The organism is Caulobacter sp. P4_E5 (genome assembly GCF_056401555.1).
This window is the reverse complement of record NZ_JBFUJD010000014.1, coordinates 1-54,919: the sequence shown is the minus strand read 5'-3', so window position 1 is coordinate 54,919 and position 54,919 is coordinate 1. Positions and strand designations below refer to the sequence as shown.

At 67.7% G+C, this 54,919-nt stretch carries 59 protein-coding genes (1 of these 59 cut by a window edge); 32 read left to right on the top strand and 27 right to left on the bottom strand.

Going from position 1 to position 54,919, the window contains the following annotated elements:
- From AC1DSO_RS06775 to AC1DSO_RS06755, 5 genes are all read right to left on the bottom strand, one after another.
- Positions 1-759, bottom strand: partial view of an AraC family transcriptional regulator gene (locus AC1DSO_RS06775; RefSeq protein WP_477068120.1) — the 5' portion only. 255 nt of this gene lie to the left of the window's left edge; the window shows 759 of its 1,014 coding nt (coding positions 1-759); its start codon is at positions 757-759; its stop codon lies off the left edge, out of view.
- Between the two features lie 148 nt (positions 760-907).
- The gene (locus tag AC1DSO_RS06770; protein ID WP_477068119.1) at positions 908-1,813 is read right to left on the bottom strand and encodes a fatty acid desaturase; all 906 of its coding nucleotides are present in this window, start codon (positions 1,811-1,813) and stop codon (positions 908-910) included.
- A complete protein-coding gene (locus AC1DSO_RS06765) occupies positions 1,804-2,076 on the bottom strand; it encodes a hypothetical protein (RefSeq protein ID WP_477068118.1) in 273 nt (90 codons plus the stop codon). Before AC1DSO_RS06765 ends, AC1DSO_RS06770 begins: the two co-directional genes overlap by 10 nt.
- Positions 2,077-2,338: 262 nt before the next feature.
- Positions 2,339-5,044: a glycoside hydrolase family 2 TIM barrel-domain containing protein gene (locus AC1DSO_RS06760; protein WP_477068117.1), complete on the bottom strand. Its 2,706-nt coding sequence runs from the start codon at positions 5,042-5,044 to the stop codon at positions 2,339-2,341.
- A 91-nt stretch (positions 5,045-5,135) separates the two neighbouring features.
- The gene (locus tag AC1DSO_RS06755; RefSeq protein ID WP_477068116.1) at positions 5,136-5,942 is read right to left on the bottom strand and encodes a FadR/GntR family transcriptional regulator; all 807 of its coding nucleotides are present in this window, start codon (positions 5,940-5,942) and stop codon (positions 5,136-5,138) included.
- Positions 5,943-6,144: 202 nt separating this feature from the next.
- Here AC1DSO_RS06755 and AC1DSO_RS06750 point away from each other — a divergent pair, with 202 nt between their 5' ends.
- From AC1DSO_RS06750 to AC1DSO_RS06725, 6 genes are all read left to right on the top strand, one after another.
- A complete protein-coding gene (locus tag AC1DSO_RS06750) occupies positions 6,145-8,436 on the top strand; it encodes a TonB-dependent receptor (RefSeq protein WP_477068115.1) in 2,292 nt (763 codons plus the stop codon).
- Positions 8,437-8,805: 369 nt separating this feature from the next.
- Positions 8,806-9,045, top strand: a complete 240-nt coding sequence (locus AC1DSO_RS06745; RefSeq protein ID WP_477068114.1) for a hypothetical protein — start codon at positions 8,806-8,808, stop codon at positions 9,043-9,045.
- 161 nt (positions 9,046-9,206) lie between these two features.
- Positions 9,207-9,338 (top strand): hypothetical protein, encoded by a 132-nt coding sequence (locus AC1DSO_RS06740; protein WP_477068113.1) that lies wholly within the window; start codon positions 9,207-9,209, stop codon positions 9,336-9,338.
- Between the two features lie 133 nt (positions 9,339-9,471).
- Entirely contained in the window at positions 9,472-9,942 is a 471-nt protein-coding gene (locus AC1DSO_RS06735) for a DUF2147 domain-containing protein (RefSeq protein ID WP_477068112.1), read from the top strand.
- A gap of 5 nt (positions 9,943-9,947) precedes the next feature.
- A complete protein-coding gene (locus AC1DSO_RS06730) occupies positions 9,948-10,784 on the top strand; it encodes a helix-turn-helix transcriptional regulator (protein ID WP_477068111.1) in 837 nt (278 codons plus the stop codon).
- Between the two features lie 82 nt (positions 10,785-10,866).
- Positions 10,867-11,628 carry a DoxX family protein gene (locus AC1DSO_RS06725; RefSeq protein ID WP_477068110.1) on the top strand — a complete coding sequence of 254 codons (762 nt, stop codon included), beginning with the start codon at positions 10,867-10,869 and terminating at the stop codon, positions 11,626-11,628.
- Here the strand turns inward: AC1DSO_RS06725 and AC1DSO_RS06720 are convergent.
- Genes AC1DSO_RS06720 through AC1DSO_RS06700 form a run of 5 tightly spaced genes read right to left on the bottom strand, consistent with a single transcriptional unit; the run spans position 11,622 to position 15,743 of the window.
- Positions 11,622-11,942 carry a plasmid stabilization protein gene (locus AC1DSO_RS06720; RefSeq protein WP_477068109.1) on the bottom strand — a complete coding sequence of 107 codons (321 nt, stop codon included), beginning with the start codon at positions 11,940-11,942 and terminating at the stop codon, positions 11,622-11,624. The two genes, AC1DSO_RS06725 and AC1DSO_RS06720, sit on opposite strands and share 7 nt — an antisense overlap.
- A gap of 50 nt (positions 11,943-11,992) precedes the next feature.
- A complete protein-coding gene (locus AC1DSO_RS06715) occupies positions 11,993-12,328 on the bottom strand; it encodes a hypothetical protein (protein ID WP_477068108.1) in 336 nt (111 codons plus the stop codon).
- Positions 12,325-13,857, bottom strand: a complete 1,533-nt coding sequence (locus tag AC1DSO_RS06710; protein WP_477068107.1) for a GMC oxidoreductase — start codon at positions 13,855-13,857, stop codon at positions 12,325-12,327. The genes AC1DSO_RS06715 and AC1DSO_RS06710 overlap by 4 nt, the downstream gene beginning before the upstream one ends.
- A 43-nt stretch (positions 13,858-13,900) precedes the next feature.
- Positions 13,901-15,370: a M56 family metallopeptidase gene (locus AC1DSO_RS06705; RefSeq protein ID WP_477068106.1), complete on the bottom strand. Its 1,470-nt coding sequence runs from the start codon at positions 15,368-15,370 to the stop codon at positions 13,901-13,903.
- Positions 15,360-15,743: a BlaI/MecI/CopY family transcriptional regulator gene (locus AC1DSO_RS06700; protein ID WP_477068105.1), complete on the bottom strand. Its 384-nt coding sequence runs from the start codon at positions 15,741-15,743 to the stop codon at positions 15,360-15,362. Before AC1DSO_RS06700 ends, AC1DSO_RS06705 begins: the two co-directional genes overlap by 11 nt.
- 131 nt (positions 15,744-15,874) lie before the next feature.
- Here AC1DSO_RS06700 and AC1DSO_RS06695 point away from each other — a divergent pair, with 131 nt between their 5' ends.
- From AC1DSO_RS06695 to AC1DSO_RS06620, 16 genes are all read left to right on the top strand, one after another.
- Complete coding sequence (locus AC1DSO_RS06695; protein ID WP_477068104.1) at positions 15,875-16,453, top strand: 2'-5' RNA ligase family protein; 579 nt, start codon at positions 15,875-15,877, stop codon at positions 16,451-16,453.
- Positions 16,453-17,118, top strand: a complete 666-nt coding sequence (locus AC1DSO_RS06690; protein WP_477068103.1) for a DNA alkylation repair protein — start codon at positions 16,453-16,455, stop codon at positions 17,116-17,118. Before AC1DSO_RS06695 ends, AC1DSO_RS06690 begins: the two co-directional genes overlap by 1 nt.
- Positions 17,119-17,200: 82 nt before the next feature.
- On the top strand, positions 17,201-17,548 hold the full coding sequence (locus AC1DSO_RS06685) for an ArsC family reductase (RefSeq protein ID WP_477068102.1): 348 nt from the start codon (positions 17,201-17,203) through the stop codon (positions 17,546-17,548).
- Positions 17,549-17,636: 88 nt separating this feature from the next.
- Positions 17,637-18,341 carry an HAD family hydrolase gene (locus AC1DSO_RS06680; protein WP_477068138.1) on the top strand — a complete coding sequence of 235 codons (705 nt, stop codon included), beginning with the start codon at positions 17,637-17,639 and terminating at the stop codon, positions 18,339-18,341.
- 49 nt (positions 18,342-18,390) lie between these two features.
- On the top strand, positions 18,391-18,573 hold the full coding sequence (locus AC1DSO_RS06675; RefSeq protein WP_477068101.1) for a hypothetical protein: 183 nt from the start codon (positions 18,391-18,393) through the stop codon (positions 18,571-18,573).
- Between the two features lie 9 nt (positions 18,574-18,582).
- A complete protein-coding gene (locus AC1DSO_RS06670; protein ID WP_477068100.1) occupies positions 18,583-18,999 on the top strand; it encodes a hypothetical protein in 417 nt (138 codons plus the stop codon).
- Entirely contained in the window at positions 18,999-19,511 is a 513-nt protein-coding gene (locus AC1DSO_RS06665; protein ID WP_477068099.1) for an RNA polymerase sigma factor, read from the top strand. Before AC1DSO_RS06670 ends, AC1DSO_RS06665 begins: the two co-directional genes overlap by 1 nt.
- Positions 19,511-19,819, top strand: coding sequence for a hypothetical protein (locus AC1DSO_RS06660; protein ID WP_477068098.1), 309 nt, complete (start codon positions 19,511-19,513; stop codon positions 19,817-19,819). The genes AC1DSO_RS06665 and AC1DSO_RS06660 overlap by 1 nt, the downstream gene beginning before the upstream one ends.
- 126 nt (positions 19,820-19,945) lie before the next feature.
- Positions 19,946-20,332 carry a DUF6249 domain-containing protein gene (locus AC1DSO_RS06655; protein WP_477068097.1) on the top strand — a complete coding sequence of 129 codons (387 nt, stop codon included), beginning with the start codon at positions 19,946-19,948 and terminating at the stop codon, positions 20,330-20,332.
- A gap of 22 nt (positions 20,333-20,354) precedes the next feature.
- The gene (locus AC1DSO_RS06650; RefSeq protein ID WP_477068096.1) at positions 20,355-20,939 is read left to right on the top strand and encodes an RNA polymerase sigma factor; all 585 of its coding nucleotides are present in this window, start codon (positions 20,355-20,357) and stop codon (positions 20,937-20,939) included.
- The gene (locus AC1DSO_RS06645) at positions 20,932-21,312 is read left to right on the top strand and encodes a hypothetical protein (RefSeq protein ID WP_477068095.1); all 381 of its coding nucleotides are present in this window, start codon (positions 20,932-20,934) and stop codon (positions 21,310-21,312) included. The genes AC1DSO_RS06650 and AC1DSO_RS06645 overlap by 8 nt, the downstream gene beginning before the upstream one ends.
- Before the next feature lie 98 nt (positions 21,313-21,410).
- On the top strand, positions 21,411-22,238 hold the full coding sequence (panB, locus tag AC1DSO_RS06640; protein WP_477068137.1) for a 3-methyl-2-oxobutanoate hydroxymethyltransferase: 828 nt from the start codon (positions 21,411-21,413) through the stop codon (positions 22,236-22,238).
- A gap of 152 nt (positions 22,239-22,390) precedes the next feature.
- Positions 22,391-23,155: a tetratricopeptide repeat protein gene (locus tag AC1DSO_RS06635; protein WP_477068094.1), complete on the top strand. Its 765-nt coding sequence runs from the start codon at positions 22,391-22,393 to the stop codon at positions 23,153-23,155.
- A complete protein-coding gene (locus AC1DSO_RS06630) occupies positions 23,152-24,582 on the top strand; it encodes a PQQ-like beta-propeller repeat protein (protein WP_477068093.1) in 1,431 nt (476 codons plus the stop codon). The genes AC1DSO_RS06635 and AC1DSO_RS06630 overlap by 4 nt, the downstream gene beginning before the upstream one ends.
- A gap of 119 nt (positions 24,583-24,701) precedes the next feature.
- Positions 24,702-26,471, top strand: coding sequence for a ribosome biogenesis GTPase Der (der, locus tag AC1DSO_RS06625; RefSeq protein WP_477068092.1), 1,770 nt, complete (start codon positions 24,702-24,704; stop codon positions 26,469-26,471).
- Between the two features lie 76 nt (positions 26,472-26,547).
- Positions 26,548-27,675 carry a serine hydrolase domain-containing protein gene (locus AC1DSO_RS06620; RefSeq protein WP_477068091.1) on the top strand — a complete coding sequence of 376 codons (1,128 nt, stop codon included), beginning with the start codon at positions 26,548-26,550 and terminating at the stop codon, positions 27,673-27,675.
- On the opposite strand, the gene AC1DSO_RS06615 is transcribed toward AC1DSO_RS06620, so the two are convergent.
- The 6 genes from AC1DSO_RS06615 to radA form a co-directional block, all read right to left on the bottom strand.
- Positions 27,672-29,177 carry a methyl-accepting chemotaxis protein gene (locus tag AC1DSO_RS06615; RefSeq protein ID WP_477068090.1) on the bottom strand — a complete coding sequence of 502 codons (1,506 nt, stop codon included), beginning with the start codon at positions 29,175-29,177 and terminating at the stop codon, positions 27,672-27,674. The two genes, AC1DSO_RS06620 and AC1DSO_RS06615, sit on opposite strands and share 4 nt — an antisense overlap.
- 200 nt (positions 29,178-29,377) lie before the next feature.
- On the bottom strand, positions 29,378-30,133 hold the full coding sequence (locus tag AC1DSO_RS06610) for an SDR family NAD(P)-dependent oxidoreductase (RefSeq protein ID WP_477068089.1): 756 nt from the start codon (positions 30,131-30,133) through the stop codon (positions 29,378-29,380).
- A 49-nt stretch (positions 30,134-30,182) separates the two neighbouring features.
- The gene (locus tag AC1DSO_RS06605) at positions 30,183-31,160 is read right to left on the bottom strand and encodes a bile acid:sodium symporter family protein (protein WP_477068088.1); all 978 of its coding nucleotides are present in this window, start codon (positions 31,158-31,160) and stop codon (positions 30,183-30,185) included.
- Positions 31,161-31,216: 56 nt separating this feature from the next.
- Positions 31,217-32,719 (bottom strand): amidophosphoribosyltransferase, encoded by a 1,503-nt coding sequence (purF, locus tag AC1DSO_RS06600; protein ID WP_477068087.1) that lies wholly within the window; start codon positions 32,717-32,719, stop codon positions 31,217-31,219.
- Positions 32,716-33,333 (bottom strand): CvpA family protein, encoded by a 618-nt coding sequence (locus tag AC1DSO_RS06595; protein WP_477068086.1) that lies wholly within the window; start codon positions 33,331-33,333, stop codon positions 32,716-32,718. The genes purF and AC1DSO_RS06595 overlap by 4 nt, the downstream gene beginning before the upstream one ends.
- Entirely contained in the window at positions 33,330-34,712 is a 1,383-nt protein-coding gene (radA, locus tag AC1DSO_RS06590; protein ID WP_477068085.1) for a DNA repair protein RadA, read from the bottom strand. The genes AC1DSO_RS06595 and radA overlap by 4 nt, the downstream gene beginning before the upstream one ends.
- A 150-nt stretch (positions 34,713-34,862) precedes the next feature.
- On the opposite strand from radA, the gene AC1DSO_RS06585 reads away from it, so the two are divergent.
- A complete protein-coding gene (locus AC1DSO_RS06585) occupies positions 34,863-35,447 on the top strand; it encodes a hypothetical protein (protein ID WP_477068084.1) in 585 nt (194 codons plus the stop codon).
- Here the strand turns inward: AC1DSO_RS06585 and alr are convergent.
- The 8 genes from alr to rpsF all read right to left on the bottom strand — a co-directional run bounded on the left by alr (position 35,444) and on the right by rpsF (position 44,374).
- Positions 35,444-36,535 carry an alanine racemase gene (alr, locus tag AC1DSO_RS06580; protein WP_477068083.1) on the bottom strand — a complete coding sequence of 364 codons (1,092 nt, stop codon included), beginning with the start codon at positions 36,533-36,535 and terminating at the stop codon, positions 35,444-35,446. The genes AC1DSO_RS06585 and alr overlap by 4 nt on opposite strands.
- A 48-nt stretch (positions 36,536-36,583) precedes the next feature.
- The gene (locus AC1DSO_RS06575; RefSeq protein ID WP_477068082.1) at positions 36,584-37,726 is read right to left on the bottom strand and encodes a hypothetical protein; all 1,143 of its coding nucleotides are present in this window, start codon (positions 37,724-37,726) and stop codon (positions 36,584-36,586) included.
- Between the two features lie 114 nt (positions 37,727-37,840).
- On the bottom strand, positions 37,841-38,527 hold the full coding sequence (locus AC1DSO_RS06570) for a MarC family protein (RefSeq protein ID WP_477068081.1): 687 nt from the start codon (positions 38,525-38,527) through the stop codon (positions 37,841-37,843).
- Positions 38,528-38,746: 219 nt separating this feature from the next.
- Positions 38,747-40,264 (bottom strand): replicative DNA helicase, encoded by a 1,518-nt coding sequence (locus AC1DSO_RS06565; RefSeq protein WP_477068080.1) that lies wholly within the window; start codon positions 40,262-40,264, stop codon positions 38,747-38,749.
- A gap of 211 nt (positions 40,265-40,475) precedes the next feature.
- Complete coding sequence (locus AC1DSO_RS06560) at positions 40,476-42,902, bottom strand: TonB-dependent receptor plug domain-containing protein (RefSeq protein WP_477068079.1); 2,427 nt, start codon at positions 42,900-42,902, stop codon at positions 40,476-40,478.
- Positions 42,903-43,103: 201 nt separating this feature from the next.
- Positions 43,104-43,688: a 50S ribosomal protein L9 gene (gene rplI / locus AC1DSO_RS06555; protein WP_047405120.1), complete on the bottom strand. Its 585-nt coding sequence runs from the start codon at positions 43,686-43,688 to the stop codon at positions 43,104-43,106.
- Between the two features lie 13 nt (positions 43,689-43,701).
- A complete protein-coding gene (gene rpsR, locus AC1DSO_RS06550) occupies positions 43,702-43,980 on the bottom strand; it encodes a 30S ribosomal protein S18 (RefSeq protein ID WP_004615089.1) in 279 nt (92 codons plus the stop codon).
- 13 nt (positions 43,981-43,993) lie between these two features.
- Complete coding sequence (gene rpsF / locus AC1DSO_RS06545; RefSeq protein ID WP_047405128.1) at positions 43,994-44,374, bottom strand: 30S ribosomal protein S6; 381 nt, start codon at positions 44,372-44,374, stop codon at positions 43,994-43,996.
- A gap of 270 nt (positions 44,375-44,644) precedes the next feature.
- Here rpsF and AC1DSO_RS06540 point away from each other — a divergent pair, with 270 nt between their 5' ends.
- Complete coding sequence (locus AC1DSO_RS06540; protein ID WP_477068078.1) at positions 44,645-45,328, top strand: hypothetical protein; 684 nt, start codon at positions 44,645-44,647, stop codon at positions 45,326-45,328.
- Here AC1DSO_RS06540 and AC1DSO_RS06535 read toward each other — a convergent pair.
- The 3 genes from AC1DSO_RS06535 to AC1DSO_RS06525 all read right to left on the bottom strand — a co-directional run bounded on the left by AC1DSO_RS06535 (position 45,303) and on the right by AC1DSO_RS06525 (position 47,930).
- Entirely contained in the window at positions 45,303-46,118 is an 816-nt protein-coding gene (locus AC1DSO_RS06535) for a sterol desaturase family protein (protein ID WP_477068136.1), read from the bottom strand. The genes AC1DSO_RS06540 and AC1DSO_RS06535 overlap by 26 nt on opposite strands.
- Positions 46,119-46,203: 85 nt before the next feature.
- A complete protein-coding gene (locus AC1DSO_RS06530; RefSeq protein WP_477068077.1) occupies positions 46,204-47,316 on the bottom strand; it encodes a helix-turn-helix domain-containing protein in 1,113 nt (370 codons plus the stop codon).
- Between the two features lie 68 nt (positions 47,317-47,384).
- On the bottom strand, positions 47,385-47,930 hold the full coding sequence (locus AC1DSO_RS06525; protein WP_477068076.1) for a peroxiredoxin: 546 nt from the start codon (positions 47,928-47,930) through the stop codon (positions 47,385-47,387).
- Positions 47,931-48,046: 116 nt separating this feature from the next.
- Here AC1DSO_RS06525 and AC1DSO_RS06520 point away from each other — a divergent pair, with 116 nt between their 5' ends.
- The 8 genes from AC1DSO_RS06520 to gmk all read left to right on the top strand — a co-directional run bounded on the left by AC1DSO_RS06520 (position 48,047) and on the right by gmk (position 54,846).
- A complete protein-coding gene (locus tag AC1DSO_RS06520; protein ID WP_477068075.1) occupies positions 48,047-48,526 on the top strand; it encodes a group II truncated hemoglobin in 480 nt (159 codons plus the stop codon).
- An 82-nt stretch (positions 48,527-48,608) separates the two neighbouring features.
- Positions 48,609-49,553, top strand: a complete 945-nt coding sequence (fabD, locus tag AC1DSO_RS06515; protein ID WP_477068074.1) for an ACP S-malonyltransferase — start codon at positions 48,609-48,611, stop codon at positions 49,551-49,553.
- Positions 49,554-49,671: 118 nt separating this feature from the next.
- Positions 49,672-50,412 (top strand): 3-oxoacyl-[acyl-carrier-protein] reductase, encoded by a 741-nt coding sequence (gene fabG, locus AC1DSO_RS06510; RefSeq protein ID WP_477068073.1) that lies wholly within the window; start codon positions 49,672-49,674, stop codon positions 50,410-50,412.
- A gap of 137 nt (positions 50,413-50,549) precedes the next feature.
- A complete protein-coding gene (locus AC1DSO_RS06505; protein ID WP_004615098.1) occupies positions 50,550-50,786 on the top strand; it encodes an acyl carrier protein in 237 nt (78 codons plus the stop codon).
- A gap of 164 nt (positions 50,787-50,950) precedes the next feature.
- The gene (fabF, locus tag AC1DSO_RS06500) at positions 50,951-52,231 is read left to right on the top strand and encodes a beta-ketoacyl-ACP synthase II (RefSeq protein ID WP_047405147.1); all 1,281 of its coding nucleotides are present in this window, start codon (positions 50,951-50,953) and stop codon (positions 52,229-52,231) included.
- A complete protein-coding gene (mltG, locus tag AC1DSO_RS06495) occupies positions 52,228-53,325 on the top strand; it encodes an endolytic transglycosylase MltG (protein ID WP_477068072.1) in 1,098 nt (365 codons plus the stop codon). Before fabF ends, mltG begins: the two co-directional genes overlap by 4 nt.
- 5 nt (positions 53,326-53,330) lie before the next feature.
- Positions 53,331-54,212, top strand: coding sequence for a YicC/YloC family endoribonuclease (locus AC1DSO_RS06490; RefSeq protein WP_477068071.1), 882 nt, complete (start codon positions 53,331-53,333; stop codon positions 54,210-54,212).
- Positions 54,205-54,846 carry a guanylate kinase gene (gene gmk, locus AC1DSO_RS06485; protein ID WP_477068070.1) on the top strand — a complete coding sequence of 214 codons (642 nt, stop codon included), beginning with the start codon at positions 54,205-54,207 and terminating at the stop codon, positions 54,844-54,846. Before AC1DSO_RS06490 ends, gmk begins: the two co-directional genes overlap by 8 nt.
- Positions 54,847-54,919 lie beyond the last annotated feature (73 nt).

Here is a 54,919-nt window from a genome sequence, read left to right as displayed (position 1 = left end):
GGTCAGGCGCGCGACCTCGTCGGCGGTAGGGCGGCCGACGGGCAGAGATCTCAGCAGTCGCTCCACCCTATCCCGCAACCCGTCCGGCGCGATGAGCCGCGCCCTTGCGGCCTGCAGCTCCTGCAGCGCGACGCCGTACAACGTGGCGTCGGCCATGGGGGACTGGAGCGCGAGCCATGAGGTGGGGAAACGGATCGCGTTGCGCGTTGCGCCGTAGGCGACCTTCCCGCCGAGTATGGCCCGGACCTGAGGCGCGTGTTCGGGTTCGGCGCAGGCGAAGAAGAAGTGGGCTTCGGCGGGCGGCGCGGCCAGCATCGACGCAACCCCTGCCCGAAATCCGATGAAAGACACCTCCATCATCGGGCGCCATAGGATCGCGTCGAGATCGACCGTTAGGTCGTAGTCCACCTGGCTCCACTGTCGGCCGCGCCGCAGCGAGGTCCTGTAGAACGGCGCTCGAACAAAGCCGAACCGGGTGATCACATCCACCATCGCGGCGAGGTCCGGCGCCGCGACCCCCGCGACGCCCAGTGGCCCATGGGAGGAGAGGTTCCAGAGCTCGGGCGCGCGCAACGCCCAACCATCCCCGAACAGGGCGACAAGGTTCTCCACCTGCCGGACCTGTTGAAAGAGGCTGATGTCGGCGGAGGGGTCGCGCAGCATGTCATCGGTGACGCCCGTGCCAGCCAGGATGGCGGCTCGACGCTCTGGAGTGTCGCCAAAGCAGCGCAAGATCAGGCGGAAATAGCCGAGGGACATCGGCAGCTTTTGTGGAGCCTCGACCATTTACGCGCAAAATGCCCAGAAGGAGGCGCGTTGCGCCAGCCCCTTTAGGCTGGCGTGACGGGCTTGGCTTTCACGATGAAGCGGAGCTGTGTGACGCTCCGGATCCATCGCCGTCCGACCGCTAGATCCCGTCCAGCCGGCACCCGCGCGCTATGAGGATAGGCCGGAGAGCGCGGAAGGCCGCCGGATGACGTAAGAGGGGCATGCGGGGATAGAGATGGTGGATGATGTGGTACTGCATTCCCATCGTCAGGATGTTGCCAAGGCGGCTTCGAAATCCGCGGGTGTTGCGGTAGCGACCCTGGTCCACGCCCGGATGGTGAGGCGCCCAGCTCAGGAAAAACCGGATGTAGACCCCGCCGACAATGCGCGGCAGCCACACGATCGCGGCCACCTCGAGCGCATAGCCTGCCCAAGCGAACCCGAAGAGCAGTGCGTTGGTGGCGAGCGCATAGGCCAGGAGTATGACGCTGGCGCGCCGCGCGTCGTCCGATCCAATGCGCTCTAGGGCCTTGGCATAGGCGATGTTGATTTTCGGAACCGTCAGCAGTTGGCTGCCGATGTCCTTGACGACCATGTGCCAGCCGCTGTCGGACTTGGTGTTGATGTCCGGGTCGAGGTCCGGATCGTTGGTGTGACTGTGGTGCTCATAGTGCGTGAGGCGAGCCGCTTCGTAGGGCAGTCCCAACGGGACAGGCGAGAGGTGGCCCACCAGTTCGTTCAGCCAGAACAATCGCTCGCCTTCGCGAGCGATGATCCTGTGCTGGGCCTCGTGAGAGGGCAGGTAGGAAAGGATCACGGTCACGGTCGCGATCGGAGCCGCCGCCCACAGGGGCAAAACACCCGACAGCGTCAGGGGCCAAAGCGCCATCCAGGCGGCCAGGTTCGCGAACGCCCAGGCGATGGAGCCCCACGGAAGGCCACCCATGAAGCTCTCGGCGATCGAACGCTCCAGGCGCAGCAACTCTTGGGACGAGAGTTCGTTGAGATCGCGCTCGGGCATTGTCGCGGAGACACTCATATCCATCGTCCCCTCAGATTGGCGGCCGCACCCCACGATCCGCCAATCGCAAGGCCCGCGACCAGAGGCCATTGGGCCTGCGCCGCTTCCGGAACGACGCGCGCGAGAAGTTGCGCCATCAGCGGTGCGACGAAGCCGATTCCGAAGAGGAATGGCATGCCTTGGAGCAACAACATCAGCAGGCGGCCGCCGATGCCGATGGGAGGTGTCGGCGGACTGGATTCGGAACCGTCGCTCGACGGCGGGGCGACATCGTCGCGGGGCGTCATGGTCTTTCTCCCGGTCGCCCGTCTCGAGGCAGGCTTGACGGCCTAGCCTACCCCGAGGGCGCACTCGCGGAGATGACCCCGTGCGCCATTCTGGTGGCCGTTTGCGCCAGGGCCGGCTGGCCAAGCGAGGCGGCCTTGCCCCTTCACGGGACGCGTTCGGCGCGGGCGGATGTCGGGAGCGGGAGATTTCGTAACTGTCCCGGCTAGGGCCTCTTGCCGATGCTGTCGGATCCACGCTTCGACCTCAACACGGTCCAACCTCTCAAGGCGCCGTTGGGTCCTGACGCTTGGCGGCTTGTAGGGGTGTGACCTCGATCGCCGAGACGATCGCTTCGCCTTGGATCGGATTGAACGCCAGTGTCAGGCCTTGATCGGCGACATTGGTCTCGAACGTCTTGGTCAGGGCCTTGAGCGGGTCGCCGGCTTGAGCGGCCACGTCCAAGTCCGGCAGGACCCGGGCGCCGTTGACCACAACGTCGAAGCGGCGTGCGCCGGGCGCCAGCTTGGGTTCCACGAACGTCAGGCGCACGCTGTAGCGGCCGGGCGTTACGGGGATCGCGTAGGTGAAGCGGCCTTGCCGATAGCTGCTGGCCGCGTCGATTTCCTCGGTCCCGGTGATCGCCGCCCGCGCCTCGGGACGTCCATAGTCGGCCGGCGTGTTGGCGGACAAGGCCTGGCCGTCCTTGAAGAAGGCGTCCGAACCGAACTTGACCGTCTTGCCGGCCCCGACAAGAGATCCCGCGTCGATGCGGATCGGCGCGTTCGCGTCGGTCGGGCGACGCCAGACGATGCGGTCTTCGACCTGCTGGCCATCGAACCGAGCGCGGGCGATCAGGACATTCTCGCCCGGCTCCAGGCGGACGGCCGGCCAGACGCATACCCGCTGCGGACAATCGGCGCGCTGGCCCAGCGATCGCCCGTTCAGCGTGATCTCCGTGGCCGCGCCATTCGAATAGACGCGCACGTCCGTGACCGGATAGGCGCGATCGACATAGCGCCGGCCGTTGATGTGGACCGTCGGCGTCGTCGCCCAGTTGGCCTTGTAGAAGTACCAGGCGTCCTTGCGGATCTTGCGGTCGTAGGTGACCAGGCCCTTGGTGTTGACGTCGTCGGCGTCGCCCTCGTGGCGAATGGTGGTGGCGAAGTCGAAGGCGTTCCACAGCCAGGTGCCCCAGAGGTACGGCTTCTGCGACAGCGTCGCCCAGGCGGTCTCGTGGATGTAGCTCTCATACTCCTCGGGCTGCACGCGGCCTCGGGAGTCGATCGGCCCGCCCAGYACGTCGTCGGTGTGAAGGGTGACCCCGCCGCCGGCCCCGTATTCGGTGACTGAAAGCGGCTGGCGCGGACGCTTGGCGTGCAGGGCGTCCAAATGCGGACCAAGATCGTCGGGCGCGCCGAAATACCAGCCGAAATAGCGGTTGGCGCCGCCAAGATCGGCGGCCTCGGCGGTGGTCGGCACATCGACGCCGGCCGCGAACACCCGGCCTTCGCAGCAGGTCGCCAGCGCCGTGGGACGACTGGGATCTTCTTCGTGCGCCAGGGTGTTCAGCGCCTTCAGCAGCGGCATGGGATCCGGTGCGCCGTTCTTGTAGCCGGTCAGGAAGGCGGGGAACGAGTTGCCGAAGTCGACCTCGTTGGCGATGCCCCAGGTCGCCACCGAGGCGTGGTTGGCGTTCTGGCGGATCAGTTCCTGGAGCTGCTGGCGGGCGTTGGCCACGAGCGCCGGGGTCGGCTCGAGCGCGCCGCCCGTCGTCCAGGCCGAAACCAACGGGATCTCGTCCCACAGGACGAAGCCGTACTTGTCGGCCAGATCGTGAATGATCTGGCCGTGCTGGTAGTGGGTCAGGCGGATGGTGTTGGCGCCCATCTCGCGCAGGATCGCCATGTCTTCCTCGACATCGGCGGCGTCGATCGCCCAGCCCTTGCCTTCGCGATCCTGGTGATAGCCGACGCCGTGCAGGCGGTAGGGTTTGCCGTTCAGCAGGAAACCGCGGTCGGGATCGAAGTTCATCTGGCGCACGCCAAACGGTGTCGAGACGCGGTCGAGCACCTTGCCGTCGGCGCCGACCAGGTCGGTCTCCAGCCTGTAGAGATAAGGGTCAGYCGTGCCGTTCCACGGATGTGGATCGGCCAGCGACAGCGACAGAGCCGCCTCCTGAGCGCCTTTGGCGGGGAGGGCGACCGAGGCGCTGGCCTGGGCGGCCACGCGGCCGGCGGCGTCGTAGAGCTTTGTCACCAGTCTGACCGGTCGGGCCTTGGCCAGATCGTTGCGGAGGCGGGCGCGGACCTGGATCCCGGCCTTGGCCGCGGAAAGGTCGGTGGTGGTCGCGTAGACCCCCGGGCCGCCGAAATCGAGCATGTCGAAATGGACGGGGCTGGTCAGCACCAGGCTGACAGGACGGTAGAGGCCGCCGTGCACGAAGAAGTCGCCGGTCAAGGGCAGGTTGTCGACCGTCGCGGATCCTGGCGCGGGCTTGGTGTTGTCGGCGCGCACGACCAGCAGGTTCCGGCCGTCGGCGCGCAGAGCGTCGGTGGCGTCGAGACGGAACCGTGAAAAGCCGCCCTGATGCTCGCCGAGAAAGGCGCCGTTCAGCCAGACCTTGGCGTTGCGGCTGGCGGCGTCGAACTGGAGGTAGGCGCGGCGGCCGTCCAGCTTGGGCGCGGCGAACGACAGGCGGTACCAGCCCACGCCCTGGGTCTTGTTGATCGTCTCGGGCCTGTGGAGCCGTTCGACGGGGCCGGGAAGATAGAGGCCGACACGATTCCAGGTATGGGGCACGCTCACACGTTCCCAATTCTGGTCATCGAAGGCGGGGCTCTCGACGCCGCTTAGCCGGTCGTCCTGACGGAAGCGCCAGTCCTGGGCCAGCGGGGTTTGGATCCGAACCTGGTCGGACACCGCCTCGGCGCGTGTGACCGCCGGGGCGGCTAGAATCGCCATCGCCGTGGCCAGCAACAGTCGGTTCATCGGCATGCCTCCCACGCGCCGCTTGGGTTGCGGCCTTGGGGCGACCTTAGCGCCTCAAATCAGATCTGCCAGATCAATTAACAAAAATTGGTCAGTCAGCTTCGGCTGAGGTCGCTGAAAACCGGGCGCGGACACCGGCGGCGGCGCGGCGGGCTTCCTCCAGCGCCATCTCCTCGGTGGTGAACAGCAGGTGATCCATGACCGCGGCTAGGTGAGCGCGCATGGCCGCGCGGGCGGCCTGCGGGTCGCGGGCCTTCAGCGCTTCGACGATCCGGCGGTGCTCGGCGACGACGGGGCGGATCTTAGCGTGGCGCGCCTTGTCGTGCAGCAGGGCGCAGGCGGGAGAGGTCGATCGCAGGCGCCACAGTTCATCGATCATCAGGACGATGCCAGCGTTGCGCGTGGCCCCGGCGATCGTCATGTGAAACTCGCGGTCGGCGTCCTCGGTGACCTTCGCCCGCAGGTTCTCGGCGGTCATGGCGTCGAGCAGGGCCTCGAGCTTGGCGATTTCGTCATCGGTGATCTGCTTGGCGGCGAGCGCCGCGGCCTCGCCCTCGAAGGCCAGGCGTGTCTCGGTGAGCTCGAAGGCCGTGATGGCGAAGCCGGGGTGGTCCTCGCGGCCTGGCAGGCGGCGAACATAGGCGCCCGAGCCGACGCGGATGTCGATATAGCCCTGGACCTCGAGAGCGATCAGCGCCTCRCGCACGGCGGGGCGGCTGGCGCCATATTCGGCGCAGAGTTCGCGCTCGGCGGGCAGGCGGCTGCCGATTGCGTAGCGACCCGCGACCAGGTCGTCGAAAATGTGCCGCGCCAGCCTCTGGTAGAGGCGGTCGCCATTGCCGACGCCCTCATCGACGGCGCCGACCTTTTCCGCGCTCCCCTTCGCGCGTGCCGTCATGCCTTGCCTCCAAGATCGTCTCGAGCGCTCGCCCCGTGTGAGCGCCAGCGGCGACACCCGATGACGCCAAGCCGATTGTGGTCTGGATTGAACAAGTTGTCAGGCAAAAAGAGGTTGACGCAAAAACTTACAGCCCAAGAATTGGTAAGGCAGATTAAGCGCGAGCGGTCAGGCCGTTCGTAAAAAAGAATGAGGAGGGGAAATGAACAGGCGTCTTCTTTGGCTGGCCAGCGCCGCCATGGTTGCAACTTCGGGTCACGCGTGGGCGCAGGCTGCGGCTCAGCCGGCGGAGCAGGCCACCGCCCTCGACACCATCGTCGTGACCGCGCAAAAACGCGAACAGAACCTCCAGGACGTGCCCGCCGCCGTCAGCGCCGTCACCAGCGAACAGCTGGAAGCGCGCAATGTGGTCCAGGTCGCCGACGTGGTCCGGGTCTCTCCCAGCCTGACGGTCACCGAGAACACCAACGCGACGGGCAACAGCATCAACCTGCGCGGGATCGGCACGTTCTCGTTCAGCATCGGCATCGAACCCAGCGTCGCGGTGGTGGTCGACGACGTTGCGTTGCTGCAGCAGGCCCAGGCCTTCTCGGGTCTCAACGATATCGCCCGCCTTGAAGTGCTGCGCGGGCCGCAGGGCACGCTGTTCGGCAAGAACGCCGCCGCCGGCGTCATCAACATCGTGACCCAGAAGCCGACCAAACGCCTCACCGGCTCCGTCGGCGGGGCGCTGACCAGCGACGGTGAAAAGCGCGTCGACGGCATGATCTCCGGACCGATCTCGGACAAGGCGGGCTTCCGCCTCAACGCCTTCTACGGCGACCGCGACGGCTATATTCGCAACCTCAACACCGGTCACAAGCTCGGCGGCGACCGCTCCTATGGCGTCCGGGGCCGGCTGGAACTGGATCCAACCGACAACCTCAACATCGCCCTGACGGCCTCCCACACCAACACCAAGACCGATGGCCAGGTCCGCACCTTCCGGAGCATCAAGCCCGGCGCCACCGCCTTTGGCGCGCCGCTGGCCCTGTCGGCCGTCGGCCTGACGCCAGGAGACGACAACTACAAGATCCGCCTGGACACCGAGCCGAAGAACACCAGCAAGCAGACCATGCTGACCGGCCGCGCCAGCCTGGACCTTGGCCAAGCCAACCTGATCTCGATCACCGGCTATCAGGACTGGCGCTTCCGCTTCCGGGAAGACCTCGACACGCTCGGCACGCCGACCCTGCTCAACGTCGCCGACCCGACCAGCATCCTGCCGAACGGCTCCACCGCCGGCGGTCCGTTCCACTCGACGAACTTCACCCAGGAACTGCGCCTGGTGTCGAGCGGCGCGCGCAAGCTCGACTACCTGTTCGCCCTGTTCTACGCCGACGGCGACTCCAACCGTTCGTTCTCGCGTGGCCCCAACGCCGCGACCAGCTGGGCGGCGACCGCCGGCACCAAGACCATCGCCGCCTTCACCCAGATGACCTATCACGTCGGGTCCAGCACCCACGTCGACGGCGGCCTGCGCTTCAACCACGAAACGATCGAAGCCACCTTCATCAATCGTACGCCGACGGCGACACCGCCCGCCGGCAACGCCTCGTGCCTGTCGGCCTGTTCGGGCAAGGCCAAGGATGACCACATCACCTACAAGGTGGCGCTGCGTCAGGATCTGGCCGACGACGTCATGGCCTACGCCTCGTTCTCCACGGGCTACAAGGGCCAGGGCTTCGACATCAGCACCGGATTCACGCCGGCCCGGGCGGCCAAGCCGGTTCGTCCCGAGACCAGCAAGGCCTATGAACTGGGCCTCAAGAGCCGTGTCCTGGAGAACCGCGTCCAGCTGAACGTCACGGGCTTCCTGACCGACTTCACCGACTTCCAGGCCCAGGGCGGCGTCACCCAGCCGGACGGAACCATCGTGCCGCAGCTGAGCAATGTCGGGTCGTTGCGCAGCAAGGGTGTCGAGGTCGAGGTCTCGGCCAGGCCGGTGCGCGCCCTGCGCCTGGACGCCTCGGCCGCCTATACCGACGCGACCATCCGCGAGTTCGCCAACGCACCGTGCTACACCGGCCAGACGGTCGCGCTGGGGTGTCGCCCAGTGGGAGCTTCCAACTTCCAGGACCTGTCGGGCAAGCCCTTGGCCAATTCGCCGAAGTTCAAGTACTCGCTGGCCGGCGTCTATGACGTCGAACTGCCGAGCCTGCCCTTCGATGGCTTCGTGACCGCCGAATACACGCATCAGAGCGCGGTCATGCTCGACCTGCTGGGCACGCCGATCTCGCGCCAGAAGGCGTTCGGCGTGGTCAACGCCAGCATCGGCGTGGCCGGACGCGACGAGCAGAACTACCGCGTGGCGCTGTTCGTCAACAACCTGTTCGACCAGCACTACGCGACCTCGCTCGGCTATACCGGCTCGTCCAACGCCGGAGCCGTCGCCCAGCTGCTGCCGCGCAATTCCAAGCGTTATGTCGGTATCCGCGCGCGGATGGGCTTCTAGCCGCCGGCCGGCTCCGCGCGACGAGTCGCGCAACCCCTCCCAGGGATTCCTCCCCCTGTTCCTGGGCCTTCTCGCTGCGGCGAGCGGCGGCGCGCCTGATGGGCGCGCCGCCTTGTTCTTGTCGGACGACCGGCTGCGCGGTCGCGGGCCTGTGGGGCGCCCAAAAAGTCGTTCGCATTTGAGGTTCGACAGCGATGTCAAGGTGGTAGCTTGTAGACAACGTTGTCGTTCGAGGTTACGACAACGTTGTCGTAATTCGCCTGGAGCGGAGCGGCGGTGGCCCTGATCGGGAGGCCGGAGGAAGCAGATGGAACCCTCAAGACACCCGGGGCGCCGCGAGCCCGCTAGCGACCAGCTTTGGATACCCGCATGAACATGGTGCTTGTTAATCAAGAGCAGGTTCTCGCCCTTCGCAGTGCGCTGCCGGCGGTGACCAAGGTCTGGCTTCAGGAGGTGCTGGGCGTCAGTGAAACCACCTGGCGATCTCTGCGGGACGGAAGGCCGATCCGCCAGTCGACGTATGATCGGTTGGTCGCCAAGTTCAAGAGAACGCCCTATGGCTCCGAGGGCGGCTCGTTTGACGGCRCCACGTCCGCCAGCGTCCGGTAAGGCGCCGCGGCTTCCGCACGGCGGACGAATGCTTTTCCAAGTCCGAGAGGATTTCCAGCCCGCGCGCTCGTAGTTTCGGTTGCGCGGCGGGTGGTTTTCGAGGAGCGCGTTGCGCCTCGCGGTCTGGCCGTCCCTCATTGTGGGGCTGGCGGACGACGCCGGTGAATTGGCGTCCGGGCCAGGACGTCATCATCCCGCCCAGCATCACCGACGAACAGGCCGCCGCCAAGTATCCGGACGGCTGGAAGACCTTGAAGCCGTACTTGCGTGTGGTCGCTCAGCCCAAGGGCTGAGGCCCGTAAGGCTGCCGAAACCTGAAACCGGGATCTCGCCTCGATTCTGACGGCTTCACCTGATCTTCTGGAACGTCTAGCCTCGCGCCCTTGGGTCGCGTGCGCATACGCCGATCAGAGAAGGACGGACCGGATGAGCCGAACGATGTCGGGCGGAACGCGATTGGCCGCGATCGGGCTGGCGCTGTGGAGCGTCGCTGGCGCGGCCCTGGCCGCGGACGCCCCGCCGCCGCGCGCGGGCGATATCTACGGCGTCTGGCGCAATCCCAAAGGCAGTGTCCACATCGAGATCAAGCCGTGCGAGACGCGCACTTGCGGCGTCGTCGTCTGGGCCAGCGCCGACGCGCGGGCCGACGTGAAGAAGAAGAACAATCAGGACCTGGTCGGCATGCAGCTGCTGCGCGACTTCCGCGCCTCCGACCCCAACGAGTGGAAGGGCAAGGTGTTCGTACCCGACCTGGACATGACGTTCTCGGGCCAGGTTAAGCTTCTGGACCGCGCCTCCTTGCGGGCCAAGGGCTGCCTGCTTCCCAACTTCCTGTGCAAGTCGCAGACCTGGACGCGGGTCGACACCGCCACCGCCCCAACCGGCCGAGCGCTGTAGGTCCCATGAGTCCGACCGGGGGCGAGCAGGCGTTTCGCGTCGAGGTCGACGGTCCGCTGCTGGCCAACCGGGGCGGCCTCTATGGCGCGGGCGACGTCCGCTGCCGCGCGCCGGCCCGGACCTTGGCCGAGCACCGCTATGCGCGCTCGGCGATCGGCGCGGTGGTGTCGGGCCTGTTCGACTACCTGACCCCTTGCGGCGCCGCGACCGTCTCGCCGGGCGCGATCGTGCTAGGCAACGCCGAGGACCCCTTCGGCTGTCTGCATCTGGACGGCGCCGGCAATCGTCGCGCGGTGCTGGCCTTGGACGAGGGGCTGTTGGCCGAGCTGGCCGAAGATCTGCGATGCTCCGAAGGACGGTTCGCGGTCGCCGCCGTGGCGCCCGGACGCGCGACCGCAACGCTGTACGGGGCGATCCGTCGCCTGGCGCGCGACCCTCGTCCGCAGGAGGAGGCCGTCGTCGGCGTCACGGCCGGGGCCCTGGCCCTGGGGCGGCGCGTGCGCCGGCGTGACGCTAGCCGGGTCGATCATCGCCGGGTCCGGGAGGTGGCCCACGAGATCGAGCGCCGCTACGCCGAGGCTCTGCCCCTGACCGCGTTGGCCGCCAGCGCCGGACTGTCGCGCTATCACTTCATTCGCGCCTTCCGGGACGTCACGGGCGAAACCCCGCGCCAGTTTCAGATCGGCGCGCGCCTGAAGGCGGCCGCCGACCAATTGCTGGACACCAAGGCGCCGATCACGACCATCGCCCTGAACGTCGGCTTCAACGACCTGTCGTACTTCAACCACACTTTCCGCGACGCCTTCGGCCAATCACCAAGGGCGTGGCGCGGGATGGCCTGACCTTAGCGCAACAAAACCCAAGTTCGGCGCGCCCGCGCCTGCCACCTTGTCCAGACCGAGGTTCAGGGGAGCAGGGCGGGCGATGGTGTCGGCAAAGGCGGTTCCCTATGCGTTGGGCGCGTTCGTGTTGGGCGTCCTGGGGCTGATCTCAGGCGACTTCGCCTTCCAATGGCAGCCCGTGCCGGAACACGTTCCTCTCCGCTCCGTGCTCGCTTCCGTCTCCGCCGCCGCCATGGCCGGCGCCGCCCTGGCGGCGGTGCTGCCGCGCCTGGCGCGGGAGGGGCGGCTGCTCCTGGCGATCTTCTTCGGTGTGTGGGCCGTCTTGCTCCACGGTCCCCACGTCGCCCTCCAGCCCGGCTCCGTGGCCGAATGGCTGGGCGTGGCCGAGAGCGCGGCCATGGCGGCGGGCGGCGTCGCCCTCTTCGCTGAAACCCTCAAGGCGGAGACCTGGCGACGCCACCTGACTTTTTCGAGCCGGATGGCCTTTGGCCTGTGCCTGCTGGTCTTCGGCCTGTCGCACTTCGTCTACCTGGCCTTCACGGCCCAGATGGTTCCGGCCTGGCTGCCCTGGCGGACGGGCTGGGCCGCGGCGACCGGGGCAGGGCACGTCCTGGCGGGTCTCGCCTTCCTATCCAATCGCGGGCTGAAGGCGGCGGGGCCCGCGATCACCGGCATGATGGCCAGCTTCGTGGTGCTGCTGCACATCCCGCGGATCATCGCCGAGCCAGCCAGCCGCATGGAATGGACGATGACGGCGGTGGCCCTGACCCTGACCGGCGCGGCCTTCGCGCTCTGGCGGCGGACCGTCGAGCCCAAGCTCGAGGCCGAGCCCGCCATTCAGTGATGGGCGTGGTGCTCGGCGTTGCGCTTGCGGGTTGCGGCGGCCTTCTTGGCCGAGGCTGATCGGTCCGCCGCACTGCGATGGGCCGAGGCCTCGCCGCCCTTCTCGCCGCCTTTGTGGGCCGCCGGATGGCCAGTGTGCTTGCCACGGCCGGAACCGCCGGCCTTCTTGCCGCCGCCGTCGTCCTTGTTGACCGTGGCCCAGGCCCGCCGCTCGGCTTCCTTCTCCGAGACGCCGCGGGCCTCGTAGCCGTCGGCGATGTGGTCGGCCTTGCGCTCCTGCTTGTCGGTGTACTTGCTCTTGTCGCCCTGGGGCATGGCGAGTCTCCTCTGCTGCGAGACCTAACCAGCCCACGCCAGGCTGGTTCCTACGGCCGACCTTCCAGCGCAAGCAGGGCGAAAAGCGCGCCTTCGGTGTCCGACAACCGCCAGCCGCGATAGGTGAAGACCTTGCCCGCGCGGAAGTCGGCGGCGGCCAGGGCGCCCAGCCGGGCCAAGGCGTCAGGGCCGCGTCCGGTCGGGAACAGGCGGACGGCGAGCGCTCGCGCGGTGACATCGGCGTGCTGAGCGCGCCAGGCCTTGCCGATCCGATCAACGGCGGCGGGATCGAGGCCGGCAAAGGCGTCCGATCCCGCCGCGCGGGCCAGGGCGGGCGTGGCGGCGAACGCGACGAGGGCGGCCAGGAGGTCGCGGCGGCTGGTCATCGGGCGGCTCCCGTCTCGCGCTTCAGATGGTCGGCCAGGCGCATCACCAGGGCCAGGATCGTCAGGGTCGGATTGGCGATGCCAGAGGTCGGGAAGACCGAGCTGCCGGCGACATAGAGGTTGTTGGCCTCGTGCAGCCGTAGGTCCGGATCGACGACGCCCTTCCTGGGGTCGGCGTGCATCCGCGTCGCGCCCATGTGGTGGCGCGAGGCGCTGGAGATCGCCAGCAGCTTGCTTCGTTCGATCGACCAGCACATCCGCCCCTCGCCGGACGCGCCCAGGGCGTCGGCCAGGCCCATCACCGATCGCTCTAGGTCGGCATGGTCCTTCTCGCCATAGGTCCAGGTCAGGCGCACGCGGGGCAGGCCCAGCGGATCCTTGTGCTCGGGATCCAGGGTCACGCGGCTGTCGGGATTGGGAAAGTGCTCGGCCATGGCGAAGTAGCCGAGCATCTGTGCCTCGTCCTGGCCGCCAGCGACCCGGCCGTTGGCTCGGCGGAGGGTCTGGGTGTCGGCCCCGACCGGCGTCTCCGTTCCCGAGGGCTTGGTGCGGAACAGGGTCGCGGTGAAATTCCCGGTCCCCATTCGCTTTTGGGCTTTAGGTCCCGCGCCGACGACGCAATGAGCCATCCGGCCCTTACCCGGGGCGTACAGGTCCATTGGAGCGGCGCGCGAGACGACCAGAGCCGTGCCTTCGGTCTCGCTGTCGCCGTCGCTCGAATAGGTCACGTGACCCTGGAAGAAGCGCCCGACCAAGTCCTCGCGATTGCCCAGATTGTCGGAGGCCAGCAGCAGACGGACGTTCTCGATGCCGCCGACCGCCAGCACATAGCGCGCGGCCTTGGCCGTGTGACGCTTGCCGTCCAGGCAGGCGATATCAAGGCCGGTGATCCGGTCGCCCTGACGACGGATCTTCACGACATTGGCGTACAGATAGACGGTGATGTTGGGAGCGTCCGCGAATTTGGTGCGGAAGGCCTCGAAGGCTGTCTTGTCCACGCCGCCCGAGAACCTCGAGAACTCGCGCGGCGCTGGGAAGAAGCCGTCCTCCGGGTCCAGCGCCAGCGGCTGGCGTTGGGGCTCGGTGGGCTTGGGCCGCTCCAGCGGGAAGCGGGGGATCTCCAGCAAGTCGCAGGCCCGATCGTAGTAGGGCTGCATCTGTTCGCGGGTGATCGGCCAGCCGCTATGGGGGATCCAGGCGCGCTCGGCGAAGTCGGCGGGGTCCAGCGGCGCGCACTTGCCGCCCCAGACCATGCCCGAGCCGCCCAACGCCCGGACTCGTGACTGGACCGGATAGTCGTCGAACGGCCGGTCGGGATTGCCCGGCGCCCGCTGGACGCCGGAGCCGGCGTAGAGGGCCTGGTTCTCCATGTCGATCTCCAGGCCGCCGCTCTCCAGGATCGCCACCTTCAGCGGCCCGCCGGCCAGTTCCTTGGCCAGGGCGATGCCGGCCATGCCGCCGCCGATGATCACCAGATCGGCCTCGATCGGGCTGGCGTCAGGCAAGGTTCGGGCGTCGATGATCGCCATCGTTGAGGTCTCGCTTGATTTTAAAGGGGAAAGTCGGGGCGGCTTAGGACCGCGCGCCCCGGCTCTTCAAATAGGCCACGACATCGGCATGGCCGTTCCGCCGAGCCTCGCCCATCGGCGAGCGGGTCTGGCCGGGATTGGCCGGGACCGCGCGGTTCACGTCGGCGCCGTGCTCGACCAGATAGGTGACGACGTCGAGGCCGCCAGCCTGGGCGGCGTTGATCAGCGGGGTTTCGTCGCCGGGGACGAACACCTCGACATTGGCGCCGCGCTCGACCAGCAGGCGGACGACGGCAAGGTTGCCGGACAAGGCGGCCTGGATCAGTGGCGCGCCGTCGCCGCGCACGGCCAGGTTCGGATCGGCGCCGGCGGCCAGCAGCGCCTGGACGATCTCCAGCTGGCCATGGCGGGCGGCCTCGATCAGCGGCGAGCCGTCGCCGGGCAGCACGGTGTTCACATTGGCGCCGAGGGCGATCAGCTCGCGGACGGCGGCCAGGTCGCGGGCCCGGACGGCCTCGAACAGCGGACCGCCAAGGTGGCGCGCCACGGCCTTCTGAGTTTGCTGAGGCGTTTGCTCGACCACCTGGGCCGGCTGGGCGGCCCAGGCGGCGACGCCGGCGCCGAGGCTGAGGATCGCGACAACGGCGGCGCCAGCGAGATGGCGGGAGCGATTGGAATGGTGACGGGCGAGCATGGTGAAGCGTTCCTTCAGTTGCTTGTTGGCCGAGGCGGGCCAGTGGCAGCCCAGCGGCGGGGCGCAGGCGGCCAGCTGGGTCTTCAGCATGGCTTCGCCGTAGGCGCGGCGGGTCTTGGGGTGGCGGGCCAGGACGGCGGCGTCGCAGGCGACTTCCTGGTCGATCCGCAGGGCGGCCGCGCCGACATGGACCAGCGGGTTGAACCAGAACAGGCACTGCAGCGCCGTGACGGCGGCGTTGATCTGGGCGTCGCCGACCGCCAGATGGTTGCGCTCGTGGGCCAGGATCAGGGCCTGCTCCTCGGCGGTGAAGCGTTCGGCGAAGTCTGCGGGCAGCACGACGCGCGGAGCCAGGGCGCCGATCACGGCGGGACCGGCGCCGGGGCGTTCGGATCGCAGCAGGCCGACTTCGTCGGTGGCGCTGAGCTTGCCCAACGAGCGGACGAACCGCCGCTGGCGCTCGGCCTGGACGATCAGGCCGCCAAACGCGACGGCGATCCACAAGCCCAGCAGGATCTCGCCGACGGGCAAGGATCGCAGCTGGCGAGGGGCAGGCTTGATCAGCCGCCTGGTCGCGGCCGACGCCTGGGCCTCGGCGACCACCGCCGCCGGCTTGGCCGTGGCCGGAGCGGGCAGGGCGATCGTTCGCGCCGGGACCAGCAGGGCCAGGATCGACAGCGGCGCGACCAGCCACAGGGCGTAGGCGCTGCGGGCCCCGAACATCGCCCGAACCGGCTTGCGCAGAACGAGGATCAGCAGGACCGCCGCCGCCAGGGCGAGGTTGGCCTTCAGCAGGAAGAGGATCAGGTCACTGGTCATCGTCGATCTTCTCCAGCAGCCGGCGCAGCGCCGCGACGTCCTCGGGGTTCAGCTTCTCGCGCTTGGAGAAGTGGCTGACCAGAGGGGCGAGGCGGCCGTCGAACAGGCGGTCCAGCAGGCCTTGGCTCTCGGCGTCGACATAGTCCTCGCGGCCGATCAGCGGGCGGTAGAGGAAGCGGCGGCCGTCCTTGTCGGCGGCGATCGCGCCTTTCTTCAGCAGGCGGTTGAGCAGGGTCTTCACCGTGCCCTCGGCCCAGCCCTGGTTTTTGGCCAGGATGGCGAGCATGTCCTCGGCGGCCTTGGGGCTGTCGGCCCACAGGACCTTCATGACTTCGCTCTCGGCGGCGCTGATGCGTTGCGGGGTCGTTTCCATACTCCGACGATTACGCATGTAAACGATCGCGTCAAGCCAACGATTACGCACGTAAACGAAATGTAATGCAGCGGTTGGACCAAGACCCCGAAGCGGCGTAATCCTGGCGGCCGACTTCAGGGAGGGGCTGGATGGCCGAGACGCTGCAGATGGGCCTGCCGGGCTTCGACCCGCCGACGCCGACCGACCGGCTGATGTTCCTGCTGTATCCGGACCCCGCGACGGCCGAGAGGATCGCCCGCGAGGCGCGCCGCCTGAAGGATGCGCTGAACCTGCGTGGCGCGCCGCTGCTGACCGACCGTTTCCACATCACTTTGCATCACCTGGGCGACTATGTCGGCCTGCCGCGTGATCTGGTCCGCAAGGGCGAGGACGCCGGCCAAGCCCTGGCCACGGCGCCTTTCGAAGTCACGTTCGACCGCGCCGTCAGCTTCGCCAACCGGCCGGGCAACAACCCGTTCACGCTGCAAGGCGGCGACGGCGTTCAAGACCTGATCGGCTTCCAGCGGAAACTCGGGCTGGAAATGGCCAAGACGGGCCTGAAGCCGGACAAGCAGTTCCTGCCCCACATCACGCTGCTCTACGACGGCCAGGTGATCCCGGCCCAGGACATCGAGCCGATCCGCTGGACGGTGAACCGCTTCGTCCTGGTCCAGAGCAAGCTGGGCCAGACCCAGCACATCGTGCTCAAGGCCTGGGAGCTGACCTGATGGCGACGGCGGCCGAGGTCCTCCAGGAACTGGAAGCGCTCGGCAGCGAAAGCCACCGGGAAGGCATGGCCCGCTACGCCATCCACGCGCCGAAGGCGTTCGGCGTCGCCGTCGGTCAGCTTCGCGCCCTGGCCAAGCGCCTCGGTCGCGACCATGCCCTGGCTCAGGCGCTATGGGACACCGACTGGTACGAGGCGCGGCTGTTGGCCGGCATGGTCGATGACCCGAAGCTCGTCACACCCCAGCAGATGGACGCCTGGCGCGCCGACTTCGACAACTGGGCGGTCACCGACACGCTCTGTTTCGACCTGTTCGACCGCACGCCCCACGCCTTGGCCAAGATCGACGAATGGGTGAGGCTCGACGGCGAATTCGACAAGCGCGCCGGCTTCGTCCTGCTGGCCTGCGTGGCGCTGCATCGCAAGGAACTGCCGGACGCGCCGTTCCTGGACCGGCTGCCGCTGATCGAGGCCGGCGCCACGGACCCGCGCAACTTCGTCAAGAAGGGCGTCAACTGGGCGCTGCGGGCGATCGGCTCGCGCAAGAGCCCGGTCCTGAAGGCGGCGGCCCTCGAAGTCGCCGCGCGGCTGGCGGCGATGTCGGATCCCACCGCCCGTTGGAACGGCAAGGACGCCCTGCGTCAGCTGAACAAGAAGACCGCCTGAGGCGATTGGCGCGGCGAAGTCTCTCGGCTAGGGCAGGGGAGACGACGCGGCCTGGATTCGGCCCGCATCGAGGAGCCCGGCCATGACCCCGACGATGTACGGCATCAAGAACTGCGACACGGTCGCCAAGGCCCGCAAGTGGCTGGAGGACCGCGGCCAGGCCTATGTTTTCCACGACTACAAGACGGCCGGCATCGATCGTCCGCGCCTCGAAGGCTGGGTGAAGGAACTTGGCTGGGAAGTGCTGCTGAACCGCGCCGGCACGACGTTCCGCAAGCTGGACGAGGCCGACAAACAGGACCTGAACGCCGACAAAGCCATCGCCCTGATGCTGGCCCAGCCGTCGATGATCAAGCGTCCGGTGCTGGACCTGGGCGACCGCCGCCTGGTCGGCTTCAAGCCAGACCTCTACGACACCTTCCTGACCTAAGTCCCGGATTTATCCACGCTCTTCGTCGCCGGGTGAGCGAAGTTTAAGACGACAACCTTCGGGGGATCAGTCTATCACTGGACGGAACATCCGCCGTGGGCGGACTGAAGGGGGCTTTAGGCGCGTGGGGGAGAACGGCGTCTCGCGGTACGAACTGGTCATCTTCGACTTCGACGGCACGCTGGCCGACAGCGCGGCGTGGATGATGCGGGCTGTCAATCCGATGGCGCGCCGGTACGGCTTCAAGACCGTCACCGACGAGGAGATCGAGATGCTGCGCGGCCGCAGCACCCGTGAGGTGATCCGCTATCTGGGCGTCTCGCCCTGGAAGCTGCCGCTGATCGCCCGCGCCGGCAAGAAGCTGATGGCCGCCGACGCCCACACCATCCCGCTGTTCCCCGAGACTGCCTGCATGCTGCGCGCCCTGCACCAGGCGGGCGTCAAGATCGCGGTGGTCAGCTCCAACAGCGAGGCGGTGATCCGCCGCGTGCTGGGCGAGGAGCTGTCCGAGCTGATCAGCCTCTATGCCTGCGGCGCGTCGCTGTTCGGCAAGGCTCGCAAGTTCAAGCAGGTCACCGCCCGGGGCGTGTCGCGCGACAAGGTCCTCTGCATCGGCGACGAGACCCGCGACATCGAGGCCGCCCGCGCGGTGGGCCTGGACTGCGGGGCCGTCGGCTGGGGCTACGCCAAGCCCTCGATCCTGGCCGAACATCAGCCCACCGTGTCGTTCGCCTCGATGTCCGAAATTATTTCGTACGTGTCTGCATCCAGCCCGGCGGTCGGCGGCGACTAACCTTCGAAAGCGCGAATGATCGCGCCGATGATCGAAGGGACTTGAGACCGTGGACGACCTGTTCCGTGACTTCTGGTGGCTGATGTTCCCCATGGGCTTCATGCTGCTGGGCGCCTTCCGCGCATGGTTGGACTATCGCGCCCGTCGCGAGGTGGTGGAGACGCTCCGCGACCTGGCCAAGACCGGACGCGAAGCTCCGGCCGCCCTCGTTGCTCAACTCGACGCGCGCTAGGAGGATCCGATGGCCGAAGACATCTTCCGTCAGTTCTGGTGGCTGATCTTCCCGCTCAGCTGGTTCGTGTTCGGCGCCTGGCAGAGCTGGCTGTCGTACCGCGCCAACCGCGAGACGCTGGACCTGATCAAGACCTACGCCGCCGCCGGCCGCGAGCCGCCGCCCGAATTGATGGCCAGGCTTAACAAGCGCTGGCACGGCGACGACGACGACCGAGATGAGCGTCCGCGGTATCGCCGCCGTCGCGAGCGGACCTGGTATCAGGTGGTGCTGTTCGGTTCTCTGAGCATCGGCTTCACGGTCGCCGCCGCGACTAACATCTATGGCGCGGGTCAGGCCTTCGTCATCGTGGCCTTTGTCCTGGGGGCCTTGTGCGCGGCCACCCTGGTGCAGGTGCTGCTCGATCGGAATGGCCCGACCGTCTGATGGAGGCCGCGCTTGTCAGGCAGGCGCGCGCGGGCTCCCAGGCCGCCTTCGCGCGGCTGGTGGCGATCCACGAAAAGCCTCTGCGCGGCTTTCTGCGCAAGAGTGGCTGGATCGACGCCGACGACATCGCCCAGGAGGCCTTCGTGGCGGCCTGGGCGGCCCTCTCCAAGCTGCGCGAGGACGAAGGCTTCCGGGCCTGGCTCTATGGCGTGGCCTGGAAGAAGGCGCTCTCGCAGCGGCGCGGCGCTCAGCGCGCGGCGGCGCGAGATGAAGCCTGGCGCGGCGAGCAGGAGCTGGAGGCCGCCGCCGAGGTCGGCGCCGAGGACCGCATGGCCCTCGAAAAGGCCCTGGCGACCCTGCCCGAGGATCAGCGCGCCTGTGTCACCCTGTGTCTTGGCCAAGGTTGGTCGCATGCCGAGGTCTCCGACGCCCTCGGACTTCCTTTGGGCACCGTCAAATCGCATGTTACCCGTGGTCGAGAGCGACTACTGGCCGTTCTGGGAGGTACGTGATGAACCTGGACGATCAACTCTCGGCCTTCTTGGGCGAAACGCCCAAGCAAGGCCTCGCCGACGTCTTCAACGCCGAGGTGCTGAAGCGGGCCGAGCAGCGTGAGTTCCTGGACCGCCTGATGGCCGCCGCCGCCGGAGCGGTGGTGATCGCCCTGGTCCTGTGGGCTTGTGCGCCGGTGCTGAACCTGGCCGTCTCGATGATCGCGCCGGCCCTGGCCCCGATCGCCGCGGTTTTCGCCTTCGCCGGCGCGGTGGTGGTGACGGGCGGCCCGACCGTCTGGCGTCGCCTGGGGCTGTCGATCGGCTGAGGGCTTTTGCGATTTCGCGCCTTACGAAAGTTTCATCCCGGCGGGCGCCTCCAAACGGGGCCGTGAACGCCTCTTACTAGTGAAGGCGGCGCGGGGGCGTCGTCCACCTAACTGGAGGATTGAAAAATGGGTCCTGAAATCGTCGTTCCCGTCGTCGGCTGCATGATGATCGTCGCCATCGTCTGCCTGCCGATCTACTTCAAGAGCCGCGAGCGCCGCGAAATGCAAGCCACGCTCCGCGTCGCCATCGAGAAGGGCCAGCCGATCCCACCCGAGGTGATCGAGGCCATGACCCGCGCGGTGAAGATGCCGCCGACCCGCCTGCGCGACCTGCGTACCGGCGTGATCTGGCTGGCGATCGGCATCGGCATCGGCCTGGCCACCTACTTCGGCGACTTCATTCATGGGGACGGCGACTTCGACAGCATCGGTCTTGCTTGTATCCCGGCGGTGATCGGCGTGGCCTTCATCGTCCTGAGCTTCTTCAATCCGAACAAGGAAGAGCGGGTCTAGAACCCGAAGCCTTGGGAGGGGCTTGAATCCAATGGGCATGGAACGCCCGCCAACCGGTCACGATGTCGAGCTCGCCGCTCTCGCGGCGGCGGGCGACCGACAGGCCTACGGGGAGCTGGTGCGCAGGCACGGCTCGACCGTCCGGGGACTCTTGAGGCGCCTGGGCGCCGACTCGGCCAGCGCCGACGACCTGGCCCAGGACGCCTTCATGGCCGGTTTCGAACAGGTGGCCGACTATCGGGGCGAGGGGACCTTCGGCGCCTGGATCAAGAAGATCGCCGCGCGGCTCTATCTGAAGAAGGTCAGGCGCGATGCGCGATTGATCTTCTCGGACAACGCCGAGCCGGTCGAGGAAGTGATGGTGCGCGACGCGTCGGGGGACGCCGCCAGCCGTATCGACCTCGACGAAGCGCTGAAGGCCTTGTCCCGGGGGGAGCGTCTGTGCGTTTCCCTCTGCTACGGGGCCGATTGGTCTCACGCCGAGGCGGCGGAGGCCTTGAACATCCCGATCGGCACGGTCAAATCCCATGTCAAACGTGGTTTGGATAAACTCCGGGCGAAACTGGCCCGACCCGAGGAAGGCGCGAGGAGGGAAGCTCATGGCTGAACCCGATTTCGAAGCGCAGCTGAGCCGTATGTTCGCTGAAGCGCCGTCGTTTCCGGACACGGCGCTGTTCAACGCCGAGATGGCGGCTAAGCTGGACCGTGGCTGGGCGATGCGGCGGATGTTCATTGGCGCGGCCGGCGTGGCGGCCGGGGTGATCGCCGCGTTCCAGATCCTGAGCACCCGCTTCTCTAGCGAAGTTTCGCAGCTGTCGAAGAGCAGCAGCCACAGCTTCGAAACCGAAATCAGCGCGGGCGTGGCCAAGTTCAACGCGGTGCTGACGACCCCGTCCAGCGCCGAGGCGGTCTGGCTGGCGGCCGGTCTGGCGGTGGTGGCGATCGCGTTCTTCGTGACGCGGGTGGTGGAGGACTTCTAGAGCCTCGCCGCCCGTCTTATCGCTGTTCATGTTGCGATGCGGCGCGATCCGGCCCACAAACGGCGCCCGTAAAGTACGCCGCTAGGGAGGGGTTCGCCCTGTCCGCTCATCGTGAAGAGACGGTTCGCCGTCTGGCCGCCCCCGACATCACCGCCCGCAAGGGCGGTGTGCCGATCGTCTGCCTGACCGCCTACACCGCGCCGGTCGCCGCCGCCTTGGACGACGCCTGCGATCTGCTGCTGGTCGGGGATTCGGTCGGCATGGTGGTCCATGGCCTGCCCAACACCGTGGGCGTGACCTTGGAGATGATGATCCTGCACGGCCAGGCGGTGATGCGCGGCTCGAAGAAGGCCATGGTCGTCGTCGATATGCCGTTCGGCTCGTACGAGGCCTCGCACGAGGAGGCCTATGCCAACGCCGTGCGGATCATGAAGGAGACGGGCGCCCAGGCCGTGAAGGTCGAGAGCGGCCCGACCGTGCCCGAGACCATCGCCTATCTGACCCGGCGCGGCGTGCCGGTCATGGGTCATGTCGGCCTGCGCCCCCAGGCCGTGCTGCTGGAAGGCGGCTTCAAGGCCAAGGGCAAGGACGAGGTTGGCCGCGCCAAGGTGCTGGAAGAAGCGCGCCTGACCGCCGAGGCCGGCGCCTTCGCCATCGTCGTCGAGGGCGTGGCCGAGAGCCTGGCCCGCGAGGTCACGGAAGCCGTTTCGGTCCCGACCATCGGCATCGGCGCCTCGGCCGGCTGTGACGGCCAGGTGCTGGTCACCGACGACATGCTGGGCCTGTTCGACTGGACCCCGAAATTCGTCCGCCGATACGCCGACCTGAAGGGCGAGATCGAACGCGCCGCGGCCGAATACGCGCGTGACGTGAAAGATCGCAGCTTTCCGGGCGAGGCCGAGACCTACTACGCCAAAAAGGCATGAAACGGCGCGTTGCGACGCGACGCGGCACGCTATAGGTTCGCCGCCTCGGCGAGCGGCCCTCCGCTAGCCACAATCTGTCGTAAACCAGCGACGTCGGCCCAGTGCGGGTGTGACGTCCAAGGGCGGCGCCGCCCCTTTCGGAGCTTCGTTTCGTGGTCGATGTTTTTGACGAAGTCGAAGAGCAGCTTCGGTCGGAGCGCTATCGCACCCTGCTGGTGAAGTCGCTGCCCTGGGTGGCGGCGGCGACGGCGGCCGTGGTGATCGGCGTCGGCGGCTACTGGGGCTGGAACTCCTACCAGACCAACCAGTCCAACAAGGCTTCGGAAGGCTATCAGGCCGCGCTGGAAACGGCGCAGAAGCAAAGCCCGTCTCAGGCCTTCGGCCAATTCAAGGCGATCGCCGACGGCGGCGCCGAGGGCTACAAGGCGCTGGCCCTGCTTCAGATGGGCAACATCCGCCTCGAAGAGAGCAAGACCAAGGAAGCCGTCGCCTATTTCGACGAAGCCGCCAAGGCCGCGCCCAGCCCGCTGCTGGGCGACCTGGCGCGCCTCAAATCCGCCTTCGCCCTGATGGACACCGCCTCGTACAAAGACATCGAGACGAGGTTGACGCCTTTGGCGGGGGAAAAGAGTCCGTACCGCGTGTACGCCAAGGAGGGGCTGGCGTTCGCCAAGCTGCAGGCCGGTGATCTGGCCGGCGCGCGCGCGGACTTCGTGATTCTGGCCAACTCGCTGGACACCAGCACCTCCGAGGATGTGCGCCAGCGCGCCCAGGCGGCCATGCAACTGATCGACTCGGGCGCCGCCAAGAACCTGGCCGCCGCCGTGAAGGCGGCCGCCAGCCTGCCGGCGACGCCGCCGCTGAGCCAGCTGCCGCCGACCGCCCTGCCCAACGCCGCCCCCAACGCCCCACAATGAGCCGCCTGATGATCTCCAAGCGTTCCGTCGCCCTGGTCGCGCTGATGTCGGCGACCATGGCCGTCAGCGGCTGTTCGACCGTTTCCAAGCTCAATCCGTTCGGCGGCAAGGACAAGAACAAGTCTACCGCCAGCCAGGGCCAGCGGATCTCGATCATCGCCTTCGACCAGAAGGTCGAGCCCGCGGAATCGCTGAAGGGCGCCGACTTCTTCCTGCCCGATCCGGTGGTGCAGGCCGATTGGCGCCTGCCGGGCGGCAATCCCGAGCAGTCGATCGAACACGTCGACGCCGGCAAGGCGTTCGAGATCGCCTGGAAGCGCGGCTTCGGCAAGAAGGGCGGCCGCAAGTTCCATGTCACCGCCCCGCCGGTGTCGTCGGGCGACCGCATCTATGTGATGGACGGCGAGGCCGACGTCGTGGCGATGGACGCCAAGACCGGCTCGACCATCTGGCGCAAGGACCTGCGTCCGGCCGCCGGCCCGACCAAGAAGGGCGGCTTCCTGGGGCTGATGCCCAAGAAGAACGATCGCCTCGGCTTCGGTGGCGGCGTGGCCTTGGGCCCGAACAACAAGCTCTATGTCGCCTCGGGCTTCCGCTTCGTGGCCCAGATCGACGCTGCGACCGGCGATATCGGCTGGACCCAGCAGACCTCGACCCCGATCCACGGCGCCCCGACGGTCGCCGACGGTCGGGTGTTCGTCGTATCGACCGACAACGAGCTGCTGACCTACAACGCCGAGAACGGCACGCCGGGTTGGACCTACCAGGCCCTCAGCGAGCCGGCCCGCATCCTGGCCGCATCGAGCCCCGCGGTCAGCGGCGACACCGTGGTCTCGGGCTTCGCCTCGGGCGAGCTGGTGGCCCTGCGCGCCGCCAACGGCAACGACCTGTGGAGCGAAGCGCTCAGCCGCGCCAGCCGCACCAACGCCCTCTCCGAGATCCGCGACATTCCGGGCCGTCCGGTGATCTACAAGGGCGACGTGTTCGCCGTCAGCCACTCGGGCGTGTTCGCCGCCACCGACCTGCGCACGGGCCAAGCCCRCTGGAGCCTGCCGGTGACCGCGATCACCACCCCGTGGGCCGCCGGCGACGTCGTCTATGTCGTCGACAAGGCCGGCCAGGTGATCTGCGTCGCGCGGGAAACCGGCTCGGTCTACTGGATCCAGGATCTGAACGACAGCGCCAAGCTCAGCAAGAAGCAGAAGAAGAAGCGCGCCAAGCATCCGCGCCTGTGGTCGACCCCGATCCTGGCCAACGGCCGCCTGATCACCGCGTCCAGCGACGGCGAAGCCGTGGTCCTGAACGCCAAGACCGGCGCCAAGGAAAAGACCCTGAAGATCGGCGCGCCGGTTCTGCTGAACCCGATCGCGGTCGGCAGCATGATCTATCTGGTCACGGACGACGCCGACCTGGTCGCCATCCGCTAGACCGATCGGGCCTTTTCGGGCCCGAAAGACAACTTGAAACGCTCTGAAGCCCGGGTCCGCGAAAGCTGGCCCGGGCGTTCGCTTTTGCGAGATGGGCTAAAATCGACTACTGGACGCCTATGCCTTTGAAACTCGCCATCGTCGGACGCCCCAATGTGGGCAAGTCCACGCTGTTCAACCGCCTGGCCGGCAAGAAGCTGGCCATCGTCGACGACCAGCCGGGGGTCACCCGCGACCGCCGCTACGCCGACGGCCGCCTGGGCGACCTGGACCTGCACCTGATCGACACCGCCGGCTTCGAGGACGTCGCCGACGAGAGCCTGGAGGCGCGGATGCGCGCCCAGACCGAGCTGGCGATCGAAGAGGCGGACGTCTCGCTGTTCATCTATGACGCCCGCGAAGGCGTCACGCCGCTGGACGAGGTGTTCGCCGCCTTGCTGCGCCGTCGCGGCAAGCCGGTGATCATCGCGGCCAACAAGGCCGAGGGCAAAGCTGGCCAGTCGGGCATTGGCGAGGCCTACAAGCTGGGTCTGGGCGAGCCGATCCCGATCTCGGGCGAGCATGGCGAGGGGATGGCCGAGCTCTACGCCGCCATGCTGGCGGCCTTTCCTGAGGACCAATACTCCGACGACGAGGACGATGACGACAAGCCGATCCGTCTGGCCATCGTCGGCCGCCCGAACGCGGGCAAGTCCACCCTGATCAACCGCCTGATCGGCGAGCAGCGCCTGCTGACCGGCCCGGAGGCGGGCATTACCCGCGACTCCATCGCGGTCGACTGGATCTGGGGCGACAAGAAGGTCCGCCTGGTCGACACCGCCGGCCTGCGCAAGAAGGCCAAGGTGCAGGAGAAGCTGGAGAAGCTCTCCACCCAGGACACCATCCGCGCCATCACCTTCGCCGAGGTCGTGGTGCTGGTGATGGACGCCACCCATCCGTTCGAGATCCAGGACCTGCAGATCGCCGACCTGACCGAGCGGGAAGGGCGGGCCCTGGTGTTCGTGCTGGCCAAGTGGGATCTGATCGAGGACCAAGCCGCGACCTTGGCGGCTTTCCGCGAGCACGCCGAACGCATGCTGCCCCAGGTGCGCGGCGCGCCGGTGGTGGGGCTGTCGGGCGAGACCGGCAGCGGCGTCAACAAGCTGATGCCGGCCGTGCTGAAGATCCACAAGGACTGGTCGACCAAGGTCAAGACCCGCGACCTGAACGACTGGCTGCAGATGGCCATGCAGCGTCACCCGCCGCCCGCCGTCAGCGGCCGCCGCGTCAAGCCCAAGTACATGGCCCAGACCAAGGCCCGTCCGCCGACCTTCGTGCTGTTCTCCAGCCGCGCCGACCAGATGCCCGACCACTATCGGCGCTATCTGATCAACAGCCTGCGCGAAAGCTTCGACCTGCCGGGGGTGCCGCTGCGCATCACCATCAAGTCGGGCGCCAACCCCTATGCCGACGGCGAGGCCAAGGGTCACAGCGGCCGGGGCAAGCGCGAGTTCGAGCGCCGCGAACGGGAGGAAGAGCGCATCCGCGCCTCGCGTAACACGGTCAAGAAGTCCAAGCGCATCGCCGACGAGGCCGCCGCCAAGGCCGCGGCCGAGGCGGGCCTGCCCGATCCGACCAAGCCGGCCCCCAGGCCGAAGAAGGCTGCTGCGTCCAAGGGCGCCGCCCCCGTCGCCCCCGTCGAGAGCGCCGCCGCGTCGGAACCCGGCAAGGCCGCCGTCAAGTCGGTCAAGAAGCTGGGCCCCAAGGTCCAGAAGAAGGTCTCGACCACGCCCAGCTACAAGGTCGGCGCCAAGTCGGCCGGCGGCAAGGCGGCCGGACCCAAGCGCCCCACCGCCGGCTCGCGCACCGTGCGTGGCAACACCCGTCCCGGCGGCTCCAAGGGCCGCTGATCGCCTTATCTTCGCCTCGCGCGTTCCGGCTAGTGAAGCTTGAGCGCGGGAGGCGACGATGGGGTGGAGATGGATCTTGGGGCTGGCGATGCTGCCCGTCTTGGCGGCGTCAGCCGAAGCCTCGGCCGAGGACTACAAGCCCGTCGTCTGCAAGAGCGCGGTGACCTATGCCGGCGCGCCGCTGCATGCGCCGGTCACGCCGCCACTCGTCGGCCAGATCCCCAAGACCGCGCTCGATCCCGCGACCATCGCGCGGTTGGAGGCGGGCTTCGCGCAAGCCAGGGCGGCGACCAAGGCGCCGGCCCTGACGGCTGCCGTCCTGATCCCCGGCAAGGGCACGTGGCAGCGCACCGACAGCGGCGACCAGCCGCCACTGCTGTTCTGGGCCAGCGCGGGCAAGACCTTGATCGCCGTGGTCGTCTTGCAACTGGTTGAGGCTGGCAAGCTCAAGCTGGAAGATCCGATCAGCAAGTATGTGGCCAGTGTCCCGAACGGTGACGTGGTGACGATCCGCGACCTCCTGGCCCACACCGGCGGCCTGTTCAGCGCCAACGAAGACCTGAAGGCTAGGGCGGAGCACCGCGCCCACACGCTGGACGAGGACCTGAAGATCATCGCCCGTCATGGGGCGTTCTCGTGTCCGGGCGAGCGCTGGCGCTATTCGAACACCGGCTACGCCTTGCTCGGAAAGGTTATCGAGACGGTGGACGGGCGATCCTGGCAGGACGCGGTCGACGCCCGCATCGTCAAGCCGCTGGGGCTGAAATCGCTGCGGATGCTGGCGGACGGCGACAGGGCCGAGGACGTGGCCAAGCTGGTCTCGGTCAAGGAGGCGCCAATGCAGCCGGCCTGGGCGGGCGCGGCGGGGCCGGCCGTGGGCTCGGCCAGCGACATGGCGCGGGTATGGGCGGCGTTGCTGGGCGGCAAGCTGCTGAAGCAGGACGCCGTCACGACGATGTTCGCCCGGCTCTATCCGATGTTCGACAGCGGCAGCTTCTACGGGCTGGGCGTGATGGCGATCGAGGTTCCCGAGCCCGACGGCTCCAAGTCACTGTGGCTGGGCCATCTGGGCGGCGCGCCGGGCGCCAACGCGGTCGTGGCCTATTCGGTCAGGGATGGCGCGATCGTGGCCGCCGCCCTGACCGGTGACGGCTCGGCGGCGGCGACGGCGAACCTGCTGCTAAGGCAGGTCAGGGCTCCCTAGAATTCTTCCCACTCCGTCGCCGGCGCGGCGGCCGCGCCGCCGCCGGGGCGGGCGAAGCTCTGGATCCGGGCGCGCTGTTCGGCCACCGGGTTACGGGCCGGCGCGTGGCGCGCGGGCTGCGCCGGCTCGGGGCGGCGCACGCCGCCGGTCTGGAAGCGCGCCACCTGACGGGCCAGATCCTGGGCCTCGCCGCGCAGCGAGGCGGACGAGGTGTTGGCCTGTTCGACCATGGCGGCGTTCTGCTGGGTGACCTGGTCCATCTGGTTCACCGCGGCGTTGACCTGGTTCAGGCCGGTGGCCTGTTCCTGCGAGGACTCGGCGATCTCGCGGATCAGGCTGTTGATCTCGCCGACCTTGCCGACGATGCCCTCCAGGGCCTGGCCGGTGTCGCCGACCAAGCGGACGCCGCGCTCGACCTGGGCGGTCGAGTTGGCGATCAGGCCCTTGATCTCCTTGGCCGCGTCGGCCGAACGCTGGGCCAGGGCCCGGACCTCCTGGGCGACGACCGCGAAGCCTCGGCCGGCGTCGCCGGCCCGGGCGGCTTCGACCCCGGCGTTCAGGGCCAGCAGGTTGGTCTGGAAGGCGATTTCGTCGATCACCCCGATGATCTGGGTGATCTGGCCCGAGGACTTTTCGATCTCGCCCATGGCGGCGACGGCCTCGCGGACCACCTCGCCCGAGCGGTCGGCGTCCGTGCTGGCGGTCGAGGCGGCGGCCGAGGCCTGCTTGGCGCCGTCGGCGCTGCGGCGCACCGTGGCGGTGATCTCGTCCAGGGCGGCGGCGGTCTCTTCCAGGCTGGCGGCCTGCTGCTCGGTGCGCTTGGACAGGTCGTTCGAGGCGCTGGCGATCTCGTTGGCGCCGCTCTCCATGCCGTTGGCCGCGTCGGCGATCGCGCCCATGGCGTCCTTCAGGCTGTCGATGGCGGCGTTGAAGTCTTCCTTCAGCTGGGTGTAGCGGCCGTCGAACCGGTCCTCGATGCGGGCGGTGAGGTCGCCGCGGGCCAGGCGACCCAGGCTCTGGGCCAGGACCGAGACGACGTGGTCCTGTTCATGCCGGACCTCTTCGCGCTCGGCGTCGGCGGCGTGGCGTTCCGTTTCCATCGCCGTGATGTCGGCGGCGAACTTGATGACCTTGAACGGACGCCCGTGCTTGTCGAGGATCGGGTTGTAGGAGGCCTGGATCCAGACCTCCTTGCCGCCCTTGCCGATGCGCTTGAACTTGTCGGCCACGAACTCGCCAGCGTTCAACGCGCGCCAGAACTCGCGGTAAGCCGGCGTGTCGATCGCGCCGCTCTCGACGAACATGCTGTGCTTGCGCCCCTGGATCTCTGAAAGGCTATAGCCCAGGGCCCGCAGGAAGTTGTCGTTGGCGGTGAGGATCGTGCCGTCGAGGCTGAACTCGATGACCGCCTGCGAGCGCTGGATGGCCGCGACCACGCCTTCCAGGTCGGTGATCTTGGCCGAGGCGGCGGCGTCTTCGCGGCCGAAGGAAAACAACGCCATGAGAATGAGCCCCCGCTCTGTGTGAAAGTCGACACAAAGCTGTCCAGGATCAGGGTTAATTGCTTCCTAACCACGAATGACCTTCACCCAATCTGGGTCGCCGATCGGCGATCGCGGGGATTTAGGGTGGCATTTCAGGCCGACAAACAACCCTGACGGCTGTTTTTCGCAGCGATTTCAGCGAGAAGCGCGGTTCGCCCTCACGCGTCGACGCTGGGTGATTCCTGGCCGCGATCCTTGAAACGGACGACGCCCTTGGGCGGTTCGCGGTCGGGGCGGACCAGGTCGACGACGAACGGGACGATGGTCTCCGGCGCAGGCACGGTCTTGGGATCCTCGCCCGGGAAAGCGCCCGACCGCATCCGCGTGCGCATGGCGCCGGGGTCGACACAGAGGGCGCGGACGGCGGTGTTTTCCATCTCGTCGGCATAGACGTCGACCATGGTCTCCAGCGCCGCTTTGGTGGCCGCGTAGGCACCCCAGAAGGCCGGACGGGTCTTGGCGACGCTGCTGGTGAAGAACAGGGCCCGGCCGGCGTCGGAGGCGCGCAGCAGCGGGTCCATGGCCCTGACCAGGCGCCAGTTGGCGGTCAGGTTGGTGGACAGGATCATGTCCCAGCCCTTCGGCTCCAGGTGGCTGACCGGGGTGAGGGGACCCAACACGGCCGCGGCGCCGACCAGGATGTCCAGCTTGCCCCAGCGCTGGTGGAGCGCCGCGCCCAGGTGGTCCAGGCCGTCGGGCTCGCGCAGGTCCAGCGGGACCAGCGTGGCGCGCTCGCCGGTGGCTTGCAGGATCGCGTCGTCCAGGGCCTCGAGCGCGCCTTGGGTGCGGCCCGTGGCGATCACGTGGGCGCCGGCCTTGGCCAGGCCCAGGGCGACCGCTTCGCCGATGCCGCGCGTGGCGCCGGTGACGAGGGCGATGCGGCCGGCCAGCGGCTTTGTGGAGTCGGAAGTCATGGCGCGGGTTCTAGAACAGGGAAGGTGAAACGGAAACCGGCGGAAGCCCTTAAGCTTCCTTGGCCCGCTGGGCGTAGTGCTGAGCGATGACCGAGCAGGCCATCAGCTGGATCTGGTGGAAGATCATCAGCGGCAGGACGATGATCCCCGCCGTCGGGCCGGGGAACAGGATGCCGGCCATCGGCACGCCCGTGGCCAGGCTCTTCTTGGAGCCGCAGAACATGATGGTGATCTCGTCTTCCTTCGAGAAGCCGAGGGCGCGCGGGCCAAAGGTGGTTGCGGCCAGGACGATGGCCAGCAGAACGCAGCAGGCGACGACCAGCACGATCATCTCGACCACCGAAACCTTGTGCCAGATGCCGCCCACGACAGCCTCGCTGAAGGCGGCGTAGACCACCAGCAGGATCGAGCCGCGATCGACATAGCCGACCAGCGCCTTGTGCTTCTCGACCCACCGGCTGACCAGCGGCCGCGCCAACTGGCCGACGATGAACGGCAGCAGCAGCTGGATGACGATGTCCTGCACCGATTTCCAGCCGCCGGCCGCGCCGCCTTGGGTGTGCATCAGCAGGCCGACCAGAACCGGGGTGATGAAGATCCCGAACAGGTTCGAGGCCGAGGCCGCGCAGACGGCGGCGGCGACATTGCCCCGGGCGATCGAGGTGAAGGCGATCGAGGACTGCACGGTCGAGGGCAGGCAGCACAGGAACAGCATGCCCGCCGCCAGGGTCGAGGACAGGATCCCCAGCTTGCTGGCGATCACGCCCAGGACGGGGAACATCACGAAGGTGAAGGCCAGGATCAGCAGGTGCAGCCGCCAGTGGGTGATCCCGGCGACCACGGCCTCGCGCGACAGCTTGGCCCCGTGCAGGAAGAACAGCAGGGCGATGGCCAGCTTGACCACGAGCTTGAGGTCGGTCGCCGCCTCACCGCGCACAGGTAGGATCGAGGCCAGAACGACCATGCCGAATAGGGCGATGACGAAAGGCTCGAGCTTCAGCTTATCGAGCAGGCTTTTGAAACCCATGGACAAATCCCCGTCCCGCCAGCCCTTGATCTAGGCCTTGGGGGACGAGGGGTATGTCACGCGCTGACCAGCAGCGAAAGCTGCTTGTCGTTGGTTTCGTTACGGCCTTCGGCGATCTCGCGGTCCGTCAGGCGGGTCGGATAGTCGCCGGTGAAGTAGTGGTCGGTGAACTGCGGGGCGGCCGGGTCGCGGGGACCGGCCTCCAGCGCGTCGTACAGGCCTTCGACCGACAGGAAGCCCAGGCTGTCGACCTCGAGGAACTTGGCCATCTCTTCCAGCGACTTGTTGGCCGCCAGCAGCTGTTCGCGTTCGGGCATGTCGATGCCGTAGAAGTCGGGCCACTTGATCGGCGGGCTGGCCGAGCGGAGGTGGACCTCCTTGGCGCCGGCCTCGCGGACCATGCGGACGATTTTCAGCGAGGTAGTGCCGCGCACGATCGAGTCGTCGATCAGCACGACGCGCTTGCCGGCCAGGATGGCGCGGTTGGGGCTGTGCTTCATGCGCACGCCCAGCTCGCGGACGCCCTGGGTCGGCTGGATGAAGGTGCGGCCCACATAGTGGTTGCGGATGATGCCCATCTCGAACGGGATGCCGCTCTCCTGGGCGAAGCCGAGCGCGGCCGGTACGCCGCTGTCAGGCACCGGCACGACGACGTCGGCCTCGACGCCGGTCTCCTTGGCCAGGTTGCGGCCCATCCGCTTGCGTACGCCATAGACCGAGCGGCCGTTCACCATGCTGTCGGGACGGGCGAAATAGACATATTCGAACACGCAGGGCCGGGCGGCCTTGGTCTGAAAGGGCTTGGTCGAGGTGACGCCGGTCTCTTCGATGACCACCATCTCGCCGTGCTCGACGTCGCGCACGAAGCGGGCGCCGATCATGTCCAGCGCGCAGGTCTCCGAGGCCAGGACCGGCTTGCCGTCCAGGTCGCCCAGCACCAGCGGGCGGATGCCCAGCGGGTCGCGCAGGCCGATCATCTTCTTGTTGGTGATCGCCACCAGGGCGTAGCCGCCCTCGATCTGGCCGACCGCGTCGATGAAGYGGTCGACGATCTTGGCCTTCCGGGAGCGGGCGATCAGGTGAAGGATCACCTCGCTGTCGGAGGTCGACTGGAAGATCGCGCCTTCCTGGACCAGGCGTTCGCGCAGGGTCAGGAAGTTGGTCAGGTTGCCGTTGTGGGCGATGGCCACGCCGCCGGTCTCGAGATCGGCGAACATCGGCTGGACGTTGCGGATGCCGCTGCCGCCGGCCGTCGAATAGCGAGTGTGGCCGATGGCCATGTTGCCGGGCAGGCGCTGCACCAGGTCCGGGCCGGTGAAGGCGTCGCCGACGTGGCCCATGTGGCGCTCGGTGTGGAAGCGGCCGCCGTCGAAGGCGGCGATGCCGCAGGCTTCCTGTCCGCGGTGCTGCAGGGCGTGCAGGCCCAGGGCCGCGATGGCGGCGGCGTCGCGCACGCCGAACACGCCGAACACGCCGCATTCCAGGCGAAGCGTATCGTCCTCCGGGTCACGCCAGGGCGTGGACGAATAGCAGTCGGTCGACTGGCCTAGGAAGGTCATCGCGATTTCTCCACCAGGTCGTCGAGCTGTCGACGCTGGTTATCATCATAGCCTTTTCCGGTCGATTTCTCGCCGGACGTATTGTCGCCGCCCTCGTGAACGGCGTCCTTGATCGCCGGCGCCAGCTTGCCGGCCAGCGCCTTGCCCTTGGGCGCGAAGACCTTCAGCACTTTGCCGCTGGCTTCGGACACGGGGTAGAACAGCGAGTCCTCGACCCAGTGCGGCATGCGGTCCGGCGGCGTCGCCAGGTGCAGCAGCAGGTTGAAGACGCCCAGGATCACGCAGGCGCGGACCAGGCCGAAGGTCGCGCCGACCCCGCGGTCCAGCGTCCCGGCCGAGGTCTCGTGCAGGCTGGCGGTCAGGCGGCCGCCGATCAGGCGGAAGATCAGGAAGAAGACGACGAACACCACCAGCACCGCCGCGCCCGTGGCGGCCCAATCGGGGTCCATCAGCTTGCGGAAGATCGGTCCGCTGATCCGCAGGCCGAACAGGGCGATGGCGGCGGCGAAGATGAATGACAGGGCCGAGGTCAGCTCGCGCGAGGCGCCGCGCACCCAGCCGGTCACGCCGGACACCAGCAGCAGCAGGCCGGCGATGATGTCGAACGGCGTCACGTCAGGTTGCTCCAGATCTCGTCGCCGATCCGGCGGACGGCGTCGGTCAGTCGCGCGACCCCGGCCACGGGCAGGGCGCCGCCGCCTTCGGGAAGACCGGAGAGTGGTCCCAGCGCGCGGCCAAATCCCAGTTTCGCGGCTTCCTTCAAACGCGTCTCCATCCGGCTGACGGGTCGTACTTCGCCCGACAGACTGACCTCGCCGAACACGACGCAGTCCTGGGGCAGGGCGACGTCCAAGGCGGAAGAGGCCAGGGCCGCCGCCGCCGCGAGATCCGCCGCCGGTTCCGTGATGCGCAGGCCGCCGGCGACGTTCAGATAGACGTCCTTGTCGCCAAAACCAAGGCCGCATCGGGACTCCAGCACCGCCAGGACCATGGCCAGACGTCCGGAATCCCATCCGACCACGGCGCGACGCGGCGTTCCGTACGCGGAGGGCGCGACCAGGGCCTGGAACTCCACCAGGACGGGCCGCGAGCCTTCGATGCCGGCGAACACCGCCGCGCCGGCCGATCGCTCGCCGCCTTCGTTGAGGAACAGGGCCGAGGGGTTCTTGACCTCGCGCAAGCCGACGTCGCCCATTTCGAACACGCCGATCTCGTCGGTGGCCCCGAAGCGGTTCTTGGCTCCGCGCAGGATCCGGAACGGATAGCCGCGCTCGCCCTCGAAGCTGAGCACCGCGTCGACCAGGTGCTCGACCACGCGCGGGCCGGCGATCTGGCCGTCCTTGGTGACGTGGCCGACCAGCAGGATCGCCACGCCCTTCTTCTTGGCCAGACGCACCAGCTCGGTGGCGCAGGCGCGGACCTGGGTGACGGTGCCGGGCCCGGCCTCGTGGGCGTCGCTCCACATGGTCTGGATCGAGTCGATGACCACGAGGTCGAAGTTGTCGCGCTTCAGCCCGTCCAGGATGTCGCGCAGCGCCGTCTCGGCCGCCAGGCTGACATTGGCCTTGGCCAGGCCCATGCGCTCGGCGCGGCCGCGGATCTGCGCGACGGCTTCCTCGCCCGAGATATAGGCGCACGAGACCCCGCGGAGGGCGGCGCTGGCGCAGACCTGCAGCAGAAGCGTGGACTTGCCGACCCCGGGGTCGCCGCCGATCAGGATGGCCGAGCCGGGAACGACGCCCCCGCCACAGACGCGGTCGAATTCGTCGACGCCGGTCAGGATGCGCGGCGGCGGAGCGGTCTCGCTCTCCAGGCCGGTGAACTGCAGGYCGCGCAGGCGGGTGGACTTGGTCGTCGACAGGGCGCCGGGGGGCTTGGCCCCGACCTCCTCGACCAGTGTGTTCCAGCTTTGGCAGGCGGGACACTGGCCGGACCACTTGGTCTGGACCGCGCCGCAGGACTGGCAGGCGTAGACGGCGCCGTCGCGGGCCATGAGGGCTCCTGATTCTCGAATGGGTGGAGATTACTCCTTGGCGGGGCGCTGCGCCAAAGCCGGACGCAGCCAAGGTAGGCAATACGCGTTAGGGTAGTGGGTGGTGGAGGATGTGAGCTGATGGCCGGGAGCGGGGCGTGGCGTTGGGGTGTGGCGGTCGCCGTCGCGGCGGTCCTTGTTGGCTGCGGGCGACAAGGCGAGACGCGGTCTTCTGGTCCGATCGAGGTCAATGGCCAGCCGGTCGACCTTCGCCAACTCGAAAAGGAATCCGAGCGCGCCGAGCAGGCGGCCCAGAAGGGAACCCGCGCCCTGGCCCCAGCCAGTCTGAAGGATCTGCTGCCGGCTAGCGTCGGCGGCTACGCTCGGGGCGATGTTTCCACGGGCTTGGGTCCCGAGCCCGGCATGGCCAAGGCCCGGGCGCGCTATGTGAAGGGAACCTCGGCCTTCGTCCTCGAGGTCACCGACTTGGGCGCGATCGGCGCCGTCGGCGCTGACGCGGACGCCCAAGGCGCTTCGAGCGTCCGGCGCACCGCGACCGGCTACGAAAAGATCACCACGGCCGCCGGGCGGATGGTCACCGAGGAATGGGATACGGCGTCGAGGTCGGGACGCTACAGCATCGTGGCGGCCGACCGTTTCGCGATCTCCGCCGAGGGCTCGGCCGATACGGTGGACGTGCTGAAGGCGGCCGTCGAGACGGTCAACGCCGCGCGGTTGCGAGCGCTGGCGGGCTAACGCGACGGGCTCTGGCCGACCACCAAGCGGTGGGCGCGGGGCGCGACGCGGGTCAGCAGCTCGTAGGCCGACGTGCCGGCGGCGTTGGCAGCCTCGTCGATCGGCAGGTTCGGGCCGAACAGCTCGACCATCGCTCCCGGGCGAGCGGTGTCGCAGCCGGTGACCTCGACCGCGATCACGTCCATCGAGACGCGCCCCAGCAGCCGACGGCGCGCGCCGTCGAACCACACCTGGCCGTTGGGATGGCTGGCCCGCAGCACGCCATCGGCATAACCCGCCGCGACGATGGCCACGCGCGTAGTGTCCGGCGCCGTCCAACGCGCGCCATAGCCGACGCTTTCGCCGCGCGGCACGACGCGGACCTGCAGGATCGGCGCTTCCACCGTGGCGACGGCGCGGATCTCGGGATGCGGGACACCCTCGGGCCCGCCGCCGTAGAGGCTTATCCCCGGCCGGGCCTGGTCGAAACGATAGGCCTCGCCCAGGAACAGGCCCGCCGAATTGGCCAGGCTGCGACGCGCGTGCGGCAGCAGGGCGACAACCTCTTCGAAGCGCTCCAGCTGGCGCGCATTCAGCGGATGGGCGGGGTCGTCGGCGCAGGCCAGGTGGCTGATGATGAGATCGAGGTCCAGGCGCTTCAGGCGATCGGTCGCCCCGACCAGCACCTTCACCTCCTCGAGCCGCAGGCCCAGGCGGTTCATGCCGGTGTCGACGTGCAGCGCCGCCTGCAACCGGCCGGAACGGGCCTGGGCATTCCAGGCCTCGATCTGGGGCAGGCTGTTGAGCACAGGGGTGAGGTTGGCGCCCTGAAGGGTGTCGCCCGAGCCCGGGGTCGCGCCATCCAGGACGTAGATGACGGCCTCGCGGTCGCCCAGGGTCCGGCGCAGGGCCACGCCTTCGGCCAGACGCGCGACGTAGAAGCTCCGGGCGCCCTCAGCCCACAGGCGGTCGGCGATCTCCGCCGCGCCCAGGCCGTAGCCATCGGCCTTCACGGCTGGCGCCAACTCCGCCCCGCCCGCGCGGGCGCGCAGGGCGGCGAAGTTGCTGGCCAGGGCGTCGAGGTCGATGGTGATGCGGGCGTCGGTCACGGGGCGCTCTTTAGGGTCTAGAGCGCCCTGCACCAATAGCTTTTCCGATCAACCACCGTAGGCGTAGTCAGGCTTTCCATACACCCCGACCAGATCGATCGCGTATTGGATCGAGGCGGAGGCGTCGAGCAGGTAGGCGTTGCTGGCGCGAGAATAGACGCCAACGTCGCCCTTGGCGGCCTCGGCAAGCAGCCAGCCGACCATGGCGGCCTTGGTGCCCTGGCCATTGAGGCCGTCATGGCCATAGGTTTCGAAATAGGCGTCTCGCCCGCCGCTCAGGAGGGCGGTGATCTTCGCGTCGGTGGGCGTACCGCCGAAGATTGTCGTGTAGGCCTTCTTGGTGGCCTCCGCCAAAGTCAGCGAGCCATAGTCGGCGGCGAACTTGGTTTTGCCTTCGCCGTTGATGCCGAGGTTCACGGCGAAGTTGATGTAGCGGTTCTCGAGATTGAAGTTCTGGTAGTAGGCGCTGTTCAGGTTGTTCGGGTTCGTACCCGTGGGCGAGACCAAGTAGGTCATCCCGCCCGGCTGGGGAGTCTTACCGGTAAAGAACTGATAGGCCAGGTTGGCGACGGTGGTCGTCGCATCGGCTTGATCGATGATGTACTTGACGGCTTGGTCGGTAGTCCAGGTTCCTGCGTGGGTCTTGTCCGTGACATAGCTCAGGACAGAGGTCGCTTGGGAGGTCGTCGACTGTAAGAGTAGAACCGAATAGATCACGTTCGAGATTTTCGTGTCAGCGACGACGGTGTTCTTTCCATCGCTAAGAAGGTCTTCGGACCCGACGATGAAGTAATTGCCTGCGGTCGTAATGTTCGCGTAATAAATGTTGATCTTGTAGGATCCGGTGTAGTCCGGCTTGAAGTATAGAATGCTGTCGCGCGGATAGGTGTCGGGCATGCCGATGTCATCACCATCGGTGAAGTCCAGTAGGTAGCCGTCCGTGTCGTAGATCGCGATGCTGACCCGGAAATCGCCTGTGGCCAGGAAGTTGTAGGTCGCCCCCGCGGTCAGATTGACCGTCAGGTAGTCGATGGTCTCGCCAAACGTGAAAGCGCCGCTGAACGAGGTGTCGCGGTCGTAGGACTGGACCGTGGTGTTATAGAAATAGAGCTGGCCGTCGGGGTTCTGAAAGGCGCTGGCGCCTCGGATAAGGGCGGCGTCGCTAGCGGTCCAAAATGGGTTTCTCGGCATTGAAGTAGGCTCCTCCCGTCTTGGGGGAACCTAAGCAAGCTGCACTTTAGATCAAGTCGTTTTACCCATCTTAGGTTGCTCCCGTGCGACAAGCGGTATTTTCGTATATTCGACCTAACTGTGATGGGTCGCCAGGAACCGTCCGACCAGGTTCTCCGCGCCCGAGGCGATGATCTGCACGCCGATGCACAGCAGCAGGAAGGCGACCAGGCGTGACAGCACCCGCGCGCCGGACGGGCCCAGCAGCCGCATGACCTGGCCCGAGGCGCTGTAGAGCAGCCAGACCATGATCGCCACCAGGGCGGCGGCGAGGCTCGCGCCGATGAAGAAGGGCGCCACCGCGCTGCCTTCGGTCGGACGCTGCGACGAGAGCGCGATGGCCACGGAGATCGAGCCCGGGCCGGTCGTGAACGGCATGGTCAGTGGGAAGAAGGCGACGTCTTCGTGGGTCTGGGCCGGCTCGGTCTGGCTGGTCTTGCGGTCCTCGTTCTCTTGCGGGTCCATCAGCAGGCCCCAGGCGCGGATCGCCACGACCAGGCCGCCGGCCACTCGCAGGGCGCCCAGGCTGACGCCGAAGAAGTTCAGGATGTAGCCGCCCAGCAGCAGCGAGCCCAGCAGCACCAGGAAGGCGTAGAAGCCGATCGCCCGGGCCAGCTTCAGCCGTTCGGCCCGCGTCCGCCCCCCCATGGCCTGGTGAAAGATCAGCGAGGCTCCGACCGGATTGACGATCGAGAACAGCGCCGGAAACGCCAGCAGGAAGGCGCCGATCAGGCTGGAGGTGGGTAGGGGGCTGAAGTCCATGCGACTCGTCGGGGCTGGGGCGAGGGGGTGACCCTGGCTTGAGCGATGGGGCGTAGTCAAACGGGTGAGGCGAGCGCCCCCTCCGTCACGACGCGTATCCGCATCGCGCCACCTCCCCCGCTTGGCGAGGGAGGAGGAGACGCTCCCTCCTCACCCGTGAAACGGGGGAGGTGGATCGGYGTCGATAGACGGCGAGACGGAGGGGGCGCTCCGCCGGACCTACTCGTCCGACGGAATGTTCCGCGCCTGGGCGAAGTAGTGGTCGCGGGCCAGATTGCCGAAGCGGGTGGTGTCGCTGTTGAACGACAGGCGCACTGTGCCGATGGGACCGTGACGCTGCTTGGCGATGATGACCTCGGCCAAGCCCTGCAGGCGGTCCATGTCTTCCTGCCAGGTCAGGTGCTCGGGGGTGCCCTCGCGCGGCTCGGCGCGGCCGACATAATAGGCCTCGCGATACACGAACCACACCATGTCGGCGTCCTGTTCGATCGAACCGGATTCGCGAAGGTCGGAGAGCTGGGGCCGCTTGTCGTCGCGCTGTTCGACCTGACGCGACAGCTGCGACAGGGCGATGACCGGACAGCCCAGCTCCTTAGCCAGGGCCTTGAGGCCCATGGTGATCTGGCTGACTTCCTGAACGCGGTTGGCGTTCGAACCGAGGTCGGAACCGGTGACCAGCTGCAGGTAGTCGACGACCACCAGGTCCAGGCCGACCTGGCGCTTCAGGCGACGGGCGCGGGCGGTCAGCTTGGCGATCGAGATACCGCCGGTGGCGTCGATATAGAGCGGCGCTTCTTGCAGCTCCATGGCGGCGTCGCGAACCCGGCCGAACTCGGAGGCGTCGATCTCGCCCTTGCGGAGGCGGTCGCCCGACACGCCCGAGGCGTCGGCCAGCATACGCAGGGCCAGCTGCTCGGCGCTCATTTCCAGCGAGTAGAAGGCCACCACCCCGCCCTGGACGGTCTTCTTGGTGCCGTCGGGCTGGATCTCGTAGGCGTACTTCTTGGCGATGTTGAACGCGATGTTGGTCGCCAGCGCCGTCTTGCCCATCGACGGGCGGCCGGCCAGGACGATCAAGTCGGACGGGTGCAGGCCGCCGATCTTCTGGTCCAGGTCCATCAGGTCAGTCGAGACGCCCGACATGCCGCCGTCGCGGCTGTAGGCCTCGGCGGTCATCTCGACTGCGCCGCGCAGAGCGTCGCCGAACGACACGAAGCCCGACGAGGCCGCGCCGCTTTCGGCCAGGCTGTAGAGGCTCTGTTCGGCCGCTTCGATCTGGTCGCGGGCGGTGCGCTTTTCCTCGGCCGTGCCCTGGGCGGCCACGGCGATGTCGCCGCCGATGCGGATCAGCTCGCGCCGCAGGGAGAGGTCGAAGATCACCCGGGCGTAGTCGCCGGCATTGGCGGCCGGCGGGGCGCGGTCGACGAGGTCGGCCAGGTAGCGCAGGCCGCCCAGTTCTTCGAACGCGGGGTCCTTCTTGAACTCGTCGGCCAGCAGGATCGGCTCGGCCAGCTGGCCCTTGCGAACGTGGGTCTCGATCGCCTGGAACAGGCGCTGATGGAATGGCTCGTAGAAGCAGCGCGCCTGCAGGCTGTCGGTCAGGCGTTCGTAGGCCGCGTTGTCGTAAAGCAGGACGCCCAGCAGCGCCTGCTCGGCCTCCATGTTGTGCGGGGCCACGTTGATCGTGGGTTCTTCATGCGGTGAGCGCAGATCGAGCGCGGGAACGAGGGACATCATCGGAAGTTAACGCGACGAGCCTTTCGACGCGCGGGCGACTTGGCCCGGCGACTCAGATGAACGGGGATATTCTGTGTATGTTCTGAGCCCCCGAAAGTGCAAGCGCACGAGCGCTTGGAGGCGTCCGTTTCTGACGTGAGGCGCGAAGAAAAGGGCGCGGAGATCGCTCTCCGCGCCCAAACGTTTGCGGACCTTTCAGGGCCCGTTCAGCCTACCAGTTCACGCTGACGCGGGCGTACAGGAAGCGTCCGTTGAAGCCGAACGGCGAGTAGCTGGGGAAGCCGATCGACCCGCTGGGCGAGTTGATCAAGGCTGGCGTCTTGTTCGGATATTGGTCGAACAGGTTGTTGAGGCCCAGGGCCAGGCCCGCCGGGCCCAGCTTGTAGCGGCCTTCCAGGTCGACGATCCAGGTGTCGCCGGTGTTGTAGTCCAGGATCGGGTTGTTGTTCGGCACCAGGACGCTGTCATAGAAGGTGCCCTTCAGGGTCGCACCCCAACCGCCCAGCGACCAGTCGGTGTTCAGCACGAACTTCTGGTTCGGCGTGCCTTCCTCGTAGGTCTTGACGTTGCCGCGGTCGAACAGGAACGGCGGCTGCGAGACCGAGGTGATGGTCGGCAGACCCGGGGTCTTTCTGACCTCGGTGCCGTTGAAGTTGGCGGCCACGGTGAAGTCGAAGCGGCCGGTGTCGACCGTGTCGAGACGGTAGCGGCCGACGATGTCGACGCCTCGGGTCCGGGTCTCGACGCCGTTCAGGAAGAAGCGGGCCGCGCTGACGCCGTAGGGGGCGAGCAGGGCGTTGATCACCGCCGCGGTCGCCGCCGGGGTCGACGGGTTGGGGAGGTTCTCGGACAGCACGATGCGGTCGTCGATGTCGATCTGATAAGCATCGACAGTCAGCTCGAACGGACCGGTGCGGAAGACGATGCCCGCCGAGTAATTCATCGACTCCTCGGGCTTCAGCGGCTTGGCGCCCAGGGCCACGGCGATGGGGCTGTTGACGGTGAAGGTGCCGGACTCGACCAGGATCGAGCCGGTCGGCGTGGCGACGTTGTTGGTGGCCGTGTAGCTGAAGTACTGCTGCTGCAAGGCCGGCGACTTCACGCCGCTGGAGATGGCGGCGCGGACGGCCAGGGCGTCGTCGATGTCATAGCGGGCCGACAGCTTGCCGGTGACCTTCGAGCCGAAGTCCGAATAGTCCTCGTAGCGGCCGGCGACGTCGAACGACAGCTTCTCGGTCAGCTTCCCTTCCAGGTCGAGATAGGCCGAGATGTTGTGGCGGTCGACGTCGACCTCGTTGGTCGGGCGGAAGCCGCCGAAGCCTTGCGACACGGGCGCGCCGGGCAGCGGGCCCTTCGTATAGGAGGCCGCTTCGCCTTGGCGGACCTGGAAGGTCTCCTGGCGATATTCGAGGCCGAAGGCGACGTTGGTGGGCGCGACCAGGCCGAAGTCAAACGGCTTGGACATGTTCAGATTGACCAGGAGCTGATCGTAGTCGAGCCCGCCGGCCTTGAAGGTGCGGGGCGAGGCCGCGCCATAGGTCGAGTTGATCGTGTTCTTGATCGTGTAGTCGAGCGAGTTCTTGCCGTAGGTCACGCCCAGGTCGGTCGTGAAGCCGCCCAGCTCGCCCTTGATCCCGCCCGCGACGTTGTAGTCGTCGATCTTGGTGGCGATGATCGGCAGGAAGCCGCCCGGATAGACCGCCGGTACGTTATTGGCGTTGTTGTAGGTCCGGGCGGTGGCGGCCGCCTCGGTGTCACGGCGCTGATAGCCGCCGTAGCCGTACAGCGACCAGGTCTCGCCCATCGGCACGCCGGCGTTCAGATAAAGCGCCTTGCTCTCCAGCTTGGGATCGCCGTAGCGGCCCAGCACGATGGGACGGCCGTAGGCGGGGGCGGCCACCGGGTCGACATAGTCGGCGCGGTTGGTCGGGTGGCGGTTCAGATACTCGGCCGCGACGGTCAGAAAGCCGGTGTCGCCGATCGGCAGGCCCTGCCAGCCGGAGACCGACATGGTCATGCCGTCGTGGGCCTTGCGCTCGCCGCGGGCGGTCTGGACCTTGGTGTCGTAATTGCCCCAGTTGACCGTCACGCCGCCGCCGCTACGGGCTTCGCGCAGACGCAGGTTGATCACGCCGGCGATGGCGTCGGCGCCGTACTGGGCCGAGGCGCCGTCGCGCAGGACTTCCACCCGCTCGACCGCCACGGTGGGGATCGAGTTCAGGTCGAAGGCGGTCGAGCCGCGGCCGATCGAGCCGTTGATGTTGACCAGGGCGCCGACGTGGCCGCGCATGCCGTTGATCAGCACCAGGGTCTGGTCAGGGGCCAGGCCGCGCAGGGTGGCCGGGCGGACGTGGTCGGTGCCGTCGGTGATGGCGGGGCGCGGGAAGTCGATGGCCGGGGTCAGGTTCGACAGCGCCTGGGCCAGTTCGGCCCCGCTGCCCTGTCGGGCCAGGGCCTGATTGCTGATGACGTCGACGGGAGCGATGGTGTCCAGCCGGGTTCGGCCGGGCGTCCGTGTGCCGGTGACGATGACCTCTTCCACCGACGTAGTTTCGGCGGCCGGCGCGGTCTGGGCGTGGACGGTTCCGGCGCACGCGGCGGCGGACACGGCGGTCAACAACAGGTGACGCAAGCTCATGCGGTATTCCCCTCTCACAAGGCGGAGGGGCCGCTCCTGCCGACCGACTTCCCCCCAATACGAGGCGTTTTCGCCTCTTAGGGGACAACATGGGCGTGTTGGTCGGCGCCTACAAGTTGATCATTTCTAAAATGAAACAAAGAAAAACGGCGCGGATCGCTCCGCGCCGTTCTCTTGATAGTCGTCCGATTCCGGAAGGAATCAGGCTTCGTAGTGGTCGCCTTCGAACGAGCCGGCGCCGCCTTCGGCCATGTCTTGGGCGGCTTCGGCGTCAGCGGCGCGGTCTTCTTCGAACTGCGAGGCGATGACGTTTTCGCCGCGCGCCTGGCGCTCGGCTTCGTCCTGGCTGCGCGCGATGTTCAAGGTGACCGTGACGGTCACTTCGGCGTGCAGCTTCACCTTCACTTCGTGGACGCCCAGCGTCTTGATCGGCTTGTCCAGCACGACCATCGAGCGGTCGACCTTGCCGCCTTCGGCCTTGATGGCGTCGGCGACGTCGCGACCCGCGACCGAACCGTACAGCTGGCCGCTTTCGCCCGCTTGACGGATCATGATGTACTGGGTGCCGTCCAGCGCTTCACCGTTCTTGCCAGCGGCTTCGCGGTTGCGGACGTTGCGAGCCTCGATCTCGGCGCGTTGCGCCTCGAAGTTGGCTTCGTTGGCCTTGGTGGCGCGCAGGGCCTTGTGACGCGGCAGCAGGAAGTTACGGGCGAAGCCGTCCTTCACCGTGACCACGTCGCCGAGGACGCCGGTGCCTTCAACGCGTTCGAGCAGAATGACTTTCATCGTGGCGTCTCCCTTACTTCACGACGTAGGGGAGCAGAGCCAGGAAGCGGGCGCGCTTGATGGCCTTGGCCAGTTCGCGTTGCTTCTTGGCCGACACCGCGGTGATGCGCGACGGCACGATCTTGCCGCGTTCGGAAACGTAACGCTGCAGCAGCTTCACGTCCTTGTAGTCGATCTTCGGCGCGTTGGCGCCCGAGAACGGGCACACCTTGCGGCGACGGAAGAACGGGCGGCGAGCACCGCCAGCGGCGGCGGCCGGAGCGCCGGCTTCGGGAGCAGTCGTATCGGTCATGATCTCTTCTCCCTTACGCTTGAGCCTGAGGCGCGAAGTCGTCGCGCGGACGTTCCGGGCGATCGCCACGGTCACGACGCGCCAGGACCGGCGACAGTTCCAGGTCCAGCTCTTCCACGCGGATGGTCATGAAGCGCAGCACATCTTCGTTGATGAGCAGCTGACGCTCCATTTCCTTCACGGCCGGCGCCGGGGCGTCGATCGCGAGCAGGGAATAGTGGCCCTTGCGGTTCTTCTTGATGCGGTAGGTGAGGTTGCGAAGGCCCCAGTACTCGATCTTGGCGATGTGGCCGCCATTCTCTTCGATGAGGGTCTTCAGTTGCTCGTTCAGAGCTTCGGCCTGTTGCGGCGAGATATCCTGCCGCGCGATGACCACGTGTTCGTAGAACGCCATGTTTTCCTTCTTCCGTTGTGGAAGGCGGCGTGGGCGACGACGGAAGTCCGTCGACCACGATGGATCCTGCAAGCCGAGCGGGGAAATCCCCGGTCCCGGATGGGTGCGTGCAAGACCGCTCTTCCATGAGAACGCGCGCTCCTACAGGAGAAGAGGGCGAAAGGCAAGGCGCATCGAGGTTTGCCGCCGAAACGGGCGGTCTCGAATCTGTCATACAAATGACGGCCTGACGGGCTTCATCCGCGATGGCGAGTATGCTAGCAGGCGAACATGGGTATCGGGACACGCCTTGTGATCGCGCTCGCGACGGCCGCCGCTGTGACGGCCGTTGGCGCGTCCGCGCATGCCGAGATCATTCAAAAGCCCGCCATGTCGGTCTCGGCCAAGGACGGCCGCTTCGCCGGCTATTCGGCGGCCCTGCCGCTGGATCTTTCCACCGACACCGAGAAGGTCGCCCTGACCGTCAGGACGGCGGGCACGCTCGAAAATCCGACCTACGACTTCGACCTCAACCTGACGCAGAAGCCCGATGACAGTCGCATCGGCCAGCGGGCCCTGGCGGTCGGCGCCTCGTGGAACGACCGCGAGGCCAGGCTGCGCTCATCGATGTCGAAGATGTTCGGCTTCGGCCTGCTGCCACGCGCCAACTATGTCCGCTTCTCGATGGACATGGACGCCAGTCAGGCCATCGCCGTGCCAGGCAAGATCCCGGTGGCCCGCGCCAATATCCGCTCGTCGCTGACCCTGGAAGGGCGGCCGATCGGCTCGATCGCCCTGGGCGGCGGCTCGACCGGCGAAGAGGGCATCGACCTTTCGCTGACCCGGCCGTTCGACATTCCGGCCGAGATTACCGTCAGCCTGCGCGGGTCGCCCACGCGGGGGATCAACGCCCGCGACGAATGGCGGCTGCAGGACGCCCGCGCCATGGTCAAGCTGGTGAAGGCGAGCTGGTAGCCTCAAGCTTGCCGGTCTTGGCCTTCTTGGCCGTCACCTCAGCGAAACGCTTCAGATAGTCCGGGTTCTCGGTGCCCATCAGCCTGTCCCACCAGGTGAAATAGAGGCCGTAATTCCAGCCCGCCTGGGCGTGGTGCAGGTCATGATGGGTCACGGTCGTGATCCAGGGCAGCAGCGGCCGGCCGTCCTTGCGGGCGGGGAACAGCTCGTAGCCCGAATGGCCGAGGGTGTTGCGGACGATCTGATGCAGCATGAACAGCCCGATCACCGGCCACTGCGTCGGGACCAGGATCATCCACAGCGGCACGAACACGCCGTTGATGAAGGCTTCGCCGAGATCGAAGCTGTAGGCGGTGAACGGCGAGGGGTTGTTCGACCGGTGGTGGCGTCGGTGGAAGGCCCGAAATAGGCGACGGTCGTGGATCAGCCGGTGCGTCCAGTAGAACCAGGCGTCGTGGGCGACGATCATCAGCACGAGGCTGGTCCAGAACCAGGCCGGGCCCCACCCCTTCGCGATGTACGGTCCCGGCAGCCAGCCGGCGCGAAACAGAGCGAAGGTCAGCAGGCCCACGGTCGAAAAGATCATGATCGAGCGGATCGAGGTCAGGAACTCGATCAGCAGCTGGCGCGCGGCCGGTCGGCCATCGCGGATCTTGCGGCCCGCCAGCGGCGCGGCCAGCAGGACCCACAGGACCAGCCAGACGCTGACCGAGAAGGTGACGTAACGGGTGACGTCGACCTGCATGGCGTCGAGCCAATTGCGGGCGAACGGGAGGAGGGGGGCGAGCAGTTGGGACGCCATCGGAGGCTCCTGGGCGGTGAGAGACCTCGCCAGGGAAGCGGCCCGGCCTTCGACCGTCTCGCCGGGTGCGAAATCAGGCCCGCTTGTCGGCTTTCGACGCGTCTTCGCCGGTTTCGACCAGCCGCAGGCGCGGGATGGCCGGCGTGGTTTCCTGACGCCAAGCTGTCGGCGTGACGCCGGCGGCGGCGCGGAAGGCGCGGTTGAACGGGCCCAGCGAGGCGAAGCCCAGCTCATAGGCGATGGTCGAGACCGACTTCAGCGCCTGCTCGGGATCGGCCAGGGCGATCTTGGCCGCCGCGATCCGCCGGCCGTTGACGTAGTCGGCGAAGTTGCGGTGGCCCAGCACGCCGTTGATCAGCTTGCGCAAGCGGTGCTCGGGCGCCCCGACCAGGGCGGCCAGGGTCCCGATCGACAGGTCCTCGCCGCGCCAGACCTCGTTCTCGTTCATGGCCTTGTCCAGGCGCGCCAGGACGAGGCGGTCGGCGGGGGTGAGGTCCAGCATCTCCACCGGCTTGGGTTCGCGCACGTCATCCGCCGCCGGCGCGGCCTGGACCAAGGCAGGCTCGGCGCGCAGCAGGACGAGAGCCGAGCCGATTCCGAGACCGGCCAGGGCCAGGGCCTGGGCCATGCTCGGCAAGACGGGGCCGTGGCCGAACCCGAAATCGCACAGGGTCTGGATGAACATATAGCCCGTCGCCGCGGCCGCGATCGGCGCGCGGAGCCGGCGGCGGCGTTCGACCAGGTCCGTTTGCCAGCCTTTCCAGGCCATCAGCAGGATGTGGACCATCAGCACGACCGAGAAGGCGGCGCACAGCAGCCAGACGGCTCCGCGCGCTGGAGACGGCGGCAGAAACGCACCGGCGGCCCACAAGGCCAGGGTCGCGCCGGGGATGGCGAAGCGCCAGGACGGGATCTTGGGCTCGTCCTCGAACAGGACCGAGCAGAACAGCCAGAACAGGCTCGTCGCGGACGCGGCCATGGCCCAGGTGACCAGGCTGAAGTGGCGATGCGCGGTGTAGTAGAACTGGTTCTCGACGACGTGGGCGATGGCGCAGGCCATCAAGGCGACCCCCACCCAACGGGCCGGCGTCAGGCTCCGGCTGGCGGCCAGGGCCACGCCGGTGGCGGCGAAGGCGCCGATAGCGACACCTCTCGCGGCGATCTCTAGGGAGGCGGGATCGGTCATGCCCGATCATCTCTCCAAGCGCGCGCGACCCTCAAGCCGCGCGGCTGGTCGAAACCCGAAAAGCTTGGCTACTTCTTGTGGGCGGCGTTGTAAGCCTTCACCGCGTCCATGGTTTGGGTCACGTGGCCGGCGAAGTTGCCGTCGGTGTAAGCCATCAGGATCTTGTGGTCCGGGGCGATCACGTACGAGGTGCGGTTCGACCATTCGGGCTTCTGCGACAGCACCACGTCATAGTTCTTGACCAGGGCGGCGTCGGCGGCGGCCACCGCGAACTTGTCGCGGCAGTGCTCCTTGGAGAAGTCCTTGATGCGGTCGACATTGCCGGCCGTGACGCCGATCACCGTGGCGCCCAGCTTTTCAAATTCGGGGGTGGCCTCGGCGAACTCGTGGGCCTCGGCCGTGCAGCCGGCGGTGTAGGCGGCCGGGAAGAAGTACAGCACCACCGGTCCCTTCTTCAGGGCCTTGGCCAGCTTGAAGTCGAAGTCCTTGCCGGCCAAGGCGGCCTTGGCGGTGAACTCGGGAGCCTTGTCGCCGACCTTCAGCGCGGCCAGGGCGGGGGAGGTTGCGGCCAGGGCGAGGGCGGCCGCGGCGATACCGGCGAGCAGACGAGGCATCAAAAAGGCTCCAGCGGGGGGATGTTTACGGTCACGTCTTGGATAACCCCATTCTCCCGTCTTCCAAACCGCTACCTTCGTCGTTACCTGCCCTTACAGACATTGGGGAGAAGACGATGGCGCTGGGCGAGTCCGAGGTTCCGACCCTGGCTGAGTGGGCTGGCGGCCCGGCAAGGTTCAAGACCCTGTTCGAGACCTTCTACGCCAAGGTGCCGGATGACCCGATCCTGGCCCCGGTCTTCGCCCACATGGACCCCCGGCACGCCGAACACGTGGCGGCGTTCGTTGGCGAGGTGTTCGGCGGGCCCAAGACCTATACCCAGGCTGGCGGCGGACACGCCGCGATGATCCGCAAGCACATGGGCCGGCATCTGACCCAGGAGCAGCGCCGGGCCTGGGTGGCCCTGATGCTGGCCACCGCCGACGAGGTCGGGATGCCCGACGATCCGGAATTCCGCGCCGCCTTCGTGGGTTATCTGGAATGGGGCACCCGCCTGGCGGTGATCAACTCGGCCGCGGGCGTGCCCGAGCCCGAGGGCGAGCCGCCGATGCCGGTCTGGGGTTGGGGACCGCCCGGAGGGCCGTGGCTAGGGTGAGAAGACGGGGCCGACTTGCCGCCCAGGCCCCTTTGGCCTAACCCTCCGCCCCTTGAATCTAGTTGAGACGGAGCGGGCCATCATGAGCATCGCCTTCATTTTCCCCGGCCAGGGCAGCCAGTCGGTCGGCATGGGCGTCGATCTCGCCCAGGCCTTCGCCGCCGCCCGCGAGGTGTTCCAGGAAGTCGACGACGCCCTGGGCCAGAAGCTGTTCGCCCTGATGAAGGACGGGCCCGAGGGCGACCTGACCCTGACCGAGAACGCTCAGCCGGCCCTGATGGCCGTCAGCCTGGCCGTGACCCGCACGCTGGAGAAGGAGTTCGGGATCGGCATTGATCGCGCCGCCTTCGTGGCCGGTCACAGTCTCGGCGAATACTCGGCCTTGGCCGCCGCCGGCGCCATCACCCTGGCCGACACCGCACGTCTGCTGAAGCTGCGCGGCCAGGCCATGCAGCGCGCTGTGCCGGTGGGCGAGGGCGCGATGGCTTCGCTGATCGGTCCCAAGACCGACCTGGCCCTGGCCGAAGCCGCCGCGGCCGCCGGCTCGGAAGTCGGGGTCTGCGTCGTGGCCAACGACAACAACAACGGCAATGTGGTGATCTCCGGCGCCAAAGCCGCCGTGGATAAGGCCATCGAGAAGGCCAAGGAACTGGGCGCGCGGGCCATTCCGCTGAACGTCTCGGCCCCGTTCCACTGCCCGCTGATGCAGCCGGCCGCCGACGAGATGGCCGAGGCGCTCGCTCGCACCACCATCATCGCCCCGCGCGCGCCGCTGGTCGCCAATATCACCGCCGCGCCGGTCCACGACCCGGACGTCATCCGCAAGCTGCTGGTCGAGCAGGTCACCGGCCGCGTCCGTTGGCGCGAGAGCATGACCTGGCTGGCTGCCGACGGCGGCGTCACGCGTTTCGCCGAGGCCGGCGCCGGCAAGGTGCTGTCCGGCATGGCCAAGCGCATCGCCCCGGACGCCGAGGCGACCCCGCTCAATACGCCCGCCGATCTCGAAGCCTTCGCGGCGTCGCTTTAGAAACTGTCATCCCGGGCGAGCGCGTAGCGCGGCGACCCGGGACCGCAACAAGCGCCGGCGTGTCCGGCGGTCCCGGCTCTTCGGCCGGGATGACAAATTTGGACTGGGAGACCCAACCATGTTCGACCTCACCGGCAAGACCGCTCTCGTCACCGGCGCCACCGGCGGCATCGGCGGCGCCATCGCCCGCGCCCTGCACGGCCAAGGCGCCCATGTCGTCCTCTCGGGCACCCGCGAATCGGCCCTGGCCGAGCTGAAGAGCGAACTGGGCGAGCGCGTCTCGACCGTGGTGGCGAATCTCTCGGACGCCGAAGCTGTCGATGGCCTGGTCGCCAAGGCCGAAGAAGCCGCCGGCGCGCCGCTGGACATCGTGATCGCCAACGCCGGCATCACCCGCGACGGCCTGATCGTCCGCATGAAGGACGAGGACTGGGAGACCGTGATCAAGGTCAATCTGGAGGGCTATTTCCGCCTGTCGCGCGCCGCCGCCAAGGGCATGATGAAGCGCCGTAGCGGTCGTATCATCGGCATCACCTCGATCGTGGGCGTCACCGGCAACCCCGGCCAGACCAACTACGCCGCCTCCAAGGCCGGCATGATCGGTTTCTCCAAGGCCCTGGCCCAGGAACTGGCCAGTCGTGGCGTGACGGTGAACTGCGTGGCCCCTGGTTTCATCGCCAGCCCGATGACCGATGCGCTCAACGAGCAGCAGAAGGCGGGCATCCTCTCGACGATTCCGGCCGGCAAGCTGGGCGAAGGGAGCGATATCGCCGCGGCGTGCGTTTTCCTGGCCAGCGATCAGGCCGGCTACGTCACCGGGCAGACCTTGCACGTCAACGGCGGCATGGCCATGATCTAAAACCGCCGTTCCTCCTTCGGTCTGCCGCTAGCAAGCCGAAAAGGAACGTGATAGGCGGAGCCCGACAATTCCTGCGAATAGCGTGGCTTGCCTCGCTGTTCATGGGCCGAAAATTTCTTAAGCGAGGGACTAACAGAATGTCCGACATTCTCGAGCGCGTGCGTAAGATCGTCATCGAACACCTGGATGCCGATCCCGAGAAGGTCACCGAGAAGGCTTCCTTCATCGACGACCTGGGCGCCGACAGCCTCGACAACGTCGAGCTGGTGATGGCGTTCGAAGAAGAGTTCGACATCGAAATCCCGGACGACGCCGCCGAGCACATCCAGACGGTTGGCGACGCCGTGAAGTTCATCACGGAAAAGACCGCCTAATCAGGCGTCGAGTTCGCTAGTCGAACCTGACCATTTCCGCCGCGTCGCACGGGCTCTTGCCATCGTGCGCGCGGCGGTTTTCGTTTGAGGCCAAGATTCGCGGCTGGCGCGGCTAGGGGCTATCCCCGGATGCAGCGTCCCGCACGAAGGTTTGGGAGTGATCCATGCGTAGAGTCGTTGTCACGGGTATCGGCCTGCTGACCCCTCTGGGCCAGGGCGTCGACATCACCTGGAAGAACATCCTGGCCGGCAAGTCCGGCGCGAACCGCATCACGGCCTTCGATCCGACCGAGTATGCGTGCCAGGTGGCCTGCGAGGTTCCGCGCGTCGACGGGCGCGGCGGCGGCGGCCCCGACGTCGAGGGCTCGTTCAACCCGGACCTGACCATGAGCCCGCGCGACCAGAAGCGCGTGGACGATTTCATTCTGTATGGCATCGCCGCCGCCGACGAGGCCATCAAGGATTCGGGCTGGGTCCCGGAGACCGACGAGGACAAGTGGCGCACCGGCGTCATCCTGGGCTCGGGCATCGGCGGCCTGTCGACGATCGCCGACACGGCCCTGGAGCTGGAGGCCAAGGGTCCGCGCCGGGTCAGCCCGTTCTTCATCTCCTCGGCCCTGATCAACCTCATTTCGGGTCAGGTCTCGATCAAGCATGGCTTCAAGGGCCCCAACCACGCGGTGGTGACGGCCTGCGCCACCGGCGCCCACGCCATCGGCGACGCCATGCGGCTGATCAAGTACGGCGACGCCGACGTGATGGTGGCCGGCGGTGCGGAAGCGGCGGTCTGCAAGGTTGGCATCGCCGGCTTCATCGCCTGCCGCGCCGTGTCCACCGACTGGAACGCCACGCCCGAGAAGGCCTCGCGTCCCTACGACAAGGACCGCGACGGCTTCGTCATGGGCGAGGGCGCCGGCGCCCTGGTGCTGGAAGAGTACGAGCACGCCAAGGCGCGCGGGGCCAAGATCTATGCCGAGGTCGTCGGCTACGGCCTGTCGGGCGACGCCCACCACATCACCGCCCCGTCGGAAGACGGCGAAGGCGGCGGCCGCGCTCTGGCGGCGGCGATGAAGGACGCGGGCCTGAAGCCCTCGGACATCGACTACGTCAACGCCCACGGCACCTCGACCATGGCCGACGGCCTCGAGGCCGGCGCGGTGGAACGCTTCCTGGGCGACCACGCCAAGAACGTCGTCATGTCCTCGACCAAGTCGATGACCGGCCACCTGCTGGGCGCGGCCGGCGCGATCGAGGGCATCTTCTCGATCCTGGCCATCCGCGACCAGATCGCCCCGCCGACCATCAACCTCGACAATCCGGACGTCCACGTCGCCATGAACCTGGCGCCGAACAAGGCCGTGCCGATGAAGATCGACGTGGCCGTGTCCAACAGCTTCGGCTTCGGCGGCACCAACGCCACCGTCGTGTTCAAGAAGGTCACGTGAGCAAGAAGACGCCGCCTCGCGCCCGCGCGCCCAAGGGGCCCCAGAGGGCCAGAACCGCCCGTCGCGAGACGGCGTCGCTAGGGCGCCGCCTGGTTCGCGCCCTGTTCGGCGCGGTCACGACGCTGGTCGTGGTCGGCATGGTGGCCATCCTCGGCGCGGCCTGGGTCTATCAGGGCCCCGGTCCCGCCGCCAAGGCCGGCGACAAGACGACGGTGATCCTGCGCAAGGGCGCCAGCCTGCCGGAGATCGCCGCCAGCCTGGAGCGGGGCGGCGTCATCCGCTCCTCGTCGATCTTCATGACCGCCGCCAAGGTCACCGGCGCGGCCCGGACCTTGAAGGCCGGCGAGTACGAGTTCGGTTCGCGCGCCTCGATGGCCCAGGTGCTGGACGCCGTCCGCCACGGCCGCATCGTCCGCCACTGGATCACCGTGCCCGAGGGCCTGACCTCGGACATGGTCATGGACATCCTCACCAAATCCGACGTGCTGACCGGCAGCGCCGCGACCCCGCCCGAAGGCGCGATCCTGCCCGAGACCTACGAGGTTCAGCGCGGCGAGGACCGCGCCGCCGTCCTGCAGCGCATGATGGACGACCGCGACAAGCTGCTGAACCAGCTGTGGGCCAACCGCGTCCAGGGCCTGCCGTTCCAGACCAAGGACGAGGCCGTCACCCTGGCCTCGATCGTCGAAAAGGAGACCGGCCTGGCCTCGGAGCGTCCGCGCGTGGCCGCCGTGTTCGTCAACCGCCTGCGCACCGGCATGCGCCTGGGGTCGGACCCGACGATCATCTACGGCATCTCGCGCGGCCGGCCGTTGGGCCGGGGCATCCGCCTGTCGGAGCTGCAGCGCCCGACGCCGTACAACACCTATCTGATCGCCGGCCTGCCGCCGACGCCGATCGCCAATCCGGGCCGCGCGGCCCTGGCGGCGGTGCTGAACCCGGCCAAGACCGACGACCTCTATTTCGTCGCCGACGGCACCGGCGGCCACGTGTTCGCCTCCACCCTGGAGCAGCACAACGCCAACGTCGCCAAGTGGCGGCAGATCGAGCGCGACCGCGCGGCCGACGCGCCGGTCAAGCCGGCGGGGGACTGAAAACCATGGCGCTCTCGGGGATGACGGGTTTCGCCCGGGTCGAAGGCGCGCACGGCGCCTGGACCTGGGCGGTCGAGGCGCGCAGCGTCAACGGCCGCAACCTCGAGACCCGCTTTCGTGGCCCGCCGGGCTTCGAGAGCCTAGAGCGCGCCGCTCGTGACGGCTCGCAGGCCCGCTTCCAGCGCGGCCAACTGACCGTCAACGTCCAGGCCAAGCGGGCCGAGACCTCGGGCGAGACCCAGGTCAATGTCGCCGCCCTGGAACGCTACCTGACCGCCGGCGGGCCCTATGTCGCCACCGGCATGGTCGCCAAGCCCACCCTGGACGGCCTGCTGGCTCTGAAGGGCGTCATCGAGGCGCGCGAGGACGAGGACGACGCCGAGACCCGCGCTACCATCGAGGCGGCCATGGCGGCCTCGATCGCCCAGGCTCTGGACGGCCTCAAGGCGGCGCGGCTGGAGGAGGGCGCGGCCCTGGATCCGGTGCTGAACGGCTTGGTCGACCGCATCGAGGCGCTGACCAACCAAGCCGAAGGCGAGGCCGCCGGTCAGCCGGCGGTGCTGAAGGAGCGCTTCGCCCGCCGCATGGCCGAACTGGTCGGCGAGGCCGCCAGCGAGGAGCGCATCGTCCAGGAAGCCGCCGCCCAGGCCGTGAAGGCCGACGTGCGCGAGGAGCTGGACCGCCTGATCAGTCACATCGCCGGCGCGCGGGCCCTGCTTTCGAGCGAGGGCGCGTCGGGCCGCAGGCTCGACTTCCTGTCCCAGGAATTCATGCGAGAATCCAATACCCTCTGTTCGAAATCGGCCCTGACCGCCCTGACCGCGATCGGTCTTGAGCTGAAGGCCGTGATCGAGCAGTTCCGCGAGCAGGTCCAGAACGTTGAATAAGCCCCATCATCCCCATCGCGGCCTTCTGCTGATGGTCGTCGCCCCCTCGGGCGTCGGCAAGACCTCGCTGACCCGCCGTCTGGTGGCCGACCACAACGACCTGCACCTGTCGATCAGCGCCACGACCCGCGACCCGCGGCCGGGCGAGCACGACGGCCGCGACTATCACTTCGTCAGCCGCGACAAGTTCCAGGCGATGATCGACCAGGACGCGTTCCTGGAGTGGGCCGAGGTCTATGGCAACTATTACGGCAGCCCCAAGCCGCCGATCATGCAAGCGCTAGAGCGAGGCGAAAGCGCCCTGTTCGACATCGACTTCCAGGGCGCCATGAAGGTTCACGCCCAGGCCCGGGAAGACAGCGTGCTGGTCTATATCCTGCCGCCGTCGCTGGCCGAGATGAGCCGCCGACTGCACGCGCGCAGCCAGGACAGCGAGGAGGTGATCCATCGTCGTCTCGCGCGCGCCAAGGACGAGGTCGCCGACTGGGAGCGCTTCGACTACGTCATTCTGAATGAGGATTTCGACCGGGCCTATTCGGACCTGGCCCACATCTATCACGCCGAGCGTCTCAAGCGGGCGCGTAACCCGTGGATCGGCGGCCTGGTGGGCGATCTTCTGAAGGAAGAGATCTAGCGGCGAGCCAAGGCCCGCCGCCAGGACCTCGCGGCTTAGAGCGTGGCAGCCGAAAGTGTGAGCGGTTTCGGCG

What these genes read in the sequence shown, in the direction of transcription:
- AC1DSO_RS06770 (WP_477068119.1), bottom strand. Translation starts at nt 1,813, where the DNA reads ATGGATATGAGTGTCTCCGCGACAATGCCCGAGCGCGATCTCAACGAA.
- AC1DSO_RS06765 (WP_477068118.1), bottom strand. Translation starts at nt 2,076, where the DNA reads ATGACGCCCCGCGACGATGTCGCCCCGCCGTCGAGCGACGGTTCCGAA.
- AC1DSO_RS06750 (WP_477068115.1), top strand. Translation starts at nt 6,145, where the DNA reads ATGAACAGGCGTCTTCTTTGGCTGGCCAGCGCCGCCATGGTTGCAACT.
- AC1DSO_RS06735 (WP_477068112.1), top strand. Translation starts at nt 9,472, where the DNA reads ATGAGCCGAACGATGTCGGGCGGAACGCGATTGGCCGCGATCGGGCTG.
- AC1DSO_RS06730 (WP_477068111.1), top strand. Translation starts at nt 9,948, where the DNA reads ATGAGTCCGACCGGGGGCGAGCAGGCGTTTCGCGTCGAGGTCGACGGT.
- AC1DSO_RS06725 (WP_477068110.1), top strand. Translation starts at nt 10,867, where the DNA reads ATGGTGTCGGCAAAGGCGGTTCCCTATGCGTTGGGCGCGTTCGTGTTG.
- AC1DSO_RS06720 (WP_477068109.1), bottom strand. Translation starts at nt 11,942, where the DNA reads ATGCCCCAGGGCGACAAGAGCAAGTACACCGACAAGCAGGAGCGCAAG.
- AC1DSO_RS06715 (WP_477068108.1), bottom strand. Translation starts at nt 12,328, where the DNA reads ATGACCAGCCGCCGCGACCTCCTGGCCGCCCTCGTCGCGTTCGCCGCC.
- AC1DSO_RS06710 (WP_477068107.1), bottom strand. Translation starts at nt 13,857, where the DNA reads ATGGCGATCATCGACGCCCGAACCTTGCCTGACGCCAGCCCGATCGAG.
- AC1DSO_RS06705 (WP_477068106.1), bottom strand. Translation starts at nt 15,370, where the DNA reads ATGACCAGTGACCTGATCCTCTTCCTGCTGAAGGCCAACCTCGCCCTG.
- AC1DSO_RS06700 (WP_477068105.1), bottom strand. Translation starts at nt 15,743, where the DNA reads ATGGAAACGACCCCGCAACGCATCAGCGCCGCCGAGAGCGAAGTCATG.
- AC1DSO_RS06695 (WP_477068104.1), top strand. Translation starts at nt 15,875, where the DNA reads ATGGCCGAGACGCTGCAGATGGGCCTGCCGGGCTTCGACCCGCCGACG.
- AC1DSO_RS06690 (WP_477068103.1), top strand. Translation starts at nt 16,453, where the DNA reads ATGGCGACGGCGGCCGAGGTCCTCCAGGAACTGGAAGCGCTCGGCAGC.
- AC1DSO_RS06685 (WP_477068102.1), top strand. Translation starts at nt 17,201, where the DNA reads ATGACCCCGACGATGTACGGCATCAAGAACTGCGACACGGTCGCCAAG.
- AC1DSO_RS06670 (WP_477068100.1), top strand. Translation starts at nt 18,583, where the DNA reads ATGGCCGAAGACATCTTCCGTCAGTTCTGGTGGCTGATCTTCCCGCTC.
- AC1DSO_RS06665 (WP_477068099.1), top strand. Translation starts at nt 18,999, where the DNA reads ATGGAGGCCGCGCTTGTCAGGCAGGCGCGCGCGGGCTCCCAGGCCGCC.
- AC1DSO_RS06660 (WP_477068098.1), top strand. Translation starts at nt 19,511, where the DNA reads ATGAACCTGGACGATCAACTCTCGGCCTTCTTGGGCGAAACGCCCAAG.
- AC1DSO_RS06655 (WP_477068097.1), top strand. Translation starts at nt 19,946, where the DNA reads ATGGGTCCTGAAATCGTCGTTCCCGTCGTCGGCTGCATGATGATCGTC.
- AC1DSO_RS06645 (WP_477068095.1), top strand. Translation starts at nt 20,932, where the DNA reads ATGGCTGAACCCGATTTCGAAGCGCAGCTGAGCCGTATGTTCGCTGAA.
- der (WP_477068092.1), top strand. Translation starts at nt 24,702, where the DNA reads ATGCCTTTGAAACTCGCCATCGTCGGACGCCCCAATGTGGGCAAGTCC.
- AC1DSO_RS06615 (WP_477068090.1), bottom strand. Translation starts at nt 29,177, where the DNA reads ATGGCGTTGTTTTCCTTCGGCCGCGAAGACGCCGCCGCCTCGGCCAAG.
- AC1DSO_RS06610 (WP_477068089.1), bottom strand. Translation starts at nt 30,133, where the DNA reads ATGACTTCCGACTCCACAAAGCCGCTGGCCGGCCGCATCGCCCTCGTC.
- AC1DSO_RS06605 (WP_477068088.1), bottom strand. Translation starts at nt 31,160, where the DNA reads ATGGGTTTCAAAAGCCTGCTCGATAAGCTGAAGCTCGAGCCTTTCGTC.
- AC1DSO_RS06575 (WP_477068082.1), bottom strand. Translation starts at nt 37,726, where the DNA reads ATGCCGAGAAACCCATTTTGGACCGCTAGCGACGCCGCCCTTATCCGA.
- AC1DSO_RS06570 (WP_477068081.1), bottom strand. Translation starts at nt 38,527, where the DNA reads ATGGACTTCAGCCCCCTACCCACCTCCAGCCTGATCGGCGCCTTCCTG.
- AC1DSO_RS06565 (WP_477068080.1), bottom strand. Translation starts at nt 40,264, where the DNA reads ATGATGTCCCTCGTTCCCGCGCTCGATCTGCGCTCACCGCATGAAGAA.
- AC1DSO_RS06560 (WP_477068079.1), bottom strand. Translation starts at nt 42,902, where the DNA reads ATGAGCTTGCGTCACCTGTTGTTGACCGCCGTGTCCGCCGCCGCGTGC.
- rplI (WP_047405120.1), bottom strand. Translation starts at nt 43,688, where the DNA reads ATGAAAGTCATTCTGCTCGAACGCGTTGAAGGCACCGGCGTCCTCGGC.
- rpsR (WP_004615089.1), bottom strand. Translation starts at nt 43,980, where the DNA reads ATGACCGATACGACTGCTCCCGAAGCCGGCGCTCCGGCCGCCGCCGCT.
- rpsF (WP_047405128.1), bottom strand. Translation starts at nt 44,374, where the DNA reads ATGGCGTTCTACGAACACGTGGTCATCGCGCGGCAGGATATCTCGCCG.
- AC1DSO_RS06540 (WP_477068078.1), top strand. Translation starts at nt 44,645, where the DNA reads ATGGGTATCGGGACACGCCTTGTGATCGCGCTCGCGACGGCCGCCGCT.
- AC1DSO_RS06530 (WP_477068077.1), bottom strand. Translation starts at nt 47,316, where the DNA reads ATGACCGATCCCGCCTCCCTAGAGATCGCCGCGAGAGGTGTCGCTATC.
- AC1DSO_RS06525 (WP_477068076.1), bottom strand. Translation starts at nt 47,930, where the DNA reads ATGCCTCGTCTGCTCGCCGGTATCGCCGCGGCCGCCCTCGCCCTGGCC.
- AC1DSO_RS06520 (WP_477068075.1), top strand. Translation starts at nt 48,047, where the DNA reads ATGGCGCTGGGCGAGTCCGAGGTTCCGACCCTGGCTGAGTGGGCTGGC.
- fabD (WP_477068074.1), top strand. Translation starts at nt 48,609, where the DNA reads ATGAGCATCGCCTTCATTTTCCCCGGCCAGGGCAGCCAGTCGGTCGGC.
- fabG (WP_477068073.1), top strand. Translation starts at nt 49,672, where the DNA reads ATGTTCGACCTCACCGGCAAGACCGCTCTCGTCACCGGCGCCACCGGC.
- AC1DSO_RS06505 (WP_004615098.1), top strand. Translation starts at nt 50,550, where the DNA reads ATGTCCGACATTCTCGAGCGCGTGCGTAAGATCGTCATCGAACACCTG.
- fabF (WP_047405147.1), top strand. Translation starts at nt 50,951, where the DNA reads ATGCGTAGAGTCGTTGTCACGGGTATCGGCCTGCTGACCCCTCTGGGC.
- AC1DSO_RS06490 (WP_477068071.1), top strand. Translation starts at nt 53,331, where the DNA reads ATGGCGCTCTCGGGGATGACGGGTTTCGCCCGGGTCGAAGGCGCGCAC.